Origin of the sequence: Pseudomonas sp. Mn2068, assembly GCF_049319725.1 — a bacterium.
GTDB classification, from domain to species: Bacteria; Pseudomonadota; Gammaproteobacteria; order Pseudomonadales; family Pseudomonadaceae; genus Aquipseudomonas; species Aquipseudomonas gingeri.
On the sequence record NZ_JBMOUG010000021.1, the window covers coordinates 1 to 54,910 of the forward strand.

The following is a 54,910-nucleotide window of genomic DNA, read 5'->3' on the forward strand; positions in this document are numbered from 1 at the left end:
TTAAAGAGCGGTTGGTTGAGCTGTTCGCTGAACCGAGGCGCGCATTCTACAGCAGCCTCATTTGCTGTCAAGTGATTATTTTCAGAAGTTTTCACGATTTCCCGTTCAACTTCAACCACTTGCGCTTTCGATCTCTCGTCAGCGGGAGGCGAATTCTACAGCGTTACACGCTGCTGTCAACACCTCTTTTACAGCGCTTCCGGGCTTCGATGAACTGAAGCCAGCACCTGTCGAAACTTACTTAACTCGTTGAATCTCAAGGAGTTTTCCGTTTCGACTGCGCCGGAAGTGGGGCGAATTATAGGCCCATGGAATCTGCCGTCAAGGGTTAATTTCATCTTTCTGTCACAAGGGTCAGAAACAGCGCAGAACACGCTCCCTGTAGGAGCTGGCTTGCCAGCGATGAGGCCCGCAAGCCTTGTAGCGCCCAAGATGACGCCATCGCCAGCAAGCCGGCTCCTACAGTTTGGGTGTTGCACCCAAAATGGGTGGGCAACGACATACCTGTGGGAGCTGGCTTGCCAGCGATAGGGCCAGCAAGCCTTGCAGCGTCCAAAAGGACGCCATCGCCAGCAAGCCGGCTCCTACGGTTTCGTGCCGTACACAAAATGGGTGGGTGACGACATACCTGTGGGAGCTGGCTTGCCAGCGATGAGGCCGGCAAGCCTTGCAGGCCTCATCGCTGGCAAACGCCTACATCACAAGCTCGGGAACGCGAACTGCGAGGCTTCGTGGCTGGCGCGTTGCGGCCAGCGCTGGGTAATGGCCTTGCGACGGGTATAGAAACGCACGCCATCCGGACCGTAGGCATGCAGGTCGCCAAACAGCGAACGCTTCCAGCCGCCAAAGCTGTGATAGGCCACCGGCACCGGCAACGGGACGTTGACCCCGACCATGCCGACTTCGATCTCGTCGCAGAACAGGCGCGCCGCTTCACCATCGCGGGTAAAGATGCAGGTGCCGTTACCGTACTCATGATCGTTGATCAGTTGCATGGCCGCTTCCAGGCTGTCGACCCGGACGATGCACAGCACCGGCCCGAAGATCTCTTCCTTATAGATGCGCATCTGCGTAGTCACACGGTCGAACAAGGTGCCACCGACGAAGTAGCCGCTTTCATGACCGGCAACGCTGTAGCCACGGCCATCCACGACCAGCTCGGCACCGGCGGCCAGGCCCTCGTCGATATAGCCGACCACCTTGTCGCGCGCAGCCGCGGTGACGAGAGGGCCCATGTCCAGGCCGCACGAAGTACCGGCACCGATCTTCAACGCCTTGATCTGCGGTACCAGCTTGGCCACCAGGGCATCCGCCACCTGGTCGCCCACGCAGACGGCCACGGAGATCGCCATGCAACGCTCGCCACAGGAACCGTAGGCAGCGCCCATCAGTGCGCTGACGGCATTGTCCAGATCCGCATCCGGCATCAGCACCGCATGGTTCTTCGCGCCACCCAGGGCCTGCACGCGCTTGCCGCGTTTGGTCCCTTCGGCATAGATGTATTCGGCGATCGGCGTCGAACCGACAAAACTCAGCGCCTTGACTTCCGGCGCTTCGATCAGCGCATCCACCGCCGTCTTGTCACCGTGCACCACGTTCAGCACGCCCTTGGGCAGGCCGGCCTCCTGCAGCAGCTGGGCGATCAGCAGGGTCGAGCTCGGATCACGCTCGGACGGCTTGAGGATAAAGCAGTTGCCGCAGACGATCGCCAGCGGATACATCCACAGCGGCACCATGGCCGGGAAGTTGAACGGGGTGATACCCGCCACCACGCCCAGCGGCTGGAAGTCCGACCAGGCATCGATATTCGGACCGACGTTACGGCTGTACTCGCCCTTCAGCACTTCCGGAGCGGCGCAGGCGTATTCGACGTTTTCAATTCCGCGCTTCAGTTCGCCGGCGGCGTCTTCCAGGGTCTTGCCGTGTTCTTCGCTGATCAGCTGGGCGATACGCGCCTCGTTCTGCTCCAGCAGTTGCTTGAAGCGGAACATCACCTGGGCGCGTTTGGCCGGTGGTGTGTTGCGCCAGGCCGGGAATGCCGCCTTGGCCGAGTCGATGGCTTGCTGGATGGTCTCGCGATCCGCCAGCGGCACCTGATGGATGACCTCGCCGGTCGATGGGTTGTATACCGCGGCGGTGCGACCGGAATCGCTGACCAGCTGGCCGTCGATCAAATGTTGGATTGCGCTCATTACGGGCTCCTGGACAGGGTCGACGGGAGCGACGGTTCGCTCCCGCAAAAGCAGCTTTTCTATAGAGAAGGATCAGTCGAGCTTGTTCAGCACTTCGCCGACCGCGTCGAACAGACGATCGAGGTCTTGCGGCTTGCTGTTGAAGGTCGGGCCGAACTGCAGGGTGTCGCCGCCGAAGCGCACGTAGAACCCGGCTTTCCACAGGGCCATGCCGGCCTCGAACGGACGCACGATGGCATCGCCGTCGCGACCGGCGATCTGGATCGCCCCGGCCAGGCCGTAGTTGCGGATATCGATCACGTTCTTGCTGCCCTTGAGGCCATGCAGGGCGTTCTCGAAATGCGGTGCGATTTCCGCCACGCTCTGCACCAGGTTCTCCTTCTGCAACAGATCGAGTGCCGCCAGGCCGGCCGCGCAGGCCACCGGGTGGGCCGAGTAGGTGTAGCCGTGGGGGAATTCCACCGCGTACTCGGGCGTCGGCTGGTTCATGAAGGTCTGGTAGATCTCGCTGCTGGCGATCACCGCGCCCATCGGGATGGCGCCGTTGGTGACCTGCTTGGCGATACACATCAGGTCCGGGGTCACACCGAAGCTGTCGGCACCGAACATCGAGCCGGTACGCCCGAAACCGGTGATCACTTCGTCGAACACCAGCAGGATATTGTGCTGGTCGCAGATTTCCCGCAGGCGCTTGAGGTAACCCTGTGGCGGTACCAGCACACCGGCGGAACCGGCCATCGGCTCGACGAACACCGCGGCGATATTCGACGCGTCATGCAGTTCGATCAGCTTGAGCAGTTCATCGGCCAGGGCGATACCGCCCTGCTCCGGCATGCCACGGGAGAAGGCATTGCTCGCCAGCAGGGTGTGCGGCAGGTGGTCGACATCCATCATCGCCTGACCGAACAGCTTGCGGTTGCCGTTCACGCCGCCGAGGCTGGTGCCGGCGATGTTCACCCCGTGGTAACCACGGGCACGACCGATCATCTTGGTCTTGGTCGCCTGGCCTTTCAGGCGCCAGTAGGCGCGGACCATCTTCACCGCGGTGTCGGCACACTCGGAACCGGAGTCGGTGAAGAACACGTGGTTCAGGTTGCCCGGCGTCAGCGCGGTGATTTTTTCCGCGAGCTGGAACGACAGCGGGTGGCCGTACTGGAAGCCTGGCGAGTAGTCGAGGGTGCCCAGTTGCTTGGCCACCGCTTCCTGGATTTCCTTGCGGGTGTGCCCGGCGCCGCAGGTCCACAGGCCCGACAGCGAGTCATAGACCTTGCGTCCCTTGTCATCGATCAGCCAGCTGCCTTCGGCCGCGACAATCAGGCGTGGGTCACGCTGGAAGTTGCGGTTGGCGGTGTACGGCATCCAGTGGGCATCGAGCTTGAGCTGGCTGGCCAGGGACGACGGAGCGTTTTCAGGCATGTTCATGAGCGAAACCTCGCAAGGCGTTAAGCGGCGTGGGCGTTAAAAGCGTTCTTGCGACTAAATTGCCACGGCGATAAAGTCGGTGAAATGCAACTTTTCTAACCTTCAGTTAATGGCAGACTAAACCATGAGCAGCCGTCGCCCCGATCCCCTGGCGCAAGTCAGCGACTTCGATATCCGTCTGTTGCGGATCTTTCGCAGCGTGGTGGAATGCGGGGGATTTTCCGCGGCGGAAACCGTGCTCGGCATCGGTCGCTCGGCCATCAGCCAGCAGATGAGCGACCTGGAACAACGCCTCGGCCTGCGCCTGTGCCAGCGCGGGCGCGCCGGTTTCTCGCTGACCGAGGAAGGACGCGAGGTCTACCAATCGGCCTTGCAACTGTTGAGTGCGCTGGAGAGCTTCCGTACCGAGGTCAACGGCCTGCACCGGCACCTGCGTGGCGAACTGATCATCGGCCTGACCGACAACCTGGTCACCCTGCCCCACATGCGCATCACCCATGCCCTGGCCCAGCTAAAGGAGCGCGGGCCGGACGTGCAGATCCAGATCCGCATGATCGCCCCCAACGAGGTGGAACAGGGCGTACTCGACGGTCGCCTGCATGTCGGCGTGGTGCCCCAGGCCAGCGCCCTCTCCGGACTGGAATACCAGCCCTTGTACAGCGAGCGCTCGCTGCTCTACTGCGCGGTGGGGCATCCGCTGTTTTATGTCGATGACCGACAGCTGGAGGATGAACGCCTCAACCACCAGGACGCGATTGCCCCGACCTTCCGCCTGCCGGCCGATATCCAGGCCCACTACCAGGCGCTCAACTGCACCGCCAGCGCGTCGGACCGCGAGGGTATGGCCTTCCTGATCCTCACCGGCCGCTACATCGGCTACCTGCCGGATCACTACGCCAGTCTCTGGGTACAACAGGGCCGGCTACGTGCGCTGAAGGCCAGCAGCCGTTTCTATGACCTCAGCCTGGCCTCGGTCACGCGCAAAGGCCGGCGTCCCCACCTAGTGCTGGAAAGCTTCCTGGAGAACCTGGCGGCGACGCGCTGAACAGGCGTTTGCCAGATCTGTGGGAGCGGGCTTGTTCCGGGCGGCACGGCGACGAAGAGTCCCTTGAGGCCACAAAAGGCTCCGCCTCCACGGGGTTTGGCGTCTGACGCAAATCACGCCCTCGAAAGCGACAGGATGGAACCCCATCGAAGCTTTATATGGCAGTAAGGCTTGTCTGATTCCTGTGGGTAAGTTATCTGTGCACAGGTTGCACCCACAGATCAGTCCGGAACTGCCTATGACCGTTGAAGTCCCTGCCCACGTCGGAAAACCCGCCAGCCGCATTCGCCAGAAAAACGAAGAGGCGATCATCAAGGCCGCCGAAGACGAATTCGCCCGTCATGGTTTCAAGGGCACCAGCATGAACACCATCGCGCAGAATGCCGGGCTGCCCAAGGCCAACCTGCATTATTACTTCACCAACAAGTTGGGGTTGTATGTCGCGGTGCTGAGCAACATCCTCGAATTGTGGGACAGCACCTTCAACCACCTGACGGCCGAGGACGATCCGGCGCAGGCCCTGACGCGCTACATCCGCGCCAAGATGGAATTCTCCCGCCGCCAGCCACAGGCTTCGCGAATCTTCGCCATGGAGATCATCAGCGGCGGCGAATGCCTGAGCGAATATTTCAGCCAGGACTATCGCGCCTGGTTCCAGGGCCGGGCCGATGTGTTCCAGGCCTGGATCGACGCCGGCAAGATGGACCCGGTGGACCCGGTGCACCTGATCTTCCTGCTCTGGGGAAGCACCCAGCATTATGCCGACTTCGCCACCCAGATCTGCCGCGTCACCGGCCGCACGCGCCTGACCAAGCAGGATATGGAAGAAGCCGGCAACAACCTGATCCGTATCATTCTCAAGGGCTGTGGCCTAACGCCGCCGCTCTGACCCTCACTCAAAGCCGATCCCGTATGCCCTTTACCCTTGCCGGCCCTTGCGAATATCGCGAAGAAATTCGCAAAAGCCGCTTTATCACCCTCGCCGCCCCGATCACCAGCGTCGCCGAGGCCCAGGCCTTTATCGAGCAGCACAGCGACCTGGATGCCACCCACAATTGCTGGGCCTGGAAACTCGCCGATCAATACCGCAGCAGCGATGACGGCGAGCCAGGCGGCACGGCGGGACGGCCGATCCTCGCCGCCATCGAGGCCCAGGACTACGACCAGGTGGCGGTGCTGGTGATCCGCTGGTACGGCGGCATCCAGCTGGGCACCGGCGGACTGGCCCGTGCTTATGGCGGCGGCGCCAACAAGTGCCTGCAGAATGCCGAACGCATCGAGCTGATCAGCCGGGTGCCGCTCAGTTGTGCCTGTGGCTTCAGTGAACTGGCGCTGGTCAAGCTGCGGGTCGCCGAAGCCGGCGGCCTGGTGGTCGAGGAGCAATTCACCGCCAACGGCGTGGAGCTGCAACTGGCCCTTGGCGAACGTCATATCGACACCCTGCAACGCCAGCTGGCCGACCTCAGTCGCGGACGCATCCTCCTGCAACGATAAACCGCCGCCGAGTTGTCCACAGCCGCGGGATGGCGGCGACCGGCAACGTGGGCTTTTGCCCACAATGACTGTGCACCCGACTGTGGATAACCTGAGCACATCCGCCTGTAACCCTTCTGCAACGTGGCTTTGCGGGCACTGATCAATTTTCGTCCAATTATTCCCCGCAACCACCGAAACTTTCTGAAAACAACGGCTTAGCCGGGTTTATCGCGTTTGGGAAATAGCTGCCCGGCGCTTATGCCCAAGTTTTGTGCTTGCACACAAATACTGTGGAGCAACCTGTGGATAACCAGTGCAAGGGTGTCCCGGTTGCCGGTCTGGTCGAGCTTGTGAACGATTGGTTGTTTTTTGATCAAGGAAACGCTGCGCATCGCAGCCCCTGGGTGAGCGTCGCAGCGATTCAATGCCTTGCGTCGAGCCGTACGGATGACACCCCTTCCTTTAGCGGCAACAGTTGCGCGATCCCCCAGGCGATTTCGAAGAACAGGAACACCGCGATGATCGCGCTCGCCCCCTGGCTCAGCGCATAGGCCTGCCAGGTCGCGAACAGCAGCCGGCCCACGGCGTCGTAACGACCGAAGAGCGGTTGCGGATCACGGATGCGCAGTACCGCCCAGACACAGACGATCGAGCCCAGCAGATTGGCCATCAACATATGCACAGGCTCGAAGGGCGGCAGCTCCCCCGGCAGGCCCAATGCCTGGCTAACCCCCCGCAGCACGGCGTGCAACGCGAGAAAACTCCAGGGGGTGACAAACGCGGCGGTGACGATCAGGTCGTACCAGGCGCTGGCCCGGACCAATCGACGATAGTGTGTTGTGCTCCACATGCTGCAACTCCGGATTCGGACAAGGAGCACAAAGTCTGAAGCCTGGAGTATGCTCCAGGGTCAAGCCCTCGGAGAGCCCGTCCCATGCGCATCGGTGAATTGGCCCAGGCCAGTGCTGTCAGCCGCGATACCCTGCGCTTCTACGAACAGCGCGGACTGATCGTCGCCCGGCGCAGCGCCAACGGATATCGCGACTACGCTCCCGAGATGCTGCAACTGGTGCTGTATATCAAGACCGCCCAGCGCCTGGGCTTCAGCCTCGGCGAGATCGGCAACAGCGTCGCCGCCCTATGGAGCGCGCCCGACCCGGACAACGCGGTCACGCAACTGCTGCAGGACAAACTGAACCTGATCGAGACGCGCATCGCCGAACTCGGCGAGTTGCGCAAGGAGTTGCAGCATCGCCTGCAACAGAGTTGTCCTCTGAGAACCCAGTCTTCACTTCACAAGGAATCCGCTCATGAGCGATAAGAACGCATTGATCATCGGTGCCTCCCGGGGCCTCGGCCTGGGCCTGGTGCAACAACTGCTGGCCGACGGCTGGAATGTCACCGCCACCGTGCGCGATGTGCACAAGGCCGATGCACTGAAAGCTGTCGGCAACGTGCAGATCGAAACCCTGGATATGGACGACCAGTCGGCGGTTGCCGCCCTCGCCCAGCGCCTGGATGGCCAGGTCTTCGACCTGCTGTTCGTCAATGCCGGCGTCAAGGGCCCGGCTGACCAGAAACCGGGCAATGCCTCGCTGGCGGAAATCGGCCAGCTGTTCATGACCAACGCCATCGCCCCCGTGGCCCTGGCCCAGCGTTTTGTCGGTCAGATCCGTCCGGGTTACGGGGTGATCGCCTTCATGAGTTCGGGCCTGGGCAGCGTGACCGTGCCGGATGCGCCGGAGCTGGCGTTCTACAAGGCGAGCAAGGCAGCGCTGAACTCCATGACCAACAGTTTCCTGAGCGAAATCGAGGCCCCGGCCTTTACCGTGCTGTCGATGCATCCGGGCTGGGTGAAAACCGACATGGGCGGTGAAGGCGCGGACATCGATGTCGCCACCAGCACCCGCGGCCTGGTCGATCAGGTGAACGCCTTTGCCGGCAAGGGTGGGCATCACTTCATCAACTACAAGGGCGAGACCATTCCCTGGTAAGCGGCGCGGGGCCTAGAGCCCCAGCAGCGAGAGCATGATAAAGGTGGCGAACAGCACGAAGTGGGTCATGCCCTCGATGGCGTTGGTTTCACCGTCGTTGAGGTTGATCGCACTGACAATCAGGGTGATCAGCACCATCACGGTCTGCACCGGTGTCATCGCCATCTGGAACGGCTGGCCGGTGTAGAGCGCCATGGCCTCCATCACCGGCACGGTCAGGATCACCGTCGACAACGACGCCCCCAGCGCCACGTTGACCACCGACTGCATGCGATTGGCCAGGGCCGCGCGCAGGGCTGTGAGGATTTCCGGTGCGGCGGAAATCGCCGCCACCAGGATCGCCGTGACCACCGGGGGTGCGCCGGTGTGCTCCAGGCCCAGGTCGAGGGTCTTGGACATCACCTCGGCCAGTGCGCCGATCACCACGATACCAAACACCAGGGTGGCGATGGATTGCCCCAGGTTGACCGGCGGCGTCTCCACCTGGCTGGGATTCTTGCGCTTCTTTTCCGGATAGCTGTAGCTGAAGAAATAGCTGTGGGGACCGACCTGCATGCGCAGGAACAAGGTGTACAGCAACACCATCGCGCCGATGGTGAAGGCCGAGTAGAGCTTCCAGTCCGCCTCGGGAATGAATTCCGGCACCACCATGGACACGCCCATCGCGGTGAGGATCATCACACTGTAGCTGCGGGCCGAATCATCGTTGTAGGACTGCTCGCCATGCTTGATCCCGCCCATCAGCGCCGCCAGGCCGAGGATGCCGTTGATATCGAGCATCACCGCCGAATAGATGGTGTCGCGCACCAGGGTCGGCGAAGCCTCGTTACTCATCATGATCGCCAGGATCACCACTTCCACCAGCACCGCCGACAAGGTCAGGATCATCGTGCCGTAGGGATCGCCGACCTTCTCTGCCAGCAGCTCGGCATGGTGGGCGACGCGCATCGAGGCGCAGACGATCGCCCCGATCAACACCAGCCCGGCGACCAGCGCGACACCCTGCCCGCTGTGCAACAGCCAGTGTTCCAGCGGGAAGGCGACCGCCGCCATGACCACGGCCAGCAACAGGAATCTTTCTTCTCGCAACAGAGTGAGCATCGCACGACCTCAAGGGGGATGGCTTACAGACTGCGGCGAGCCGCCAACGTTTCGTTACACCTTAGCGCAGCGTTGGTCGGGGTCGGGAGGCATCGTCCCGGCAGGAAGTGTGGGGGCTTTGAACCGTCCGGTCAGGTTTTAGCCAATACTTCGGCCGTCATCTGTAGAATGCCGGTCATCTGCACCTGATGAGAAAAACCTATGTACGACTGGCTCAACGCCCTGCCCAAGGCCGAATTGCACCTGCACCTGGAAGGCTCGCTGGAGCCGGAGTTGCTGTTCGCCCTCGCCGAGCGCAACAAGATCGCCCTGCCCTGGAACGACGTCGATACCCTGCGCCAGGCCTACGCTTTCAACAACCTGCAGGAATTCCTCGACCTGTACTACCAGGGCGCCGATGTGCTGCGCACGTCCCAGGACTTCTATGACCTGACCTGGGCCTACCTGCTGCGCTGCAAGGCGCAGAACGTGATCCACACCGAACCCTTCTTCGATCCGCAGACCCATACCGACCGCGGCATCCCTTTCGAAGTGGTGCTCAACGGCATCGCCGCGGCCCTGAAGGACGGCGAGCAGCAACTGGGTGTCAGCAGCGGCCTGATCCTCAGCTTCCTGCGTCACCTGAGCGAAGACGAAGCACAGAAAACCCTCGACCAGGCGCTGCCGTTTCGCGATGCGTTTGTCGCGGTCGGGCTGGACAGCTCGGAGATGGGCCACCCGCCGAGCAAGTTCCAGCGGGTCTTCGACCGGGCGCGCCACGAAGGTTTCCTGACCGTCGCCCACGCCGGCGAGGAAGGTCCACCGGAATACATCTGGGAAGCCCTCGACCTGCTGAAGATCCAGCGGATCGACCACGGCGTGCGGGCCATCGAAGATGAACGGCTGATGCAGCGGATCATCGACGAGCAGATTCCGCTGACCGTCTGCCCGCTGTCGAACACCAAGCTCTGCGTGTTCGACCACATGTCCCAACACAACATCCTCGAGATGCTCGAACGTGGAGTGAAGGTGACGGTGAACTCGGATGACCCGGCGTACTTCGGCGGTTATGTCACCGAGAACTTCCATGCGCTGCACACCCACCTGGGCATGACCCAGGACCAGGCCCGACGCCTGGCGCAGAACAGTCTGGATGCGCGCCTGGTCAAGCCCTAGCCCTGCGGCCGGTGGAGAGCCCTGCGGCCTGTGGGAGCGGTGCTTGCCCGCGAAGCTTTTGGCGGCCCCAAGGGCCTCTTCGCCGGCAAGCTCCGTTCCTGCCAATAAGGCCTGGCCCTGAGATCAGCCCGGCACCCCTTCGCTCAACTCCTCCAGCGTCTTGCCCCGGGTCTCCATGCCGAAGCGCCAGACCACCGCTGCCGCGATCGCAAAGCACAGGGCGCCGAGGGCAAACACCCCGCCCTGCCCGGTCACCGGGAACACCAGCCCCGTCACCAGCGGCCCGAGCAACGAGCCGACCCGGCCGATGGCCGAGGCGAACCCCGAGCCCGTGGCCCGCGCCGAGGTCGGATAGAGCTCCGGGGTATAGGTGTAGAGCACGGCCCACATGCCAAACAGAAAGAACTGCATCAGCAAGCCCGAAACGATCAGCAGGCTCACGTTCCCGCCGAAGACCGCACTCTGGCCGTAGAGGAACGCCATCACCCCGCCGCCGAGCAGAGTGACGATGCACACCGGCTTGCGTCCCCATAGCTCGACCAGCCAGGCCGCCACCAGGAACCCCGGGATACCGCCGAGGGAAATCAGCACCGTGTAGTACACCGACTGGGTCACTGCGAATCCCGACTGCTGCAGCAAGGCGCTCAGCCAGGACGTGAGGCCGTAGAAACCCAGCAAGGCAAAGAACCAGACGCTCCAGATCATCATCGTGCGCTGGCGGTACAGCGGCGACCACAACTGGCGGAAGGCCGAGAAAAAGCTCGGCGGACGGTCCACGCTGCGTGGCAGGCGTACCGGCATCGGCAGGGCGGCGCGCTTGAGCGAGGCGCGGACCCGATCCTCGATGCCGCACAGCACCTTGTCCGCCGCGCCATGATGGCCGGCCTGCTCCAGCCAGCGCGGCGACTCGGGAATGAAAAAGCGGATCGCCAGGACAAACACCGCCGGGATCGCCAGGACCAGGAAGATATCGCGCCAACCCACCAGCGGCAGCAGGAAGTACGACAGCACCCCGGCGGCGACAAAACCCAGCGGCCAGAAACCATCCATCAGGGCGATATAGCGTCCGCGGCGCTTGGCCGGGATCAGTTCCGAGAGCATCGACTGGGCAATCGGAAACTCCATGCCCATGCCGATCCCCAGGAGAATGCGGAACAGCGTGAGCATCTCCACCGTCTGCGCCGTGGAGCACAGGTAACTGGCCAGCCCCCACAGTACGATGCTCCACTGGAACACCGGCTTGCGGCCGAAACGGTCGGCGAGCATGCCCGACAGCGAGGCGCCCAGCACCATGCCGAAAAAGCTCGAACTGGCCAGCAGGCCGGCCTGGGCACTGCTGAGGGCGAACTCGGCTTTGATCGAGCCGAGCAGGAAGGTCATCATGGCCAGGTCCATGGAGTCGAAGAAAAAGGCCAGGGCAATGATGATGAAGATCAACCGGTGATAGCCGCTGATGGGCAGCCGTTCCAGACGTTCTGCCGCGCTGTAGCCTTGAGTTTCCATGGGATATCCCTCGATTCGAATGCTCGATCGAGTGTGCGGTATCACCGAATGGGGCTATTGCTCGGTGCGACCTGTTCGCATCCCTGAGCGACGCCTGCGGCGTCCCTGTCGCAGGCAACCGCGGCGGGTGGGGTCAACCGGCCAGTTCGAGCTCGACCATGGCGGCGAACTTGTCGATCTGCCGCTCTCCGAGGGGGGAGAGACGCAAGGCCCTGGACTCATCCATCGGCGCCAGCCAGCCCGACTGCAGGAACAGCTGCAACAGCCCCGCCCCGAGGACACCGCCCAGGTGCGGACGGCGCTCGCGCACATCGTGGCAGACACAGACCATCTCGCGGCTGCCGTGGGCCAGCGCCTGGATATACAGCCCGCGCTCGGCAAAACGCTGGGCGCCGGCACTGGTCACGCGGACCCGCTGCTCGTGCTGTTCGATCCAGCCGGCCAGCAACAGACGTTGATACAACTCGCAGGCCAGCTCCCCGCCCAGGTGATCGTGGCACAGCCGGGCACGCTTGAGCGCCGCGGCATCCGGGGCCGGCAGCTTGATCGAGTGTTGTACCGCCAGCGGTGCGCTGGCCAGGGAGGCACTTGCCAGGGCCTCCACGGCCGTGGCGATCTCCGGCGCCGCCAGACGGAAGAAGCGTTTGCGGCCACGGGCCTCGAGCCGCAACAGCCCGCCACCGCTCAAGCGGGCCAGGTGGGCACTGGCCGATGAAAGGGACAAGCCGGCCAGCAAGGCCAGTTCATCGGCAGACCGTGCGCTGCCATCGAGCAACGCCCACATCATCGCGCTGCGCTTGGGGTCTGCAAGCAACGCGGCTATCTGACTGATGCAAGGTGCATATTCCATGTCTTCACTCCCTGTTGAAACATTGATCGACCGCACGAAGCCATACTGAGAAATCCCGGCACTCCAGCCAAGACGCAAAAGTGCCAAAATCCGGGAAATTTTCTCATTTCGGCAAGTAACTCCGGCGAACGTAACAAAATGCGTTTCAGCCGGAAAAACATTGGATCCAATGATTCAAGCCTAAACCACAATGGAACCGGTGCCGACTTTTATTCCTGCACCGGTTGTAACAAGTCACGCACCGGGCAGCCGCGCCATCATCCGCCGCCAGCATGACGCGCCGGGGCCCGCCGCGACAGCTCGGCGCAACGCCGACTGAGCATTTCGCGCAACAGGTTCACCGGCTTACTCAACTGAGCGCGATGAGCGCACAGCAGATTCAGCGGTGCCCGTTCGCAGGACAGCTCCGGGAGCAACACCTTCAGCCGCCCGGCCAGCACATCGGTGCCGACATCGAGCCAGGACTTGTAGGCAATCCCCGCTCCGGCCAATGCCCACAGGCGCACCACATCGGCGTCATCGCTGAAGCGATCACCGCTGACCGTGAGGCTGATATCGCGCTTGCCATCGTGAAAGCTCCACTGGTCATGGACCCGGCTGCCGAGCATGAACAGCAGGCAGTTGTGCTGGGCCAGTTGCTCCAGGGTGGCGGGTTCGCCATGGCGCGCCAGGTAATCGGGCGCGGCGCACAACACGCGGCGGTTATCCGGGGCGATCGGCAGCGCCACCAGGCTCGAGTCCTCCGGTTCGCCATAACGCAGGGCGATGTCCACCGGCTGGCGGAACAGGTCGGCGATCCGATCGCCCAGCAGCAGGCGCACCGTCAGCTTCGGATGTTCGCGCTGGAACTCGTCGAGCCAGGGCAGCAACAGATTGCGCCCGAAGTCCGAAGGCGCCGACAGTTGCAGGACCCCGCTGACCTGGTCCTGAGCGCTGGTCAGCAACCGGCGCCCCTCGTCCAGGTTGCTCAGGGCGGCCCGGGCATATTCGAGGAAACCCTCGCCTTCGGCAGTCAGGCGCAGGCTGCGTGTCGAGCGGGCGAGCAGGCGCGCGCCCAGTTGCTGCTCGATGCGCTTGAGCGAGGCACTGGCCACCGCCGGCGACAAGTCCATGATCCGCGCCGCCGCCGACAGGCTACCCAGGTCGGCGGCACGCACAAACAACTGCAAATCGTCGAAACGCAGCACCAAAGCCTCCTGATTATCAAAAAAATATTGAAAGAGACTGCTGTTTTAGCCGGTTTTATCCTCAAGGGAAATGACTAATCATGCCGCCACACATCGCTGCAACATGAGGCGTCACCCATGTCCCAGACCCTGACCACCCTTGCCATCCTGGTTGCCAAACCTGACCGGCGCCCCGCGCTTGAACAACTCTTGCGAGCACTGCAAGTGCCAACCCGTGCCGAACCCGGTTGCCGCCAATACGATCTGCATGACGACCTCGAGCATGCCGACACCCTCTACATGCTGGAGCAGTGGACCGATGAAGCCGCGCTGGCGAGCCATTTCGCCGCGCCCCACTTCGAGCATTTCCGCCAACAGTCAGAAGGCCTGATCGAGCAGTTCGAGCTCAAACGCCTGCGGTTTCTCTCCTGACAGTCCCCTTGTTTGCCCATCTCCCTGGAGTCTTCCCCATGAAAGCCATTGCCTTCTATTCTTCCTTGCCCAGCAGTGATCCACTGTCGTTGCAAGATATCGAACTGCCAGTGCCGGTCCCCGGCCCCCGCGACCTGCTGGTCGAGGTCAAGGCCATCTCGGTCAACCCGGTGGACACCAAGGTCCGCCAGTACATGCCACCGGAAAACGGCGAGGCCAAGGTCCTCGGCTGGGACGTGGCCGGCGTGGTCAAGGCGGTCGGCAGCGACGCCAGTCTGTTCAAGGTCGGTGACAAGGTGTTCTACGCCGGCTCCCTGACCCGTCCCGGCGCCAACAGTGAACTGCATGTGGTAGATGAGCGCATCGTCGGTCATATGCCCGAGAGCCTCGGTTTCGCCGAAGCGGCCGCGTTGCCGCTGACCGCGATCACCGCCTGGGAATTGCTGTTCGAGCGCCTGCAAGTGCGCGAAGACAAGGCCGATCAGGGCCAGAGCCTGCTGATCGTCGGCGCGGCCGGTGGCGTGGGTTCGATCCTGACGCAACTGGCCAGCCAGTTGACCGGGTTGAAAGTCATCGGCACCGCCTCGCGTGCCGAAACCCGGGACTGGGTGCTGGCCCTGGGCGCCGACCTGGTGATCGACCACAGCAAGCCCCTCAGCGATGAACTCAAGGCGCAGGGTCAGCCGCATGTCACTCACGTCGCCAGCCTGACCCAGACCGACACGCATCTGGATCAACTGGTCGAGGCACTCAAGCCGCAGGGCAAGCTGGGCCTGATCGACGATCCGAAAGGCCTGGACATCAGCAAGCTCAAGCGCAAGAGCCTGTCGTTGCACTGGGAGTTCATGTACACCCGCTCGATGTTCGAGACCGAAGACATGATCGAGCAACACAACCTGCTCAACCGGGTGGCTGAACTGATCGATGCCGGCGTGCTGAAGACCACGGTCGGCGAGCACTTCGGCCAGATCAACGCCGCCAACCTGCGCCGTGCCCATGCCCTGCTGGAAAGCGGCAAGGCCAAGGGCAAGATCGTGCTGGAAGGCTTCTGAGTCACAGGAGAGGGCTTGCTGGAAGTGGGCATTGTGGGAGTGGGCTTGCCTGGAAGGGGTCCCCAAAACCACCAAAAGCTTCGGGGGCAAGCCCCCTCCCACAGTCTGCTCCAGTCACCCGCAATATCCGGGACAACTCGGACAGGGTGGGAGCGGGATTTGTGGGAGCGGGCTTGCCCGCGAAGAGGCCCTCAAAACCACCAAAAGCTTCGGGGGCAAGCCCCCTCCCACAGTTTGTTCCAGTCACCCGCAATATCCGGGACAACTCGGACAGGGTGGGAGCGGGATTTGTGGGAGTGGGCTTGCCTGGAAGGGGTCCCCAAAACCACCAAAAGCTTCGGGGGCAAGCCCCCTCCCACCCTTGGTCAGGGCGCATAGCCCTGCCGTTCCCGCAGGTCATTCAAGACCTACAAGACAAGCGGAAATACCGTCAGTCAGATCCTTGATCCCTGTCATCCCAGCGAACGTATTCAGGTTTACACTGGCCGCCTTTGCCAACCAAAGGAAGTCAGCCATGAAGATCCTTGTAAAAGAGTTAGCAAAACCCCACGGCAGCCAATGGCAGGTCCGGCTCGATCAGCATGCGGTCACCTTCCGCAGCGAAACCGAAGCCCGCGCCTTTGTCAGCACGCTGCAAGCACGCCTGCACGCCCCTCATTCCTTTCCAGAACAGCAACGGCAAGCCGTCGGCTGATCCGCGTCATCTAGCTCTGGGCGACTCGGGCGTTCTCGAGACGACGAGTCCCCATGGCAACCATCACCGCCAGCACCCCGCACAGGCCGATCACCAGCGCCATCGGCGTGGCGCTGCCGTCATGCAACAGCCCGACCAGCGACGCCGCGCCCGCCGCGACGCTGAACTGCAGGCAACCGAACATCGCCGAAGCGCTGCCGGCCCGTGCCCCCTGGCCACGCATGGCGCAGGCCGCCGCATTGGGAATGATGCAACCCAGGCTGGAAATGCAGATGAACAGCGGGATCAGCAGCGGCCAGAGCTGCGCGGTATGCAGGGTGCTGATGCCCAGCAGCGTGAGTCCCGCCGCCAGATAGACCCACACCGCACGCGCCAGCAGAAAGGCCGGCCCGCGCTTGCCGAGCAGGCGCGCGTTGATTTGCGCCACCAGGATGAATCCCGCCGCGTTGCTGCCGAACAGCCAGCCATAGTGCTCGGCGGGAACCCCGTACAATTTGATGAAGACGAAGGGCGAACCGGCAATGTAGGCGAACATCCCGGCGATGGCGATCCCGCCGGTCAGGGCATGGCCGAAGAACACCCGGTCCGACAGCAGGCTGGCGTATTGGCGCAACGCCCCCGACAGCGGCTGCCGCGGTTGAGTGGCCGGCAGGCTTTCCGGCAGGCCCAGGGCCACGGCGACGGCGGACAACGCGCTGAACAGGGTCAGCACGATAAAGATCGACTGCCAGCCATAGAGATTGACCAGCACGCCGCCGAGCATCGGTGCCAGGATCGGCGCCAGGCCGGTCACCAGCATCAGCTGCGAAAAGACCTTGGCCGAACCGATGGCGTCACACTTGTCGCTGACCACCGCCCGGGAAATCACCGCCCCCGCGCAACCGCCGAGCGCCTGCAGGAAACGCGCGGCGATCAGCCATTCCAGGTTCGGGGCGAAAGCGCAGGCCAGGGACGCCAGGGTGAACAGGAACACCCCGACCAGCAACGGCCCCCGCCGACCAAAGCGATCCGCCAATGGCCCGTAGACCAGTTGCCCGATGGACAGTCCGAGGAAATACACCGCCAGCGTCAGCTGGATATGCTTTTCATCGGTGCCGAAGGCGATGGCCATCGACGGGAAACCCGGCAGGTAGAAGTCGATGGCCAGGGGCGCGAAAGCGCTCAGGGCCCCGAGGATGAGGATCAATCGTAGGTTCATCGGGCATCCGGTAGCAGTGCGTGCAGCCGCCTAGTCTAACTGCGCGGGGATGCCTTGAACATTCCGATAGGTCGCTAACTAAATAAATGACCGGGAAATTCCCGGGATTGCCAGGCCGCTCCGGGCACGGCCTGGTACTGTCCCACGCAGAGCGGCGGAACGATCGGAGCGGTCAGCTCGCCAGCTGCACCGCGTAACCTTCATCGCTGATCACACTGATGACCTCGTCGGCCGACAACCGGCTCTGCACGCCGACTTCCTTCGCGCCGAGGTCCACCTGCACGCTGGCCGCCGGATCGCGGGCCTGCACGGCCTGGGTGATGGCCTTGACGCAGTGACCGCACGACATGCCCTGGACATTGAAGATTTGCATGACACTTCTCCTGTATTGAGGTTGGGAGCAGTCTCAAGCTTGCCATCGTGGCAAGGTCAAGTTCCGCGTGAAGCTGCCGGGCTGGCATTTCGCTCGCCCCTGCGCCAAGCTTCGTCATCGACGATCCAACCGTAGGAGATTCAGCCATGCGCTGGTCAGTTTTCAGCCTGTTCGGCCTTCTCAGCCTTTTCGGTGCGGCACCCTTTGCCAGCGCTGCCGGAGAAAACTACGGGGTGCTGATCATCTCCCGTGAGCGGCTGGAGGTTTCGACGCCTTGTGAAATCGGCGTCTACCTGCAGGATCAATTGTCGGCGCGACTGTTCCAGGAACAGGCCACCTCCTTCAACCTGCCGCCCGGCCAGATTTCCGTACGCCTGAAGTCGCTGCCGGGCCAGGCTCCGGGCTGCGCCGCCAGCATGCTCGCGGCTCCCGAGCAACTGATCAAGCTGCAGGGCGGCGACGTGCGCAAGTTCGCCATTGTCGCCGGGCCGAACGGACTGCGCCTCAAGCAGGTACCGCTGGGTTATCAGTAAGTCGGCCCCTGCGCAAAAGAGAGGCTTGACCTTGCCAAGGTGGCAAGGTTGATCCTGTGGGCAACTTCTCCAGGAGTATCGCCCATGCTCGAATCCACCCTTTTCGACCTGCCGATCGCCGGCATGACCTGCGCCAGTTGCGCCGGCAGGGTCGAACGCGCCTTGCGCAAAGTAACGGGAACCAGCGCGGTCAGCGTCAATCTCGCCACCGAACAGGCCCGCGTCCGGGCCCCCGCCGACAGCTTGCCGGCACTGCTGCAGGCCGTCGAACAGGCCGGTTACCAGGTGCCCAGCCAGAGCCTGGAACTGAGCATCGGCGGCATGACCTGCGCCTCCTGCGCCGGCCGCGTCGAGCGTGCCCTGAACAAGGTCGCCGGGGTGCGTAGCGTCAGCGTCAACCTGGCCAATGAACGGGCCCACCTCGAATTGCTTGGCCAAGTCGATCCGGCGCTGCTGATAGCCGCCGTCGGCGCCGCCGGTTATTCCGCCACCCTGCGTCAGAGCGAAGCCGCCACGGCCCAGGCGCAACAGCAGCGCCTGAGCCACGAACGCTGGTCGCTGCTGCTGGCCATCGCCCTGGCGCTGCCGCTGGTGTTGCCGATGCTCGCCCAGCCCTTCGGCTACGACTGGATGCTGCCGGCCTGGCTGCAATTCGCCCTGGCGACGCCGGTGCAGTTCATCTTCGGCGCACGCTTTTATGTCGCCGCGTGGAAGGCGGTCAAGGCCGGAGCCGGCAATATGGACCTGCTGGTCGCCCTCGGCACCAGCGCCGGTTACGGCCTGAGTCTCTACCAATGGGCCAACGCCGGCCACGGCCATATGCCCCATCTGTATTTCGAAGCCTCGGCGGTGGTGATCGCCCTGGTGCTGCTGGGCAAATACCTCGAAAGCCGCGCCAAGCGCCAGACCGCCAGCGCCATCCGTGCCCTCGAAGCCTTGCGCCCGGAACGGGCGATCCAGGTGATCGACGGCCGCGAACAGGACGTCGCCATCAGTGCCTTGCGCCTCGACGACCTGGTACTGGTCAAGCCCGGCGAACGTTTTCCGGTGGATGGTGAAGTGGTCGAAGGCCAGAGCCATGCCGACGAGGCCCTGATCAGCGGTGAAAGCCTGCCGGTGCCGAAGCAGCCGGGAGACAAGGTCACCGGCGGCGCCATCAACGGTGAAGGCCGGTTGCTGGTCAAGACCCAGGCGCTGGGGGCGGAAACCGTGCTTGCACGGATCATCCGCCTGGTGGAGGACGCCCAGGCGGCCAAGGCACCGATCCAGAAGCTGGTGGACAAGGTCAGCCAGGTATTCGTCCCGAGCGTGCTGCTGTTGGCCCTGGCGACACTGGTCGGCTGGTGGCTGCACGGCGCGCCCCTGGAAACCGCCCTGATCAATGCCGTGGCGGTGCTGGTGATCGCCTGCCCGTGTGCCCTGGGCCTGGCCACCCCGACCGCGATCATGGCCGGTACCGGCGTCGCCGCGCGCCATGGCATCCTGATCAAGGATGCCGAAGCCCTTGAGCGCGCCCATGAAGTCAGTGCCGTGGTCTTCGACAAGACCGGCACCCTGACTTCCGGCACCCCGCGGATTGCCCACTTCAGTGCCGTGGACGGTGACGAAGCCCTCGCTCTGCAGCTGGCCGGCGCTCTTCAGCGTGGCAGCGAACACCCGCTGGCCAAGGCGGTACTCGATGCCTGCGCGGAACGTGGCCTGGCAGTGGCGGATATCCATAACAGCCGCTCATTGACCGGACGCGGTATCGCCGGCGAACTCGACGGTCGTGCCCTGGCCCTGGGCAACCGCCGCCTGCTGGACGAAAGCGGCCTGGCGGCCGGAGCCCTGGAGGCAACGGCGAGCGCCTGGGAGGCCGAGGGCCGCACCTTGTCCTGGCTGATCGAGCAGAGTCCACAGCCACGGGTACTGGCCCTGTTCGCCTTCGGCGACACCCTCAAACCAGGTGCCAGGCAGGCCATCGAGCAGTTGCAGGCGCGCCATATCAGCAGCCACCTGCTGACCGGCGACAACCGCGGCAGCGCCCGGGTGGTCGCCGAAGCCCTGGGTATCCGCGATGTGCATGCCGAAGTGCTGCCGGCGGACAAGGCCGCCACGGTCAGCGAACTGAAGAAGAGCGGCGTCGTCGCCATGGTCGGCGACGGCATCAATGACGCCCCGGCCCTGGCCGCCGCGGATATCGGCATCGCCATGGGCGGCGGCACCGATGTCGCCATGCACGCCGCCGGCATTACCCTGATGCGCGGCGATCCACGGCTGGTGCCGGCGGCGCTGGAAATCAGCCGCAAGACCTATGCGAAGATCCGGCAGAATCTGTTCTGGGCATTCGTCTATAACCTGATCGGTATCCCGCTGGCCGCCTTCGGCCTGCTCAACCCGGTGCTGGCGGGGGCGGCCATGGCCCTTTCCAGCGTCAGCGTGGTCAGCAATGCCTTGCTGCTCAAGACCTGGAAACCCGAAGACCTCGACTGAAGGAGATGGCATGAACATCGGCCAAGCAGCCCGCCAGAGCGGGCTGAGCGCAAAGATGATTCGTTATTACGAATCCATCGGTCTGCTCAAGGCAGCCACGCGCACGGACAGCGGCTATCGCCTGTACGGAGCGGACGAGTTGCATACCCTGGCGTTTATCAAGCGCTCGCGGGACCTGGGGTTTTCCCTGGAGGAAGTCGGCAAGCTGCTGACGCTGTGGCAGGATCGCCAGCGCGCCAGCGCCGACGTGAAGGCCCTGGCCCGGCAACATATCGACGAGTTGAACCGCAAGATCAGCGAACTCGCCGGGCTGCGCGATACCCTGCAGGACCTGGTGGAGCACTGCCAGGGAGATCACCGCCCGGACTGCCCGATCCTCAAGGACCTGGCATCGGGGAACTGTTGCGAGCCAACCTGAGCCCGCCCCAGGATCGTTGATCGTTCCCACGGTCCCCGTGGGAATGCAGCCCGTGACGCTCTGCGTCACAAGAGCGGACGCGGAGCATCCTGAGAGGCATTCCCACGCAGAGCGTGGGAACGATCAGCAACACGATCAGTGCTGCATCCAGGGCGGTGGCGGCTCTTCGGCCAGCTTGCCCGGCGGGGCGTCGTCTGCCGAACGGATGGCCTGGCGACGTTCTTCGTCGAAACGTGCCGCTTCGATCTCGCGCAGCACGCCACCGACATCCGCCAGTTCTTCCGGATCGTCGAACTCGCCGGTCAGGACGCTGGCCGGATGCAAGGTGCCGGCCTCGTACAGGGCCCACATTTCCTTGGCATAACGGGTGCGCCGCAGTTCCGGGGCAAACCGGCCGAAATAGGAGGCCATGTTGCCGACGTCACGCTCGAGCATGCTGAACGCGTGGTTGTTGCCGGCCGCATCCACCGCCTGGGGCAGGTCGATGATCACCGGGCCATCCGGCGTCAGCAACACATTGAACTCCGACAGGTCACCGTGCACCAGACCGGTACACAGCATCAGCACGATCTGCGAAATCAGGAACGCGTGGTACTCGCGCGCCTGGTCCGGCTCCAGGACCACGTCATTGAGACGCGGCGCGGCATCGCCGTACTCGTCCGCCACCAGCTCCATCAACAGCACGCCTTCGAGGAAATCGAACGGCTTGGGCACCCGCACGCCAGCACTGGCCAGACGGAACAGGGCCGCCACCTCGGCGTTCTGCCAGGCGTCCTCGGTTTCCTTGCGGCCGAACTTCGAGCCCTTGGCCATCGCGCGGGCCTGACGACTGTTACGCACCTTGCGGCCTTCCTGATACTCGGCCGCCTGACGAAAACTTCGTTTATTCGCCTCCTTGTAAACCTTGGCGCAACGCAGCTCGTTGCCACAGCGCACCACGTAAACAGCTGCTTCTTTGCCACTCATGAGTGGGCGCAGCACCTCGTCGACCAGACCGTCCTCGATCAGGGGTTCAATGCGTTTTGGAGTCTTCATCAGCTTTTATTGTGGGTCCTTTATTACCAAACACGCGAATGTCACTCGTTGTACGGCCATCCTCTCACAGCAGGAAGGAAGATGCCGACCTCGAATGTTCTCCAATGCACTCAATGTGCCAGATTACCGCGGCAAATCCACGAGCCCCAAGGATAATAGCTGACACTCATCAGACCACTACCAGGTGGGCACTCTGTCAGTTCCGACCATTGCCAGCCGTCGAATACTCGGCAAAAACGGGAATTTTCGCCAGACGGCCTCAATTTTTTCCTGGCCGGGCCGAAGCGCTCAGAGACAGAGGAGCGTTTGTCGGACAATCAGCACACCGCCCGCGAAACGGATTTTCAACACCGCAAGACTTTCACAGCAGCCCAGCTTCGCGCGCCATCGGTACGTCGTGGGCCCACAAGAAAAAAATCTGGAAGAATCTGGAGCGCGGATGAACATCAAGCAAAAACTGACCTGGGCGTTTGCAATCGTCGCCTGTTTGCCGGTGGTGCTGGTCGCCACCCTGGTGGTAATGAACCTGCGCAGCGAAGCGCGCAACAGCTTTGCCGACGGCAGCGGCCGGGAGATCCGCCAGGTCAGCAACGCCATGCAGCTGTTCTTCGAAGGCATCAGCCAGAACGTCGAATACCTGGCCAACCAGCCGCTGATCAAGAACAGCGATGGCAGCCTCAAGACCTACATGAGCGCCGATGCCGCCAAGGTCCCCCAGGGCGACATGGACAAGCAGGTCTACACCTTCCTCGAAGCCCTGGGCACCAGCCATCCGGCCTATGCCTACGCGATCATCGGCACCGAAGCCGGCGGCTACGTGTCCTGGCCCGACGATCCGAAGCTGAGCAACTACGACCCGCGCCAGCGCCCCTGGTACAAGACCGCCATGGCCAACCCGGGCAAGCCGCTGCGCACCGCCGCCTATTACTGGGCCCAGGACGACGCGACCTACGTCAGTACCGTGCGCACCGTCGCCAACAAGCTCGGCAACCCGGGCGGCGTGGTCAGCATCGACGTGACCCTCAAGCAGCTCACCGAGATCGTCAAGCAGATCAAGCTCGGTGAAAGCGGCTACCTGATGCTGCTGGAAAACAGCGGCAACCTGCTGGTCGACCCCAAGCAGCCGGAACACAACTTCAAGGCCCTGGGCAGCTTGGGCAGCGGTTACGCCGACCTGGCCAAGGCCGGCAAGGGCCTGGTGGAAGTCGAACTCAACGGCGAGCACTACATGGCCAATATCTGGCCTTCGGAACAACTGGGCTGGACCTTTATCGGCCTGGTCAAGCAAAGCGAAGTCATGGGCACGGCCAACCAGCTGACCTGGCTGATCGCGATCATCGCCGCCGTGCTCGCGGTGATCTTCGCCATCGTCGGCGCCAGTTTCGCCAGCCTGATCGTACGGCCGATCCGCAGCGTCTCCAGCGGCCTGGAAGGCATCGCCCAGGGCAACGGCGACCTGACCCAGAACCTGCAGATCCGCGGCAGCGACGAAACCGCGCAACTGGCGAGCTGGTTCAACCAATTCCTGGCGGCAATCCGCAGCCTGATCCAGCATATCGGCCTGTCGGCGAACAAGATCCTCGACTCGTCGCGTAATTCCACCCGGGTATCGGGCGACATGGCCGACGCCGCCGGACGCCAGCGTGAAGCGGTGGACATGGTGTCCACGGCGTTCCACGAGATGGTCGCCACCGCCAACGAAGTCGCGCGCTCCTGCAGCCAGGCGGCCGAGTCCGCCGACAGCGGCCAGCGCCAGGCCCGCGAAGGCCAGCAGCAGATCGATGCGGCCGTGCACAGCGTCGATCAGTTGAGCCAGGAGATCGAACAGTCGGCCCAGTCCATGCAGCAACTGGAAAGCGACAGCAACAACATCCAGTCGATCCTCGGCACGATCCGCTCCATCGCCGAGCAGACCAACCTGCTGGCGCTGAACGCCGCCATCGAGGCCGCTCGCGCCGGCGAACAGGGTCGCGGGTTTGCCGTGGTGGCCGACGAAGTGCGCGCCCTGGCCAAGCGCACCGCGGATTCCACGGCGGAAATCGATGGCCTGCTGGGCAACCTGGCCAAGCGCACCAGCCAGGTCGCGCAACAGATGCATGCCAGCCTGGAGGTCTCGCAACAATCGGTGACCCGCATCGGCCTGGCGCGCACCAGCTTCGGGCAGATCCGCGAGTCGGTGGACGTGATCCGCGACATGAACACCCAGATCGCCACGGCGGCGGAAGAACAGCATCAGGTGGCCGAAGACATCAACCGGCATATCAGCCAGATCCATGGCGATGCGCAGTTGGTGGCGGAACTGGCGAACTCGGCACGGCTCGATTCCCAGAGCCTGGCGGGTCTGTCCAGCGAGCTGGATGGCCTGGTGAAACGCTTCCGGACCTGAGTCGGGGGGCGACTAGCGGAACAACTCTCCCGGCGTGTAACCGAACAGGCCCTTGAAGGCCGCGATATACGCCGAGGTGGAGTCATAGCCGCAGGACAGCGCGGCACGGGTCACGCTGTCGCCCTCTTCCAGGGCACTGAGCGACGACAGCAGTCGCATGCGCTGGCGCCAGCCGCGAAAGCTCAGGCCGGTCTCGCGCTGGAACAGGCGCATCAGGGTCTTCTCGGACATGCCCAGGCGCACCGCCCATTCGCTCAAGGTCACGCCCTGCTCCGGGCTTTCGATCAACTCGTTGCACAATCCCAACAACCGCGGATGACGGGGCAACGGCAGGGAAAAGCCGACCTCCGGCAGACTCGCCAACTGGTCCAGCAACACCTGCACCAACCGCGCCTGGGCGCTGCCCTCCTGGGGATAATCCGCCGGCAGCAGGCAGAAGCTCTTGATCAGTTCCCGCGCCAGCGGCGTCACCTCCAGCACCCGGCAGCGCTCCGCCGCCCACGGGCAATCCTCGCGGCGCACATACAGGCTGCGCATTTCCGCCTGCATCGAAGTCACCACCTCATGCTCCAGCCCGGCCGGAATCCACACGCCCCACTGTGGCGGGGCAAAGAAACTGCCTTCGGAGGTATGCACCCCGAGCACGCCGCTGATGGCATAGGAAAACTGTACCCAGTCATGGCGGTGGCGCGGCGTCCAGGAGCCGGCATTCAGGCTTTCGGCACGGGCATAGAGCGGGCGCGGCAGGGCCGACAGCACGGGAATCTGTCTTTCGGGACCACGTTGTCCGTTGGTCGGCATGGATCACCCTTATGTCGCGCGATGGCTGGCGGGTGCGACCTTAGGCCAAGAACCTCCCGCCTGACAATGCCTTTGAAAACCTCTTCAGTGAGCGGCTCTGTGTGAGAGTGGACTTGTGTGGGAGCGGGCTTGCCCGCGAAGAGGCCAGTGGATGCACCAAAAGCTTCGGGGGCAAGCCCCCTCCCACTTACAAAAGTCGCTCTCCTGCAGAAGCTCGACAGACCCACCGCTATCGCCAGCAAGCCGGCTCCCACACAGACCGCAGCTTATGTGGGAGTGGGCTTGTGTGGGAGCGGGCTTGCCCGCGAAGAGGCCAGTGGATGCACCAAAGGCTTCAGAGGCAAGCCCCCTCCCACAGAGACCGCGAAGCTTTTCGCGGCCTCACCGCTCGATAATCGCCGTCACCCCCTGGCCACCGGCGGCACAGATAGAAATCAGGCCGCGCCCCTGGCCCGCCGTGTCGAGCAGCTTCGCCAGGCTCGCGACGATCCGCCCGCCGGTGGCGGCGAACGGATGCCCGGCCGCCAGGGAACTGCCCTTGACGTTGAGCTTGCCGCGGTCGATCGAGCCCAGCGGCGCGTCGAGGCCCAGGCGGGTCTTGCAGTACTCGGGATCTTCCCAGGCCTTCAGGGTGCACAGGACCTGGGCGGCGAAAGCCTCGTGGATCTCGTAGTAGTCGAAATCCTGCAGCGTCAGGTTGTTGCGCGCCAGCAGCCGCGGCACCGCATAGGCCGGCGCCATCAACAGCCCTTCGGCGCCCTTGACGAAGTCCACCGCCGCCGCTTCGCCGTCACGCAGGTAGGCCAGGACCGGCAGCCCGCGCTCCCTCGCCCATTCCTCGCTGCCCAGCAGCACCAGCGAGGCACCGTCGGTCAGCGGCGTGGAGTTGCCCGCCGTCAGCGTGCCCTTGGCGCTGCGCTCGAACACCGGCTTGAGCGCCGCGAGCTTTTCCAGGGTCAGGTCCGCACGCAGGTTGTTGTCGCGGGTCAGGCCGAGAAAGGGCGTGAGCAGGTCGTCATGCCAGCCCTCGGCATAGGCCGCGGCCATCTTCTGGTGACTTTCCAGGGCCAGTTGATCCTGCTCGCCACGGGGAATGTTCCAGGTCTGCGCCATCAACTCGCAGTGCTGCCCCATGGACAGCCCGGTACGCGGCTCGCCGTTGCGTGGCAGTTCCGGCTTCAGGTGATGCGGGCGCAATTGCAGCAGCGCCTTGAGCTTGTCGCCGGTGCTTTTGCTTCGATTGATTTGCAACAGGATCTGTCGAAGCCCTTCGTTGACCCCGATCGGCGCATCGGACGTGGTGTCGACGCCGCCGGCGATACCGCATTCGATCTGCCCCAGGGCAATCTTGTTCGCCACCAGCAGGGCCGCTTCCAGCCCGGTGCCGCAGGCCTGCTGGATATCGTAGGCCGGGGTCTGCGGCGACAGCCGCGAGCCCAGCACGCACTCGCGGGTCAGGTTGAAATCCCGCGAATGCTTGAGCACCGCCCCCGCCGCCACTTCGCCGAGGCGCAGGCCATGCAGGTTGAAGCGTTCGATCAGGCCCTCCAGCGCCGCCGTCAGCATCGCTTGGTTGCTCGCGGTGGCATAAGGGCCATTGGAGCGGGCGAACGGGATGCGGTTGCCCCCGATAATGGCAACACGGCGCAACGAATTCATAAAAAACTCCCTATTATTTGAGTGACATTGCCGCTAAAAGAGTAGGCCCTTTCCTGCAAAACGAACCAGTGACGGTCCTTTGCGGTCAACCTTTGAACCCCTGCCGCCGGAGAGCGTTCCATGTCTGACCGTTATATCGACTTCGCCAACTCGACAATCGGTCAACGCCTGGTAGGCGCCCTCGGCCTGCCGGCACCGACACGCCTGGAGCGCTGGCAAGCCGGACGCCTGCGACCGGTGGAAGGCGCCCTGCTCCTGGGCGGCGGACCACTGGCGGCAAAAGTCGGCGCATTCGCCCTGCGGCTGACCGATGCCGTCTACAGCTACGGCAGCGACGTGCCGGGATGCACCGCCTGGATTCCCGGCCACGGACCGAAGCTCAAGGCCCTGGTATTCGACGCCAGCGCGATTGTGCAGACCGACCAGCTCAAGCAGTTGCGCGAATTCTTCCAGCCGTTGCTGAGGAACCTGGAGTCCTGCGCCCATGTGGTGATCCTCGGCCGCGCCCCGCAAAGCCTGCGCGATCCTTTCGCGGCCAGTGCGCAACGGGCCCTGGAAGGCTTCAGCCGGTCGCTGGCCAAGGAATTGCGCAACGGCGGCACCCTGCAGTTGTTGCGGGTCGACGAGGATGCCGAAGATCAGCTCGAAGGCGCACTGCGCTTCTTTCTGTCGCCGAAGAGCGCCTACGTCAGCGGCCAGGTGCTGCACCTGGCGGCCTGCGCCAGCCAGGTGCAGGACTGGAGCCGCCCGCTGGCCGGGCGCAAGGCGCTGGTCACCGGCGCGGCGCGCGGTATCGGTGCGGCGATTGCCGAGACCCTGGCCCGCGACGGCGCCGAGATCATCCTGCTGGACGTACCACAGGCCAAGGCCGACCTCGATGCCCTCGCCGCCCGTCTCGGCGCGCGCAGCATTGCCCTGGACATCTGTGCCGAAGACGCCGCCACGCAACTGGTCGAGCAACTGCCCGATGGCCTCGATATTCTCGTCCACAACGCCGGCATCACCCGCGACAAGACCCTGGCGAACATGACGCCCGAGTTCTGGGACGCGGTACTGGCCGTCAACCTCAATGCCCCGCAGGTGCTGACCCGCGCCCTACTCGACAGCGGCACCCTGCACGATGCCGGCCGGGTGATCCTGCTGGCGTCCATCAGCGGCATTGCCGGCAATCGCGGCCAGACCAACTATGCCGCGAGCAAGGCCGGGCTGATCGGCCTGGCCCAGGCCTGGGCCCCGCTGCTGGGCGAACGCGGCATCAGCATCAACGCCGTGGCCCCCGGTTTTATCGAGACACAGATGACCGCGCATATTCCCTTCGCCCTGCGCGAAGCCGGACGACGCATGAGCTCCCTGGGCCAGGGCGGCCTGCCCCAGGACGTCGCCGAGGCGGTGGCCTGGCTCGCCCAGCCGGGCTCGGGAGCGCTCAGCGGTCAAGCCTTGAGGGTCTGCGGACAAAGTGTATTGGGGGCCTGAACATGCAAGTGAATTGGCAGTACCTGACCATTGCCCCCGGGCTGCCGGGGTTGTACGTACGTGCCGCCCGGCGGCGCAAGATCACCGGCACCCAGTTGCCGGCCGAGGGCCTGTGCTGCTGGGTCACCGTCGACACCAAGCGTCTGGCGGCCTACCGCAAGGTCTGTGGATTTGCCGATACCGGCCTGATGCCGGCGACCTATCCCCATGTGCTGGCATTTCCCCTGCAAATGCAGTTGCTCACCGCCAAGGACTTTCCCTTCCCCCTGATGGGCCTGGTCCATTTGAGCAACCGCATCCGCATCCTGCGTCCGCTGGGCGGGGTCACCAGCCTGCGGGTCGGCGTCCAGGTGCAGAACCTGCAGCCCCATGCCAAGGGCGCGACCTTCGACCTGCTGACCCAGGTCGACGATGCCCTGGGGCCACTGTGGGAAGCCGAGAGCCGCATGCTCTGCCGCGGAGTCGAGCTGGCGGGGGATGCGCCCGAGGAAGTCGACCGGCAACCGGGAGAACTGGCCGAACTGACCCGCTGGCAATGCCCGGCCGATATCGGCCGCCAATACGCCAGGGTTTCCGGCGACTACAACCCGATCCACCTGAGCGCTCTCAGTGCCAGGCTATTCGGCTTTCCCCAGGCCATCGCCCATGGCCTGTGGAACAAGGCGCGGACGCTGGCCGCCCTGGGCAATCACCTGCCGGCGGCGAATATCGAAATCGACGTGACCTTCCGCAAGCCGGTGCGCCTGCCCAACGAAGTGCTGCTGTATGCCAGTGCGCCGGGATCGAGCGGGGAACTGCGCCTGACCGGCGCCGGAGAGCTGGAGCACATGACCGGCAACTGGCATCCCATCGGCTGAGCCACGACCGCCAAGCTGACAGCTTGCTGACCGTGATGAATATTTCATCCGCCCGCGGTGTTCTCCCAGTAGCAAGGCCCTTGCTTCCCGTTCTCATCCGCCGGAAGCTAGTCGCCTTGAAGGAGAACACTGCGCATGAACCTCGACGAACTGACCCAACGCCTGCACGGCATCCGTGATCGCAACGACTGGAAACAATTCCACAGCCCGAAAAACCTGGCGATGGCCGCCAGCGTGGAAATGGCCGAGCTGGTGGAGATCTTCCAGTGGCTGACGGAAGCCCAGTCGCGCCAGTTGCCGGCGGAAAAGCTGGCCCATGCCGGGCAGGAAGTCGGTGACATCATCCTTTATCTCCTGCTGCTGTGCAGCGAACTGGGGCTGGACATGAACGAAGTGGTGCGAGCCAAGCTGGCCGACAGCGAACGGCGGTTTGCCCAATGAGCGACCGTCATTTCGATCAACTGGCCACGCGCTTCGCCGAGAAAATCTACGGCGGTGCCAAGGGGGCGATCCGCCTGGCGGTGCTCCAGGCCGACCTTGCCGAAACCCTGCCGGACCGGCCATTGCGGGTACTGGACATCGGTGCCGGGCTGGGCCATATGTCGTTGTGGCTGGCCGAGCGCGGTCACCAGGTCACCCTCGCCGAACCCGCCGAGCCGATGCTCGAAGGGGCACGCCAGCGCTTCGCCGAGGCGGGCCAGCCGGCGACCTTTATCCAGGCGCCCTGGCAGGACCTGCTCGGGCAACTCACCGAGCCCTATGACCTGGTGCTGTGCCATGCGGTGCTGGAATGGCTGGCCGAACCCCATGCGATCCTGCCGGTGCTGCACCAGTTGACGCGACCACAGGGCTGGCTGTCCCTGGCCTTCTACAATCGTGATGCGCTGATCTACCGGAATCTGCTCAAGGGCCATTTCCGCAAGATGCGCAAGAACGACATGGCCGGCGAAAAGCAGAGCCTGACCCCGCAGCAGCCCCTCGATCCACGGGAGCTGGCGGCGCGACTCGAAGGCCTGTGGGCAGTCGAGACCCAGAGTGGCGTGCGGGTCTTCCACGACTACATGCCGGTCGAGTTCCAGGCCCGTGCCGAACTGATCGACCTGCTGGAAATGGAGCTGGCCCATCGTCGTCACCCAAGCTTTGCCGGGCTTGGGCGTTACCTGCACTGGATCTGCCGTCCGGTGTGATGCGGAGGATGCAATGAATCGCCGTTTTGTCCTGTTGACACTGTGCCTGGGGCTCGCCGCCTGTTCGAGCCCGAACCCTTATACCGCCGACTCGCGGCCGATCCCGCCGGCCCCACCGCAGGCGGCCGGGACCCTGGACCTGAGCGCGTACCCGGCACCGGCCCGTGACTATGGCCGCTATCGCACCTGGGCCTGGCTCAATGACCGGCTGCCCGCCGGCACGACCTGGGCCGATTCGGCGCAACTGGCCGAGATGGTCGGCAACGCCCTCGACGAGCAGGGTTTGCGCCCTCGCCGCGCCGATGCCCCGGCAGACCTGCGGGTCAGTGCCGACGTGCATCTGGAAAAACGCCTGCGCCAGGTCCAGGAAGACTATGGCTATGCCGGCGCCTACGGTGGTGGTCCGTACGGAAACCGCTACGGTATGTATAACAGCGTGCCGATCGTGCGCACCTATGAAGTCCAGGTGCTCGTAGCGCGCATCAGCCTGTTCGACGCCGCGACCGGTCAGCCGGTCTGGAGCGCCAGTGCCGAAACCAGTAGCCAGGGCAACCAGCTCGAACGCGCGGATGCCTTGCGCGAAGCGGTGCACAAAGCCCTGGCCGCGTATCCACCCAGCTAGACAACCTCGCCAGGCAACCGGAGAAAAATCATGTTCCGCCGTCTCGCTTTAGTAGCTTTCGCTGTGCTGCTCAGTGCCTGCCAAACCGCCCAGGTCAGCCACGACTTCGACGCCAGTCGCGATTTCGCGGCGTATCGCAGCTGGAGCTGGAAAGAACCCGCCCTGCAATATCGGCCGGACGATCCACGGATCAAGAGTGACCTGACTGAGCAACGCATCCGCCAGGCAGTCAGTGAACAGCTCGACCAGCGTGGCTTGCGTCCTGCACCGGCCGGTGGCAAGGCCGATGTGCGGGTGCAGGCCTACCTGATCGTCGACAACCGCCAGCAGCAGATCAGCACCAACTACGGCGGTGGCTGGGGTGGCCCATGGCGTGGCGGCGGCTTCTGGGGCGGCCCGGGATACAGCGAAACCCGCAATGTCGACTATCAGGTCGCGACGATCCAGGTCGACCTGCTCGATGGCAAGGACGGCAAGCTGGTCTGGCGCGGCAGTGCCGAACAGGTGGTCAACGAAACGCCAACCCCGGCCGAGCGCAGCGCCGCCATCAACAAGACCGTGGCCCAGGTGATGGCGAACTATCCGCCCCGCTAGCAGCTCCCGGGGTGCCTGGGCGGACGCCTTCGCGGGCAAGCCCGCTCCCACGGTTTCGCGGGCGAGTCCGGATATCGACTACGACCAGGAACCTCCAGGAGCGGTCTTGCCCGCGAAGACGGCAGCCCAGGCCCCAAGACACTTCTGCCCCTCCCGCTTTCCATCAGTCGCCAAACCGGCGACTCGCCAGCCCCCCCTTCCAGCCTTGACTACACTGCCATGCAGTACAGGAAAGTAAGCGCTCGGCCATGCGCCGGCAAAGGAGTGCTCGATGTCTTTCCCTCGCCGTCCAATGGCGTTCCGCGGCCCGTCGAGGCAACGCGGCGCAATCGGCCTGATGGCCGCCCTGACCCTGGGGCTGGCACTGTTGTGCATGGTGGTGGTGGTTGATAGCGGGCGGTTGTACCTGGCGAAACGGACGTTGCAGCGGGTCGCAGATAGCGCCGCACTGGAAGCGGTGAGTCGTGGTGGAAACTGTCTTCCAGGGTTGAGCGCCGCCGTTTATGCAACCCAAAGCGCCAACAGGAATTCCTTTGCGGTCAGTCCTGGCAGCACACTGACAACCGCTTGCGGCACGCTGGTGACAGGCGCCAACAATCTACGCACCTTTTCAGTGAGTGCCAGCCGCTCCGACGCCGTGCGCGTCATTGTCACTCGCTCCGTCCCCACCAGCATTGCCGCCGGAATCGGATCGCTGTTTTCTGCCGGGCCCACCAGTCTGAACACTCAGTTGACGGCTACGGCGGTAGCGGCACAGCCGTTGCCTTTTCTGGCACAGCTGAATATCCGGAGCACCTTGCTCAGTGTCGATACCGCAAGATCCAATATCCTGAACCCTCTTTTTTCCGGGCTGCTTGGGGGGAATGTAAATATAAGCGCCGTCGGTTGGGACGGCCTGGTCAAGACCGATATAAACCTGTTGAGCTACATGGACCAACTGGCAATTGAACTGGGCGTGACAGCGGGTGACTACACCGCGCTGCTGAACACGCAAGCCAGCGTGACAACATTCATCAAAGCGGCCGCAAACGTGCTGAATGCCAATGGCGCGACGGCCAATGTAATGACTGCGCTTGGCAACTTGCAGATCGCCGCGACCGGCGCCAATCCCATAAAACTCGGTGATTTGCTGAAGCTCCAGACAGGCACTCAGTCAGCGGGACTGGATGCCAATATCCAGCTGTTTCAACTGCTCCAGGGCTTCATCCAGCTAGCAAGCAAAAATAGTGCAGCGGCGGCCTCTCTGCCGGTGAGCGTGCTGGGAGTGCTGGGGGTAAGCACATCATTGAGCGTCGTCCAACCTCCGCAGTTCTCTGCAATAGGTGACCCGCGGCTGGCAAAACAGAACCCTACGGGCCCGAATCAGATTGCCGTCCAGACAGCCCAAGTCAGGGCGCTGATTTCCGTGGACACCTCACTGATCAACGCAGTGCTGCAGTTGGTCAACTCGATACTGAGCGGTGTCGTAGGCGCAATAAACACACTCCTGGCTCCCGGTTGCCTGCTTGGTGGAACCTGTACACAGACCGATCTCCAGCTACTGGGCAACCTGGATCATATAGACATAGGTCTCGAAGTCGGCGTAGGAGCCAGTCATGTCACCGACTACAGCTGTCCGGTGGCCAGCTCCGGCAGTAAAAGCCTGTCCGCCAGTTCTACCACGGCTGCCGGGGCACTGAAGATAGGCCACATAGACCGTAATCTCTGGCTGTCTGGTTCTCCGACCGAAAGCGTCACACCACTGACACTTGTGGATATTGGCAGCAAAACGTGTCACGGAAACACATGCGGCCCCCGTACGCCATTCGCGGGCGGAGGTAGTGAGCTGATTGTGAATATCCCGCTTGATCAGACCACCGCGCCCAATATGGTTTTCAACAACCCGCCCGATGTGAACAGTGGCCAGACGCTGATCCAGCCAGTCCCCAGGCCAACTGCCCAGAGTATCCTCACAAACGCACTGAACAACCCCATAATCATCACGCACTCTCCGACCATCAACGCAGGTTTGATAGGTGCGTTGATGAACGGCCTGCTGTCGGCACTGGCTCAAGTTCTCAACCTTTTGACTTCGGCGCTCACCGGATTGCTCAGTGGCTTGATTACGCCCCTGCTGAACAATCTGCTTTTCAACCTGGGGATTGATATCAACAACGTCAACGTCGGCGCCAACCTGACCTGCGGCCAAACCGGAAAAGCCTATCTAGTGATCTAGAACCAGCGGCAACTCCACACAGAACCGCGCCCCATCGTCGCCATTGCGCACGGTCATGCGGCCGCCCATGTTCTCGACGATGCCGTAGCTCACCGACAGGCCCAGGCCGGTGCCGATGCCCACCGGCTTGGTGGTGAAGAACGGTTCGAAGATCCGTTCCAGCAACCGGGGATCGATGCCGCCGCCGTTGTCCTCGACGATCAGCCGCACAACCCGCTCATCGCGCTCGGCCGTGACCGAGATCCATGGCTCGAAATCGCGATTTTTCTCGCGCTTGCTCAACAGCGCATCCCGGGCATTGACCATCAGGTTGATCAGCACCTGCTCCAGTTGATCGACAAAGCCGCGCACCTGGACCTCGAACTCGATCGGCGGCACGCGCAACTCCACGCCCTTGCCTTTCATGCCCTCGCTCAGCAGCGACAGCGTGCCTTCGACCGCCTGCACGGGGTTGAACGGCGCGGCCTCGATTTCCGAACGACGGCCGAACACCCGCATATGGTCGACCACCCGCGCCGCGCGCTGGACCTGGGCGTCGATGCGGTTGAGCTTGTCCTGCAGGTAGTCGATCTGCACATCGCCGTTGCCCAGGCGCTTGAGCACGTTGACGATGGCCATGCGCATCACGTTCAGCGGCTGGTTGATCTCGTGGGCCAGGCCGGTCGCCATCTCGCCGAGGGTGGCCATTTTCGCGCTCTGGGTCAGTTGCTGCTGGGAGCGACGGACCTCGGTGTTGTCGCGGCCCACGGCCTGGACTTCGAGCAACTGCCCCTGTTCATCGAACACACCACGGTCCGACCAGATCCACCAGGCATGCTCGCGCCCGGGCAACTGCAGGCTGATTTCCGCGGTGCTCACCGGCTGTTCGGGGGTCAGTTGGGCCAGGCGCTGGACAAACGCCGCCTGTTGCTCCGGCGACATCCAGCTCCCCAGGTTCACCCCCGGCAGTTGCTCGGGCGCGCATTCCAGGTAGCTTGCCAGGGGCTTGTTGCCGAAAATCAGGGTCAGGTCCGGGCGGTAGCGACAGATCATCGCCGGCGAATCCTCCACCAGGATCCGGTAGCGTTCCTCGCTTTTCTCGATCCGCTCGGCGGCCAGGGTCGCCTCGGTGACATCCATCCACAAGCCCACCGCTTCCACCGGCAAGCCCAGGTCATCGCGCAACAGTCGCGCCTCATCCAGCAGCCAGTGGTACTCGCCGCCCTTGTCGCGGATCCGGTAGCGGCAACTGACATGGCCCTCGCGCAACAGCTGGCGGGTACGCTCGAAATAACGATCGCGGTCCTCGGGGTGAATCCATTGCACCAGGCCGCCCCCGGCACAGTCGGCCAATGCCAGGCCGAGCAGCGGCAGCAGGCTGTCGCTGAAGAACACCGGGACCAGGGCACCTTCGACATAGCGCTGCACATAGATCACCGCCGGCGAACTGGCGATCAGGTTGTCCAGCCGGGCATGGGCGGCAGCGGCGGCCTGTTCCTGGTTCTTGACGTCGCTGATATCGAGCATGAAGCCGACGATGCGCTGCGCCTCGCCTGCCCCCAGCGCCTGCCCCTGCAGTCGATACCAGCGGGCAGCGCCGGCCGGATCTTCCTGGTACAGGCGCACGCAGAGCAGCATGTCCTTGCCCTGCTGCAAGTCGCGCATGCGGCTGGCCAGTTCCTGGCGATCGGCGGGATGGATCAGGGCCAGCCATTCGTCCATGGACACTATCGAGGCCGTCTCGCCAAGCCCCAGGCCCATCGCCAATGACGCCGCCAGTTGCAATTCGTCCCTGGTCGGCGACCACTCCCACCAGCCCGTCCCCAGCAACCCTTGCAACACGTCCAGGCGTTCCAGTTGCAGATGATGACGCTGCTGGCGCCAGCGGCTGAGCAGCGGCGCGGCCAGGGCCGCCGCCAGTAGCAGCCAATCCTGGTCCGTCAGCTCCGGTGCCCGTTGTTGTACCGGGTAGAAACCGAACAGCAGCCAGGCGGCCACGCCATGGTCATCGCGAAAGGGCACGAGGAAACCATCGGCATTGCCCATGAATCCCTGCAAGCGCAGGTGCTCGCTCAAGCCATCGCGCACGCCCAAGCGCAACGGCGCCATGCCGTTGAGGCTGTCCAGGCCGGCGCCCAGGGCCTGGCCGGTGTGCCAGAGCGTCGGCGCATCGTGACCCCGGTAGTGACTGTGGATCTGCCACTGTTGCTGCGACTCGTCCAGCAGGGCCAGGGCCACGCAGGGGATGTGCCAGCGCTGGGCGAGGCTCTGCAGTTGATCCGCCAGCACCTGCGGCAGGCGCGCCAGGCTGCACAGGCGCAATTGCTCGCTCAGCTGTGCGGCGAAATGCTGAAGGTGTTCGCGGCTCTCCGAAACCTGGTTGTGCCTGAGCAGGTCGCCGATATCCAGCGCCTGCAACAGCCAGCCCCCCTGATGTGACTGGAGCCAACCGCGGGTCTGCACGACTTGCCCGGCCAGGCCATTGAAGTCCAGGTCGAGGCTGTGCCCGAGCCAATCGGCCGGCACGCCTTCCACCGACAGCCGGCTGGACAGCGCCAGCAGGTCGCGCAGCCGATACGGCCTGCCATGGGGCAATGCTGCGAGCCCGTGGCGCAACGGGCCGCCCACGCTGAGGACGTGCCCTTCTTCGTCGAGCCGGATCTGCAACCCCGCCGAGGAGGTGGTCGGCTCGGGCAGCAGGACAGGAGCCGGTTCGCCCGCCCGGCCGAGCAGGCGCCCGAACAGCTTCTCCCCTGAGTTCAAAACTGCATGCTCGTGGTCGAGGTGAGAGTGTCGGGCAGGCTGGGCACCGTGCCGATGCCGGGCAGGACCAGGAAAGGCAGAACGTTACGCAATCTCGAGGTTGGATAGCTGATGGTGACGGTGAGCACTTTCGCCGCGGTAAACTGCGTGGTGATATCACCGTTCTGAAAGTTCAGCGCCGTCGGGATCCAGCCCAGCCTCTGCTGCGCGGCGGCCTTGGCCGTGGTCTGAACCAGGGCCGGGTAGCCTGCGGCGTTCGGATCAACCGCCACCGCTTGTCGTGCCGCCTCGGCCGTCGCCGCGTTGAATGACTGCATCATCAGCAGCGGCAGGCTGTAGCTGACCAGCCCATAGAGCACCGCGAAAAAAATCACGAACACCAGCGCGAACTCGATGGCGGCGGCGCCTTTTTGCTTTTCGGGGAGGCTTGGGGTCATGACTGCGTCTACCCTGACAACTGCACGTAGCTATCAGCATAGAATCATTCGCCGGAAAGGGACGTTTTTTACCCGATGCACAGCCTTGTCCTGCTTCTCTGGTTCGCTCTCTGCGCCGCGCAGGATCTGCGCCAACGGGAAATCGCCAACAGCCTGACCCTGGGTGCCGCGGCACTGGCCCTGGCCTATCTGCTCTGGACCGGCACGACCTGGCTGGGGGCCACGGCGCAACAAGGCGGCTGGGCGTTTCTGCTGGCGTTGCTGTTCACCCTACCCGGTTACGCCACCGGGCGACTCGGTGCCGGCGACGTCAAGCTGCTCGCCGCACTGGCGCTGGCGAGCGACAGCCGCTACCTGCTCGGCACCTTTATCGGCGCCGGCGTGGCCAGTGTCCTCTGGCTCTGGCTGGGCCCCAGGCTGTGGTCACGGCTGGGTCAACGTCTCAGGCATGTCCTGCGCCATCTCGAACCTGGCCTGTCAAGGAAACAGCCATTCGCGCCCTTCCTGTGGATCGGCCTTTTTTGTATGACACTCGGCATCCATTAGTCGCGGTCCAGGCTACTTCTATGTACATAGTAGGAAAGTGCGTCTACTTTAATTCAAAAGCCCCCGAAGCTGCGCGTGTGGGCAGGGAACTCGTAGTCATTGGCTCGTAAGGCATGGAGTGGCGCGTGAACAAGCTTGTATCGCAAGTGAAGGTGCTGGTAGTCGACGACCAGCCGCTGATCGTGGAAGAACTCTGCGAGTTTCTGGAAAGCAGCGGTTACCGCTGCATCCCCTGCCTCTCCAGCCGCCAGGCCATCGAGCGGTTCAGGGAAGATGCCAGCATCGGGCTGGTCCTGTGTGACCTGCACATGCCCGAGCTCGACGGCATCGAGCTGGTCCAGGAGCTGCAACGCCTGGCCGGCAAGCGGCGGATCTTCGAGTCGATCATGCTGACCGGCCGTGCCGACAAGCAGGACGTGATCAAGGCGTTGCGCGCCGGGATTGCCGATTACTACCAGAAGCCCGTGGACCTCGACGAATTGCTCGAAGGGATCCAGCGCCAGGAGGCGGTGATCGCCGAACGCAGCCAGAGTGACAACCTCGGTCACCTGAATCAGAAACTGCAGTTCCTCGCCGAGTCCATCGACGATCTCTATCACGACCTGGACATGGTTCGCCGTGCCCCCCAGGGCGCGCGTGATGTCGCTAGCGGGGACGATCCGAACGACGCCGACAACCTGGAAATACCGGCCATCTTCAATCAGCTGTCGCCCCGGCAGGTGGATGTGGCGCGGCTGGTGGGCAAGGGCCAGACCAACTACCAGATCGCCTGTGAACTGGGCATCACCGAAAACACCGTGAAGCTCTACGTGTCCCAGGTATTGCGCCTGACCCACATGCACAACCGTACGCAACTGGCCCTGGCCCTATCGCCCGGCGGTGCGCGCCAGCGGGACGTCACCGCGCACTGAGCGTCCCCGAGACCGGCGGTGCCCATCAGCACGCTTCGCGGGCAAGCCTGGCTCCCACAGTGTTGTGTCGCACAAAAAAATCGACGGCCGACAAAAACCGTGGGAGCCGGTATGCCGGCGATGGCGCCTGCTCAGGCGCCGAATGACTCGGGGGCAGGCTCAGTTGCCCTTCACCTTGCCCCCTTCATCCTGCTTGTAGAAATCCGGAATCGGATGCTTGTAGCTGTCCAGCCAGCGCTGCATACTCTGTTCGCGCTCGCTGGGCGTCGCCACCTGGGGCGTGGGCGAACGTTGCTGGCCCTGGAGCTGCAACTGCAGCCAGTTTTCCGTCTCCTGCTGATAGCGCGACGACGGTCCCGGCTCGATGGCCTGGACCGTCGATGACAACAACAGACACCCTGCGGCCAACCCTGCTCGATAGTTCATCTCGTTCTCCCTGGCCTCAACCTGGCCTCGACTTACTTGACCGCCGGCTTGTCCGCCCCGGCCACCACCGCCACCTGATCCGATCCGGAGCCTGTCGGGTTCTTGAGTTGCTGCGCGCGGGCCTGGGCGTCGCCGACCTGTTCGGGACTCAGGCCCAGGCGGGTCACCAGTTGGGCCGCCTGGCTCCAGTTGTCCTGGTAGATCAGCAGCGTGACCAGGTTCACCGCGGCCAGTGGGTCGGACTGCTTGAGTTCGATGGCGGTGAGGAACTCGAAACGCGCATCCTCCAAGCGCAATTGATTGAGGTAGACCACCCCCAGGTCATTGCGCACCTTTTCATCGGTCGGCGCCAGGCGCGCCGCTCGCTGCAAATGCGCCATCGCCTGGCCGTTGTCCTTGCGCGCGGCGGCCAGTTGCCCGAGCCCATGCTCGCCCTCGGCCGCCAGGCAGGTGCCGAGCAGGCTGCGGTACAGCGGCTCCGCCTCGCCGCGGCCCAGTTGCCGATAGACCCGGGCCTTGCGCAAGCGCACCTCGTCCAGGCTCTCCGGCAGCTTCTGCAGATTGGCGAGACTGGCGTGCAGCTTGCCCTCGTTGGCCATATCGTCCGCCAGGTTCAGCGACAGCTCCTGATCGGCACTCGGTTTGCCGCAACTGCCCCCCGTCCCCGTGAGTGCCGCCCACGGCGCGCGCCCATCCGTGGCACAACCGCCCAGGGCCAACAGGGCCAAGCCCGCAATCACCGCTTTCATCGCATCACTCCCTAGGTCGTGGCAAAGGCCCTGGCCAAGGCGGTAAAGCCCGGCCCGGCGAGGACAATCAATAACGCCGGAAACAGAAACACCATCATCACCACCGACATCTTCGCCGACATCTTGGAGATGTATTCCTGCAGGCGGGTCAGGCGCCGGTCGTCCAGCAACTGCTTGAGCGCCAGCAGCGATTTCATCGCCCCGCCGCCCTGCTGGATCAATTGCTGGAGAATCACGCAGGTGTCGTCGAATTCGTCCACCGCCAGCAGCCGCGCCGCCTTGCCCAGCTCTTCACCGAGCTCAAGGCCGGAATCGACCCGCGCCAGCACCAGGCGCAGTTCGCTGGTCAGCACCGGCAGCAACTGCCGGGACTCGTTGGCGAGCACCCGCAACGCCTGCTCCACGGCCATGCCCGATTCAAAGAGGATCCGCAGCAGCGGGATAAAGGTCGAGACCTCGATGGCCACCTGTTTCTGGCGGTTCCTGGCGACTGCCGCCAGCACACGCTTGGGCAACAGGTAACCCGCCGCCAGGGCCAGAAAGGGGGCGATCCAGGGGGATTCGACCGTGGGGAAAAACACGCCCTGGCCCAACAGCACAACCCCCAGTGCCAGCAACGGCACGCCGATCTGGCTGGCGGCATACAGCGAGCGCTGGCTCGCCTTGCGCCACCCGATACGGTTGAGCAACACCTGGGTTTCGTTATCCAGGCTCACCGAGCGCTGGCCGAAGCGGCTATCGCCCAAGGCCCGCAACCAGCCGCCCAGCTTGCCGGTTTCGCGCACCATATGCCCCTGCAGGCGTTGCGTCACCGCCCGTTCGCGCTGGCGGTCCCGCAACAGACCGCCGACCATCAGCACCAGGGCGGCGAGAAACAACAGTGCGCTGATCAACAGGGCCATCTCATACGCTCCGCAACATGCGCCACAGCGCCAGGCAACCGAACACCTGCAGGCCGAAGGAAACCAGCAACATGCGCTGGCCGCTGGGGTCCTGCCACATGTTCAACAGGTAGCCGGGATTGGTCAGCATGAAGTAGCCCGCCACGCTGACCGGCAACAAGGCCAGGACAACCGCCGTCATGCGTGTCTCGCCGGTCATGGCGCGCAGTTGCCGCGCGCCTTGCTCACGCTCGCGGATCAGCTTGATCAGGTTCTCCAGCAGCTCGCTGGCATTGCCGCCATAGCGGTGATTGACCTTCAGGCCGAGCGCCAGGAAACGAAACTCCTCGCGCTCGTAGAACTCGGCAAAATCATTGGCCGCCTCGGGCAGGCTGACCCCCAGATCGACATTGCGGCGCACCCGGCCCATGGCCTCGCGTAGCGGATCCGCCGACGCGTCGATGCCACCGAGGATCGCGTCGGCCAGGGTCTTGCCGGATTTCAGGCTGCGCATCGCATGGTCGAGCACGGGCGGCAGTTGTTCGACCATGCGTCGTACCCGGCGCCGGTAGCGCCAATCGACAAACAGGCGCAGGCCCAGCGGCGGCACCACCAGCATGACCAGCACGCCGATCAGGCCCGCTCCCGCCCAGCCCACCAACACGAGCACTGCCCACATCACCAGCCACAGGCCCAGCCGCTCCCCCGGGCGGTCGAAGCCGGCACGCAGAAACAGCCGATCCAGGCGATTGCGGGTCGGGCTCACGGCACTGACCAGCTCCGGCTGCCCCTCGGCCAGCCGGCTCAATACCCGCTCATTGCCGGTCTTGCGCATGCCCAGGTAGAACAGGCGCACCGAGGCGCCGAGCAGCAACAGGCCGATCAGACCGAGCAACAGCGCACCGAGCATGGTCGAGCCTCCTCAATCATCAAAGGTCAGCGACGACTCGCGTCGCAGCTTGTCGCCCGCCGGATTGACGGCATCGCGCAGGAACCCGAAACCGCTCCGCCGGTCCAGGCGGAACAGGGTGTTGGTGACATAGACGTCGTCGCGCACCCCGACCACTTCCACCACCTCGCTGACACAGCGTCGACCGTCGGGCATGCGGGTCAACTGGATCACCACGTCCAGTGCCGCGCAGATCATCTGACGCAGGGTCTTCTCCGCCACCTGGCGTCCGGTCAGCCCCACCAGGGTCTCCAGGCGCAGCAGGGCATCCTGGGCATTGTTGGCGTGCACGGTGCTCATGGAACCGTCGTGACCGGTGTTCATCGCGGTCAGCACATCGAGCACTTCGACGCCGCGGATCTCGCCGAGGATGATCCGGTCCGGACGCATCCGCAGGGCGTTGCGGATCAGGTCGCTGGACTTCACCTCGCCATGGCCCTCGGCGTTCGGCGGACGGGTTTCCAGGCGCACCACGTGGGGATGATTGAGCTGCAGCTCGGCGACGTCTTCGATGGTGACCAGGCGTTCATGGCGATTGATCAACTGGCTGAGGATATTCAGCAAGGTGGTCTTGCCAGTGCCGGTGCCGCCACTGATCAGCACGTTGCAGCGCTTGCCCACGGCCTCCTGGAAAAACTCGAAAATAGCCTGGTCGATGGTCTGCATCGCCACCAGGTCGCTGCTCTTGAGCATGTCCTTGCGGAACTTGCGGATCGACAGGCACGGCCCGTCCAGGGCTATCGGCGGGATGATCGCGTTGACCCGGCTGCCATCGGGCATCCGCGCATCGACCATCGGCGACGATTCGTCCAGCCGGCGGCCGAGGGGCGCGAGAATACGCTGGATGACCCGCTCCACATGATGGTCGTCGATAAACCGCAGGTCGCTCTGGTGCAGGATGCCGTCGCGCTCGACAAACACCCGGTGCGGGCCGTTGACCAGGATCTCGGTCACCGCCGTATCGCGCAGCAGCACTTCCAGCGGACCGAAGCCGGTGAGTTCGTCGACGATCTCTTCGGCCAGCCGCTCCATCTCGTAGCGGGAAATCGCCAGGTGCAGGCGCGACACGTACTCGCCGACCTTGTCGATGACAAACTGCGCCAGGGCCTGGCGCGAACCTTCCAGCAGGTTCTTTCCCGACTCCTCGATGGCATCGATGATGTAGCGGTGCAGGACCAGCTTGAGGCCTTCGTGGTCGGTGTTGCCGGCCGACGAGCGCGACTGGCCGCCAAACAGTTTCTCGGCCATCACTTGTGTCCCCAGAGCCGGTTGAGCCAGCCCTCGGCCGTTTTGGTGCGTCCCTCGGAACGCTTGGCCAGGCGTTCACCCAGGGTCTTGAGGCCCTGGGTCAGCGCTTCTCGGGGGGCCAGTTCGAACAGGGTCTGGCCCTGGTTCTTGGCATTGAGCCGGACCTCGGCGCCATAGGGCAGCACCGAGATGACCTCGAAGCCGAAGGTCTTGCCGAGGGTTTCCGAATCCGGCGAGACACCCTTGAGGTAGCGGTCGACCAGCAGCCGGGCGTGGTCGAGCTTCATGCCTTTCTCGCGCCACAGGTTGAGCACCGCCAGGTTGCGTCGGCAGTCGAGGACACTCTGGTCGGTGTACCAGAGCAGCTTGTCGCAATGGCTGACAAAGGTACGCAGGGCTTCGCTATCGGACTGCCCGGTGAGGTTCACCACGATGTGCTGGAAGTGCTGGCGCAGGGCGCTGAGCAGCATGTACAGCTCGGCGGCGCTGGTGCGCTTGAGCGGCTCGTCGCCGCTGGCGTAGGCCAGGATGCGCAGGCCCGCCTCGGCGCTGGTGAAGGCGCTGTCGATCATCGTCGCATCCAGCCGGCGCAGATGACGCAGGGCATCGCCGAAATGAAACGAACTTTCCAGGCCCAGCAGCGCCAGGCTGTCGCCACGGGGCAACCCCAGGTCGAGCAGCAGGGTCTGTTGCCCGCTCTTCTGCACCACCAGCGCCAGGTGCGTCGCCAGCAACGCCCCGTCGGCATTGCCCTGGACCCCATAGAGCACGGTAAAACCACCCAGCTGGGTGCTCGGCGTCACCGCCGGCAGGCGCTTGCTCAGGCGCCGGACCAGGCCGGCCACTTCACTGGAACGCGAGCCGTAGGCGACGAAATCCCGGGCACCGGCACGCATCGCATTGAGCACCAGTTGGTTATCCATGCCATCGCCGAGGGCGACGATCGCCAGCATCGGCTTGGCCTCCAGCACGCCCTCGATCAGGGCGCTCTGGGCCACCAGGTTCTCGCGGTCGAGGCCGACGAAGATCAGCCCGGCGAAAGTGACGTCCACCAGCGACAGCAATTCATCGAGGCTGCCGCCGGCACTGACCACCTGCCCCAGCGGCGCCAGCGCGCCTTGCAGCCACTCCAGGTCGGTGGTGTTGCGGGTGATTGCCAGGAAGGTCTGGCTCAGGCTCTGGCTCATTGCGATAACCCACTGCGGCGGTCGTAGTTGCCGTTGTCGAGGAAGAACAGCCGGAACCAGTTCGGGTCGTACTCGCGCAGTTTCTCCCCGGGCAGGCCGGGCAACTGGGCATCCGCCGCCAGCGGCTGGACCAGGTGCGGGGTGACGATCATCAGCAGTTCCTGCTCTTCACGCTTGAGGCTCGAGTTGCGAAAGAACGCGCCCAGCACCGGTATCTCGCCGAGTCCGGGGAGCTTGTTGACCTGGGAGCTGTTGCGCGTGCTGATCAGGCCACTGATGACGAAGCTCTCGCCATCGGCCAGGGAAATGCTGGTATCGGTGCGCCGGATGGTCAGCGCCGGCACCGGTGTGCCGGAAATGGTCACCGCGTTGCTGTAGTCCAGCTCGCTGACCTCGGGTGCGACTTTCAGGGTGATGCGGTTTTTGCCGATCACCGTCGGCGTCAGTGTCAGGCGGATACCGAACTCCTTGTACTCGATGGAGATGGTGTCGCTGCCGCTGCTGGGTACCGGGATCGGGATCTCGCCACCGGCCAGGAAACTCGCGCTCTGCCCGCTCAGCGCCACCAGGCTGGGACGCGCCAGGGTGTAGGCGAAGCCGCTGCTTTCCAGGGCATTGATCAGGGCTTTGACCCGTCCGCCGCCAAAACCGATATTGAAGTTGCTGTTATCGAAAGGCAGTCCACCGGCAACCGTGACCAGGCCGCTGGCAGCACTGGCGCCCAAGCTGCCCCCGGGTGTACTGAAGAGGAAATTGTGGCCCTGGCCGAAAATCGAGGTTCCGGCTTCCTTGAGCTTGGTCCGGCTGACTTCGACAAAACGAATGTCGGTCTGTACCTGGCTGGGCAACGAGGGATCCGCCGAAGGGGCTGCCGAAGCCGTGGTCAGCCCCGCCGTAGCCTTGCCCTGGACGAACACCATGCTCTGGCGCGGCGTGCTGGAGCAGGCCGTCCAGACCATCAGGCTGGTGGCCCCCGGCGCCATGCCGGTGAGCAGGAACGCCTGGTTGCCGTTGAGGTGCACGTCGGCGATCTTCGGATCGCCCACCGCCAGCCGGGTGATTGCCACCGGCGACTGCAACGCCTGCTGCTGGCCTTCGCCCACTTCCAGCACGGCCGGCAACTGCCCGAGGCCGGAGCAGGATGCCGTCGAAGCCGCCAGCACCGACTCCAGCGGCAAACTCCCCAGGACCAGGGCCCAGACCACGCGTTTGACGCTCGACAGCGATCCACTCATGCGGAACTTCCTTGCAGGTCAGGGCGTTTGTTGACTGATTTGATTGCCACGAATCACCTCGACACCGCGGCCATGTCCCGTTCCCGGCGTCGCCAGGGACTGGCCCCTGGGCGCGCCGGCCAAGGCCAGCTGGGTGAACTGGAACAACTCGTGGTTGGCGGTCTCGAGGTGGCCCGTGCCGACGTTTTCCCCGGCCCAGTAGCGCGGCAACAGATGCTCGTCGGCACTGCGCACGGCCAGGCGCAAGGTGCCGACCTGGGTCGCCAGCATCAGCCGGCTCAGCAGTTGTTCGGGCACCGCCAGGACCACGGTGCGGGCACCGGCGCGCCGCTGCTCCTGGCGGACACGGTCGTCCGCCGTCAGCGCCGGCGTGGCGGGCTTGCCGTCATTGGTCAGGCCCAGTTGCTCGCCGACACTGAGCAGGCGCATCGCCGGGATCACCACCTGGGCCGACTGCTGCAGGTTGCTCGCATCCTGGCGCAGGAACAGCAGCACATCGACATAGTCGCCCGGGGTCAACTGACCTCCAGCGCCGATCACTTCATCCACCGCCACCGCCAGCGCGCGCTCATCGGCACGGATCATCCGCGCCAACGGGCCACCGGCCTGGAAGCTTTCGTCACTGAGCCAGGTCCCGGCTTTCAGGGGACGCCAGGGTGTGCGGTCGACCGCCTGTTGCAACGAACCCAGACTGCCGGCGGGTGCATTGCGCAGCCGTTCGACCACCAGGTCGGCGGCGGTCAGCGGTACAAAGGGCGGGACATCGTGGGCCAATACCACCACGGGTTGACGGGCCTGGTCTTCGGCGCTGGCCACAGCTTTTTCGACAGGCGCGGAGGGCGCCTCTGGCGGAGCGACCGGTGCCGGCTGACGACTCAGCGTCAATCCCCAATAACCGGCAATGATGGCACCGATCAACAAGATGACCGCAAGCACCATGGTCACGCGACTGTTCATGACGGCTCTCCCTTTCCTGCTGCACGACAGACTGAAAAACCTGCGCATTCAGGCAGCTATGAACATCAACTATTTCGCTATTTGAAGGTAGCGCAGCTAGGACAAAACGCCATTAACGCGTGGAAAATATACAAATGAATAGAAAGAAAACCGGACTTTATTGACGCCAACTTCCGGATTAATACTTTGGAATTAATCCGTTCTTACAGTTGTTGCTCGTCGTTTTCTTGACAATGCTGTGATGGCATAGGGAAACCATGTCGCAAGACCGCTGCAACGGCGCTTTCAAGCGCAAGGAGATGTCAGATGTTCCTTGAGTTGGTTATCAGACTATATGTGCAGGTCCAGGTTTTCTTTCACAGGAAAGAGGGCGCATCAGGTATCGAATATGCGATTGTCGCGGCAATGGTCGCCGTCGTGATTGCGGGTCTGGCGGGAGGCATAGGTGACAAAATCAAGACGATATTCACCAACATCCAAAACGGCATAGGTTCCTGACCCCACTCCTCACGTCCCCCAAAGAGGCGCTACACTCCCATGCAAACCCAGTGACAGGAATCGTCCATGACCTCCTCTGTTCCCCCACGCCAACAGCTCCTTTTAGTGGATGACGAAGAGGACGCCCTTCTGGAACTGGCCGAGCTGCTGGAGGGAGAAGGGTTTTCCTGCTTTACCGCCACCTCGGTCAAGCAGGCGCTGTTCCACCTGACCAAACACCCGGACATCGCGCTGGTCATCACCGACCTGCGCATGCCCGAGGAAAGTGGCATGTCGCTGATCAAGCGCCTGCGCGAACACACCTCCCGCCAGCACCTGCCGGTGATCGTGACCTCCGGTCATGCCGATATGGACGATGTCAGCGATATGCTGCGCCTGCAGGTCCTCGATCTGTTCCGCAAACCCATCTATCACGTGCGCCTGCTGGAAACCCTCAACAATCTGTTTCCGCAGCCACGGATCCACGTCGTCGGCTCCTGAAGCACGCGCCTCCCCCGACTGGCACCTGCCCCACCCTACAACTGATAGCTGAAGCTGAGGGTATAGCGTGGCCGCCGGTTGAAGGTGTCCAGCGCCATATCTGACATCGGCTTGGCCGCCTCCAGGGCGATGTTGTAATAACGTCCGTCGCCGAAACGAAAGCCCAGCGCCGCCGAGGACATGTCCGAGGCCTTGATCGGCGCGTCGTTGAACCAGGCCCGCGCGCGGTCCAGTACCACGTACGGCTGCAGTACCTTGACCCAGGCCCCGTCGCGACTGAAGCTGTAGTTCAGTTCATAGGCCACGCCCCAGCCCTTGTCGCCATTACCCTGGTCATCGGGGTAACCGCGGCCGAAGTTCTGCCCGCCGAATACCGCCCGCTCGCTGTCCGGCAGATTATCCCCGCTCCAGTACAGCGCCGCCGAGATCACCCCCTGCCAGTGCTCGAAAAACTTGTCGCTCTGCACCCCGGACAGCCGTAGCCGGAAGAAGTCCAAGTCGTACAGGGCGTTGTTGGTGTTGGCGCCCATGCCATTGATGCCCTGGTAGACGCCGGCACTGAGAATACGCAGGCGCTCGGCATCCGACTTGCGCCAGTCCCCCTCGAACGCCAGTGCTCGCAGGTCGGTTTTTTCCTCCACCTTCAGCGGTTGCCCGACCACCTGGTAACGGGTCTTGTCGTTCACCCCGTACAACCGCCCGCCGAGACTCAGCCATTCGTTGCTGGCGGCGATCAGCGGATGGCTGACGCCGATGGAAAACCGATCGTTCTGCCGATGGGGTTCCAGCTCCAGGTTATTGTCCAGGATCAGGTTGCTGCCGGGATCGCTGCGATAGTGCGACCCGTACAGGCTCAGTTGAGTGCCTTCGGCATTGAGGAACTGGCTGTAGTCGACGCGGTAGTAGTGCTCCTTGTCCTTGCCCGGCGGAAACAGCCCGCTCACGCTCAGTTGTTCGCCCATCGACGTCCAGGCGTTGCTGCTGGCGCCGAGCAGCGCCTGCAGGCTGTCACGACTGCTGTCCACGGTATTCAGGGAGGTGGTGAACGGTTTTCGGCTGGCGATGGCGATCAGGCTGGTCGCACCGTCGGTGGTCCCCGGCGGCGGGACCTGGGCTTGCAAGGCCACGCCGGGAATCCGGCTCATCAGAGTGGTGTAGCGTTCGAAGGTCTTGCGGGTCAGCGGACGCTCGGCCTTGAGCTTGGCCACCAGCTTGTCGAGGAGCCCGGACACCGCGCCGATATCCCCCTGCAACTGGTAGTCGCGGATATAGCCTTCGACCAGCACCACGCGGACCAGGCCCTGGCTGAAATCCTGCGGAGGCAGGAACGCGTACGACAGCAGGTAGCCATCTTCCTGATAGCGGCGGGTGATGCCGCGGGTCGCCTCGATCAGGTCGGCCAGGGTCGTCTCATGCCCCATCAACGGCTGATAGAGCGCACCGAGCTCCTGCAGCGGGTAAATCGTCCCGCCTTCGATCTGCAATTTGCGGATGGTCACCCGGGTCCCCATCAGCAACGCCTGCCCCTGGCTCGCGCCGGGTTGGGGCAACTGCGGGCTGATGGCCTGCGGACGGTAGGCATCGGCGGGCAGGTTCGGGGTCGGCAGGGTGCGGACGGTGTCGTTGCTGTTGAGAAAACTGGGAAGGGTATCGGCGTAGACGGATGAACAGAGGGCGCACAACGAAAACAGGGCAAAAACGCGCATGGGACACTCCATTGCCAGACCGCAGCGGCGTTGCGATAAAGAGAAACAAGGCTCGCGGTGCATCATCTGCCGTGACGCGACCGATCCAGGCGCCTTGCTACTGCACTCGAAAAAAGACGAGAGAATCAATTGAATCCCTCGTCTCAACCAAGCGTAGGCGCTGTAGGAATGGCCGTCGAACCGGCCAGGTGCAATTCGCTATTTTCGACTGGTCAGGCCCAGGCCATTGAGCAGCCCGCCGAGACCGCCCGTGCTGCCACCGGTAGCGGTGCCCGTGCCGCCGGCACCCACACCGCCGTTGACCAGACCGCCGACCGAACCGACGGTGGCGCCCACGGCGTTGACGGTTTGCCCCAGGGAGCTGACCACGGGATTGCCGCTGCTGCTGTCGAGCTTGGTGCCGATGCCGCTCACACCGCTGCCGATCTGCCCCAGCAGGCCGCCCACGGGACTACCCAGGCCGGTGGTGTTGCCGATGTTCTGGGTCAGGCTGGCGACTCCGGAGGTCACCGGATTGAGCGCATTGCCCAGGTTGCCGCCGAGGCTGGCCAGCGGTGCGCCGGCGCCCGTGTTGGCCATTCCGGTGCCGCCGAACGCGGTGCCCAGCGAGGCGATGTTGTTGCCCAGGGACAGACCGGTCAGCCCCAGCGAATCGAGCAGGCCATTGCTGCTGCCGGCTGCCACACCGCTACCGGCCCCGCCGACGATACCGCCCACGGTTTCCAGCAAGCCGGCACCGCCCAGGCCTGGCAGGCCGCCGGAACCCGAGCCGGAACCACTGCCCGAGCCGTTGGGATTCAAATAGCCACCTGCCGTGCCCACCAGGGTCCCGGCATTGCCGAGCAGCCCGCCGACGGTGTTGGTCAGGGGATTGTTGTTGCCGGCATCGGTCACCTGGTCGCCGGTATTGTCCAGCGCCGTGCCGACGCGGTTGAGCAGGCCACCGACCGGATTACCCAGGCCGGTCGCACTGCCCACCTTGGCCGTGGTGCTTTCCACCAGCGAGATCACCGGGACCAGCCTGTCACCGACACCCTGGGTCACACCGCCCAACGGGCCGGTGGTGGAGGCGGTACTGAGGGTGTCACCGAGCATGGTGACGCGCTGGCCGACGCCATCCACCAGGGTGCCGACCTGGCCCACGACCGGGCTGACAATCGGAATGTTCTGGACGGGCGCCGTGGCGGCAAAGGCCGCTACCCCTTTGCCCAGGCGGGACACGCCGGTACCCAGGTCGCCGGTGGCATCGCCGACGCCAGCGACGGTGGTACCCAGGGCATTGCCGTCGGTGCCCAACTGGCCCAGGCCGTTGGTCAGGCCGGCGCTCAGGCTGCTGACCGCATTACCGGTCGAGTCCACCAGGCCACCGACGCCACCGGTCAGGGCCGTACTGCCCAGCAGCGGTACTGCCGCCAGATTGGTGCCGAGGGTGCTGACCAGATCGCCGACGCCATCGGTGGTGGAGCCCACACTGCTGACCACCCGGCTGGTCACCAGGGGGGCAACCGTGCCGCCACCGGTTCCACCACCTGTACCGCCACCAGTGCCGCCACCGGAGCCGCCGCTGGCTCCCGAGCTGCCGTCCGAGGCGCTCGTCTCACTGTGACTGCCACCGCCACCACTGCTGCAACCCGCGAGGCTGACTGCCACAACCAACATCAATGCCGTACCTGTTTTCCACCATATTTGAGTGTTCATGAGCGTGAGTCCTTGCACCTGTGTACTGCCTGTTATTTTTTGAAAGCCCCCCGATCCTCGTGAAAGGGAGATACTTTCTTCCGTACAGACATGACAGTCCCGAAACCCACTTCCAACAACGCTAAATTTGGTATTAACAACTAATATAAACCTCATAGAATCGACAAAAAAGTTAATACCAAGTAAATAACCTTTCCTTGGCGTCAATATAAAAATCCATATCTATCAAATACAAATAGAATCGCACCGACACAACAAAACAAACCTATGACTTAAGTTGTATATATACAATTTCCAGTATCGACAGCCGGAAAACTCACTTGATCCGGGCCTCGCGCCCAAGTAAGCCGTCGCCACGCCGGCACGCCATCCTGAATTTCCCCTTGCAAACCTCTATGCTTCAGGGAACTCGACGGCTCGCGGCATGGCCAAAGGCTGGAATCCGTCACCACACGCTCATCGGGATGCACACATGCAGGTAGAAAGTTTTTTCGGGTGGCTGGGCCAGGTACTGGGATCGGCGATCCGTTTTATCGTCGACGGACTGAGCGGGCTGTTCAATCTGCTGACCCACGCCGGCAGCAACTTCGTCGATGGCATGGCCCGGGCCCTGGGCATGGACACCTCGCTGATCAGCATCCTGATACTGATCATCGGCCTGATGTTCCTCTATTCGGCGGTCCGCGCCTTCATGCGCGCCTCGATCATTTTCGGCATCATCTGGCTGGTGCTCGGCCTGTGGCTGTTGAGCTGGATCATTCACTGACAGCCACCGCGACCGCCAGGGCCGGCGCTACAATGCGCGCTCTTTCGAGGAGCCCGCATGTCCACCCTGATCGCTGACTGGCGCGACCGCCCGACCCACCGCAAGGTCTGGGCGCTCGCCGCGCCGATGATCCTGTCGAATATCTCCGTTCCGCTTGTGGCCCTGGTCGACAGCACCGTGATCGGCCACCTGCCCCACGCCCACCAGTTGGGTGCCGTGGCGGTAGGCGCGAGCCTGTACATTTTCCTGGCCTGGGCCATGGGTTTCCTGCGCATGGGCTCCACCGGATTCGCCGCGCAGGCCGCCGGTCGCGGCGACGGCACGGCACTGCGGCAGATCCTCTTGCAGGGGTTGCTGCTGAGCCTGGGGCTGGCGGCATTGCTCGGGGCGATCGCCCTGCCCTTCAGCGACCTGGCGCTGAAGATCATGCAACCGTCCACCGAACTGCACCAGTTGACCCTGGACTTCTTCCACACACGGCTGTTCGGGCTGCCGGCCGCCCTGGCCAGCTATGCCCTGGTCGGCTGGTTCCTCGGTACCCAGAACGCCCGTGCGCCATTGGCGATCCTGTTGACCACCAACCTGATGAATATCGCGCTGAACCTGTGGTTCGTGCTCGGCCTCGACTGGGGCGTGGTCGGCGCGGCCCGGGCCTCGGTCATCGCCGAATGGAGCGGAGCCCTGCTCGGCCTGGCGCTGACCGGCAACGCCCTGCGCACCTACCCCGGCAAGGTCGCCTGGGCCGCGCTGGCGCTGTGGCAGAACTGGCGGCCGCTGCTGACGGTGAATCGCGATATTTTCATCCGCAGCATGGCCCTGCAATCGGTGTTTTTCCTGATCACGGTGCAAGGTGCGCGCCTCGGCGACGCCACCGTCGCGGCCAACGCCCTGCTGCTCAACGGCCTGCTGCTGACGGCGCATGCCCTCGATGGCCTGGCCCACGCGGTGGAAGCCCTGTGCGGCCATGCCATCGGCGCCCGCGAACGGCAGACCCTGCGCCGCTCGCTGGTGGTTGCCGCCGGCTGGTCGCTGCTCGCCAGCCTGGCCTTCGCCCTGCTGTTCCTGCTCGGCGGCCACCTGTTCATCGCCCTGCAGACCGATATCCCCAGCGTGCGCGAAACCGCTTTCGGCTACCTGCCCTACCTGGCTGTGCTGCCCTTGATCGCGGTGTGGAGCTACCTGCTCGACGGCCTGTTCATCGGTGCCACCCGTGCCCGGGAAATGCGCGACGCCATGCTGCTCAGCGTGCTGTTCAGCCTGCCCGTTGCCTGGGTCCTGAGCGGCTACGGCAATCACGGCCTGTGGATAAGTTTCCTGCTGTTCATGCTGCTGCGCAGCCTGACCCTGGCCGCCAGTGCCCTGAAGCTGCGCCGGCAGGATCGCTGGTTCGACAGCCCGGCTCACTGACAGCGGATATCGCTCCCCCTCAGCCATGTGTCCGGCTCCAGGCCCGACGCAGGTTTTCCAGGCGCTCGCCCGGCGTGTCGCCCTCCAGGCCCGGCGGAAACGACGCCGCCGGATACTGCGCGCGCAACCCCAGCCAGTCATCGAGCGCCCCACTGTCGCGAAACCCCTGGGCAACCCCTTCCTGCAGATGGTGCCAGGTCTTGCCGTAGTCATGGCCGCTGGCACAGCTCCACTGATAGGCATGCCGCTCCAGCAGGCAGGTCTGCAATCGCTGCTGCTGCCGGGCACCGAGAAACTCCCGCGGGCCCAGGGTGGGGCCTGGCAGGCGCGGATTGATCAGTTGCTGCCAGCCAAGACTGCCAACGGCCTTGTCGGCCCAGGTGCCGCCATGCCAGTAGAGCAGGATGATCGGTCCGAGCCAGCGGCTCAGCTCGCGGGCATCGGCGCCGTCGAAGAAGTAGCTGGCGGTCTGCGGGTTGTAGTAACTGAGCACACCCTGGCGATCCGCGTCGAAACGCACCACCAGCATCTGCCGCAAATGCGCCAGCAGGATCGCCACGGGGGCCCGGCTGAGCAGAAAAAGCCCGGCCCATTGGCGAGGTCGGGTCTGGCTCAGTTTTGCCAGGGGGCAGTCCGCGGTCAGCTTCACCAGGCGCGGTCCCCAGTCACGTACGCCATGGAACGGCGTGCCGTCGAACAGCAAGTGGCTCTCGTAGCTGGCGTAGCGTTCCTGCAACGCCGCGACCAGCCCCGGAGCACCGGGAATGTCCAGGAGCAGCCACAGCGTACCGGGTGTCGCGCAATCGACGTCCTTCATGAGACACCGCCCTGGCCACCCGCCACGGTGCCGGGGCAATCGCAGGAAGCCGGCTGCTCACCCGCGAGCGCGGGCGGGCACAACAGCACCAGTGGATGCCCCTCCCGCAACAGCTCGAAGGCCGACCCGCCAGGGCGCCGCTGTCCGCTGCCTCGCGCCGGAGTCGCGCACCTGGCGTCACACCGACCGACGATGCGCGGTCGATCCGGATCGCCTTCGAGGAAACGTACCCAGACCGCGGTCCCCGGCTCGAGTCCCGCCGCAAAGGCCTGGGGTTCGCCTGCCGTCGGCTGGGCCAGCGGCAACCAGCACTCGCCATGGCTGGCCCCCTCGCCCTGGTAGAACGCCAGCAACTGCACCGCCAGCCGTCCCCGGGCGTCGCATCTGGCCCCGTGTTTGTCCGCCACCACCCAGGCGCGAAACAGGCCGGACAGCTTCGGTTTCGGGTAACGGGTCGGGGTCCGCACGGCCACCTCCCAGGACGTGGCGCGAAAGATATTGCTGTAAATCATCGACCGCGGGTCCATGGGGTTGCTGTCCCCACGATGCTCAAGGGCCGTGAGCAGCCACAGGCGGTTCCACGGCGCACACGGATGGCCGGACAACGGCATGAAGCTGGCGCAGTGCAGACCCGGCAGATCGCTTTCGCCCTGCGCCGACTCCTGGCTGCGGCCGGCACGTCGCCGCCCCTGCCCCGACAGGCTGACGCAGAAATCCCGCACGCCCGCCCCTTGGTCCGGACAGAAGCGCGCCTCACGCGCGCGACGCAAGGCCCCCAGGCTGTCGGCGAACACCAGCCGATGATTGTTCCTGGTGTGGCGGAAGTGGAAGTGGATACCCTCTTCGGCACACAGTCGCTGGATGAACTGCAGGTCGGATTCGTCGAACTGCACGCAATACGGACGCAGGGTGCTGCGCCCCTTGAGGACAAAGCGAAAGGCGTCCTCGCCCAGGCCATGCTCGCCGAGCACCTGGGCAATGATGCCGGGCACCGAGCGCTGCTGGAACAGTCGTCGCCGCCAGCGCTGCGCCAGGCATCCCAGGCGCGGCCCAAGATGCAGGCGGAAGTGGCCCCGCGCCAACCCCGCGCACCGCAGGTTGACGCCCTGGATCTGCGCGTGGATGCCCTGGCCGTGCTTCCCGAGGGCCAGGAAGCAACTGCGGTACATCAGTCCGCCCAGGTCCGGGCCGGCTTCCTCGTCCAGCACATCCAGCTCGAAAGCGAACAGTTCGCTGACCGCCTCATGACCACTGAACGAGGTGACGGTCAGCGAACGGGACAAGCCGGCAACATCCAGACGAAAGAACGACTCGGTGACTGGATCGGACATTGGCTTTCCTCTACATGGAGCTACTGGGTAGAAC

The 54,910-nt window shown here is 64.0% G+C and carries 52 protein-coding genes and 1 pseudogene; 27 read left to right on the forward strand and 26 right to left on the reverse strand.

Annotated elements, in window-relative coordinates; translation table 11 throughout:
* Window positions 1-698: 698 nt before the first annotated feature.
* Together ACL9RJ_RS30510 and ACL9RJ_RS30515 are read right to left on the reverse strand one after the other, a co-directional pair.
* On the reverse strand, window positions 699-2,192 hold the full coding sequence (locus ACL9RJ_RS30510) for a CoA-acylating methylmalonate-semialdehyde dehydrogenase (protein ID WP_422765947.1): 1,494 nt from the start codon (window positions 2,190-2,192) through the stop codon (window positions 699-701).
* A gap of 72 nt (window positions 2,193-2,264) precedes the next feature.
* Window positions 2,265-3,614 carry an aspartate aminotransferase family protein gene (locus ACL9RJ_RS30515; protein WP_017125153.1) on the reverse strand — a complete coding sequence of 450 codons (1,350 nt, stop codon included), beginning with the start codon at window positions 3,612-3,614 and terminating at the stop codon, window positions 2,265-2,267.
* 124 nt (window positions 3,615-3,738) lie between these two features.
* Here ACL9RJ_RS30515 and ACL9RJ_RS30520 point away from each other — a divergent pair, with 124 nt between their 5' ends.
* From ACL9RJ_RS30520 to ACL9RJ_RS30530, 3 genes are all read left to right on the forward strand, one after another.
* Entirely contained in the window at window positions 3,739-4,659 is a 921-nt protein-coding gene (locus ACL9RJ_RS30520; protein WP_017125152.1) for a LysR family transcriptional regulator, read from the forward strand.
* Window positions 4,660-4,897: 238 nt separating this feature from the next.
* Complete coding sequence (locus ACL9RJ_RS30525; protein ID WP_017125151.1) at window positions 4,898-5,548, forward strand: TetR/AcrR family transcriptional regulator; 651 nt, start codon at window positions 4,898-4,900, stop codon at window positions 5,546-5,548.
* A 23-nt stretch (window positions 5,549-5,571) separates the two neighbouring features.
* Window positions 5,572-6,153 carry an IMPACT family protein gene (locus tag ACL9RJ_RS30530; RefSeq protein ID WP_177118982.1) on the forward strand — a complete coding sequence of 194 codons (582 nt, stop codon included), beginning with the start codon at window positions 5,572-5,574 and terminating at the stop codon, window positions 6,151-6,153.
* Between the two features lie 403 nt (window positions 6,154-6,556).
* On the opposite strand, the gene ACL9RJ_RS30535 is transcribed toward ACL9RJ_RS30530, so the two are convergent.
* Window positions 6,557-6,985, reverse strand: coding sequence for a hypothetical protein (locus tag ACL9RJ_RS30535; RefSeq protein ID WP_042934937.1), 429 nt, complete (start codon window positions 6,983-6,985; stop codon window positions 6,557-6,559).
* A gap of 84 nt (window positions 6,986-7,069) precedes the next feature.
* Between ACL9RJ_RS30535 and ACL9RJ_RS30540 the strand changes: the two genes are divergently transcribed.
* Together ACL9RJ_RS30540 and ACL9RJ_RS30545 are read left to right on the forward strand one after the other, a co-directional pair.
* On the forward strand, window positions 7,070-7,456 hold the full coding sequence (locus ACL9RJ_RS30540; RefSeq protein WP_422765948.1) for a MerR family transcriptional regulator: 387 nt from the start codon (window positions 7,070-7,072) through the stop codon (window positions 7,454-7,456).
* Window positions 7,446-8,129 carry an SDR family oxidoreductase gene (locus tag ACL9RJ_RS30545; protein WP_177083227.1) on the forward strand — a complete coding sequence of 228 codons (684 nt, stop codon included), beginning with the start codon at window positions 7,446-7,448 and terminating at the stop codon, window positions 8,127-8,129. Before ACL9RJ_RS30540 ends, ACL9RJ_RS30545 begins: the two co-directional genes overlap by 11 nt.
* A gap of 12 nt (window positions 8,130-8,141) precedes the next feature.
* On the opposite strand, the gene ACL9RJ_RS30550 is transcribed toward ACL9RJ_RS30545, so the two are convergent.
* On the reverse strand, window positions 8,142-9,230 hold the full coding sequence (locus ACL9RJ_RS30550) for a calcium:proton antiporter (RefSeq protein ID WP_017125145.1): 1,089 nt from the start codon (window positions 9,228-9,230) through the stop codon (window positions 8,142-8,144).
* A 201-nt stretch (window positions 9,231-9,431) separates the two neighbouring features.
* Between ACL9RJ_RS30550 and ACL9RJ_RS30555 the strand changes: the two genes are divergently transcribed.
* Window positions 9,432-10,385 carry an adenosine deaminase gene (locus ACL9RJ_RS30555; protein WP_017125144.1) on the forward strand — a complete coding sequence of 318 codons (954 nt, stop codon included), beginning with the start codon at window positions 9,432-9,434 and terminating at the stop codon, window positions 10,383-10,385.
* 123 nt (window positions 10,386-10,508) lie between these two features.
* Here ACL9RJ_RS30555 and ACL9RJ_RS30560 read toward each other — a convergent pair whose 3' ends face one another.
* The 3 genes from ACL9RJ_RS30560 to ACL9RJ_RS30570 all read right to left on the reverse strand — a co-directional run bounded on the left by ACL9RJ_RS30560 (window position 10,509) and on the right by ACL9RJ_RS30570 (window position 13,925).
* On the reverse strand, window positions 10,509-11,888 hold the full coding sequence (locus ACL9RJ_RS30560; RefSeq protein ID WP_017125143.1) for an MFS transporter: 1,380 nt from the start codon (window positions 11,886-11,888) through the stop codon (window positions 10,509-10,511).
* Window positions 11,889-12,021: 133 nt separating this feature from the next.
* Window positions 12,022-12,738, reverse strand: a complete 717-nt coding sequence (locus ACL9RJ_RS30565; RefSeq protein WP_042934935.1) for an ArsR/SmtB family transcription factor — start codon at window positions 12,736-12,738, stop codon at window positions 12,022-12,024.
* A 257-nt stretch (window positions 12,739-12,995) separates the two neighbouring features.
* Complete coding sequence (locus tag ACL9RJ_RS30570) at window positions 12,996-13,925, reverse strand: LysR family transcriptional regulator (protein ID WP_017125141.1); 930 nt, start codon at window positions 13,923-13,925, stop codon at window positions 12,996-12,998.
* Window positions 13,926-14,042: 117 nt separating this feature from the next.
* Here ACL9RJ_RS30570 and ACL9RJ_RS30575 point away from each other — a divergent pair, with 117 nt between their 5' ends.
* The 3 genes from ACL9RJ_RS30575 (at window position 14,043) to ACL9RJ_RS30585 (ending at window position 16,082) form a co-directional block, all read left to right on the forward strand.
* Entirely contained in the window at window positions 14,043-14,336 is a 294-nt protein-coding gene (locus tag ACL9RJ_RS30575; RefSeq protein WP_017125140.1) for a putative quinol monooxygenase, read from the forward strand.
* A gap of 38 nt (window positions 14,337-14,374) precedes the next feature.
* Window positions 14,375-15,388: a zinc-binding alcohol dehydrogenase family protein gene (locus tag ACL9RJ_RS30580; RefSeq protein WP_017125139.1), complete on the forward strand. Its 1,014-nt coding sequence runs from the start codon at window positions 14,375-14,377 to the stop codon at window positions 15,386-15,388.
* A 514-nt stretch (window positions 15,389-15,902) separates the two neighbouring features.
* Window positions 15,903-16,082 (forward strand): hypothetical protein, encoded by a 180-nt coding sequence (locus ACL9RJ_RS30585; protein ID WP_017125137.1) that lies wholly within the window; start codon window positions 15,903-15,905, stop codon window positions 16,080-16,082.
* 10 nt (window positions 16,083-16,092) lie between these two features.
* Here ACL9RJ_RS30585 and ACL9RJ_RS30590 read toward each other — a convergent pair whose 3' ends face one another.
* Window positions 16,093-17,280: a multidrug effflux MFS transporter gene (locus ACL9RJ_RS30590; protein ID WP_042934933.1), complete on the reverse strand. Its 1,188-nt coding sequence runs from the start codon at window positions 17,278-17,280 to the stop codon at window positions 16,093-16,095.
* A gap of 172 nt (window positions 17,281-17,452) precedes the next feature.
* Window positions 17,453-17,653, reverse strand: a complete 201-nt coding sequence (locus ACL9RJ_RS30595; protein WP_017125135.1) for a heavy-metal-associated domain-containing protein — start codon at window positions 17,651-17,653, stop codon at window positions 17,453-17,455.
* A 146-nt stretch (window positions 17,654-17,799) separates the two neighbouring features.
* Between ACL9RJ_RS30595 and ACL9RJ_RS30600 the strand changes: the two genes are divergently transcribed.
* The 3 genes from ACL9RJ_RS30600 to cueR all read left to right on the forward strand — a co-directional run bounded on the left by ACL9RJ_RS30600 (window position 17,800) and on the right by cueR (window position 21,076).
* The gene (locus ACL9RJ_RS30600) at window positions 17,800-18,186 is read left to right on the forward strand and encodes a hypothetical protein (RefSeq protein ID WP_178992384.1); all 387 of its coding nucleotides are present in this window, start codon (window positions 17,800-17,802) and stop codon (window positions 18,184-18,186) included.
* A gap of 84 nt (window positions 18,187-18,270) precedes the next feature.
* Window positions 18,271-20,658: a heavy metal translocating P-type ATPase gene (locus ACL9RJ_RS30605; protein WP_422765949.1), complete on the forward strand. Its 2,388-nt coding sequence runs from the start codon at window positions 18,271-18,273 to the stop codon at window positions 20,656-20,658.
* Window positions 20,659-20,668: 10 nt separating this feature from the next.
* On the forward strand, window positions 20,669-21,076 hold the full coding sequence (gene cueR / locus ACL9RJ_RS30610; RefSeq protein ID WP_017125133.1) for a Cu(I)-responsive transcriptional regulator: 408 nt from the start codon (window positions 20,669-20,671) through the stop codon (window positions 21,074-21,076).
* 135 nt (window positions 21,077-21,211) lie between these two features.
* Here the strand turns inward: cueR and ACL9RJ_RS30615 are convergent, their stop codons facing one another.
* Window positions 21,212-22,111: a PA4780 family RIO1-like protein kinase gene (locus ACL9RJ_RS30615; RefSeq protein WP_017125132.1), complete on the reverse strand. Its 900-nt coding sequence runs from the start codon at window positions 22,109-22,111 to the stop codon at window positions 21,212-21,214.
* 595 nt (window positions 22,112-22,706) lie between these two features.
* Between ACL9RJ_RS30615 and ACL9RJ_RS30620 the strand changes: the two are divergent.
* Window positions 22,707-23,639: pseudogene (locus ACL9RJ_RS30620) on the forward strand (cache domain-containing protein); the annotation flags it as partial.
* A gap of 129 nt (window positions 23,640-23,768) precedes the next feature.
* Window positions 23,769-24,497 (forward strand): methyl-accepting chemotaxis protein, encoded by a 729-nt coding sequence (locus tag ACL9RJ_RS30625; RefSeq protein ID WP_377652934.1) that lies wholly within the window; start codon window positions 23,769-23,771, stop codon window positions 24,495-24,497.
* 12 nt (window positions 24,498-24,509) lie between these two features.
* Here ACL9RJ_RS30625 and ACL9RJ_RS30630 read toward each other — a convergent pair whose 3' ends face one another.
* On the reverse strand, window positions 24,510-25,298 hold the full coding sequence (locus ACL9RJ_RS30630) for an AraC family transcriptional regulator (RefSeq protein ID WP_042934928.1): 789 nt from the start codon (window positions 25,296-25,298) through the stop codon (window positions 24,510-24,512).
* Between the two features lie 381 nt (window positions 25,299-25,679).
* Complete coding sequence (locus ACL9RJ_RS30635) at window positions 25,680-26,957, reverse strand: acetyl-CoA C-acetyltransferase (protein WP_017125595.1); 1,278 nt, start codon at window positions 26,955-26,957, stop codon at window positions 25,680-25,682.
* A 120-nt stretch (window positions 26,958-27,077) separates the two neighbouring features.
* Between ACL9RJ_RS30635 and ACL9RJ_RS30640 the strand changes: the two genes are divergently transcribed.
* The 7 genes from ACL9RJ_RS30640 (at window position 27,078) to ACL9RJ_RS30670 (ending at window position 33,905) form a co-directional block, all read left to right on the forward strand.
* On the forward strand, window positions 27,078-28,430 hold the full coding sequence (locus ACL9RJ_RS30640) for a 3-oxoacyl-ACP reductase (protein WP_017125596.1): 1,353 nt from the start codon (window positions 27,078-27,080) through the stop codon (window positions 28,428-28,430).
* Between the two features lie 2 nt (window positions 28,431-28,432).
* Window positions 28,433-29,287: a MaoC family dehydratase gene (locus ACL9RJ_RS30645; protein ID WP_177083247.1), complete on the forward strand. Its 855-nt coding sequence runs from the start codon at window positions 28,433-28,435 to the stop codon at window positions 29,285-29,287.
* A 135-nt stretch (window positions 29,288-29,422) separates the two neighbouring features.
* Window positions 29,423-29,728, forward strand: a complete 306-nt coding sequence (locus ACL9RJ_RS30650) for a MazG-like family protein (RefSeq protein WP_017125598.1) — start codon at window positions 29,423-29,425, stop codon at window positions 29,726-29,728.
* A complete protein-coding gene (locus ACL9RJ_RS30655) occupies window positions 29,725-30,474 on the forward strand; it encodes a methyltransferase domain-containing protein (RefSeq protein WP_017125599.1) in 750 nt (249 codons plus the stop codon). Before ACL9RJ_RS30650 ends, ACL9RJ_RS30655 begins: the two co-directional genes overlap by 4 nt.
* Window positions 30,475-30,487: 13 nt before the next feature.
* Window positions 30,488-31,096, forward strand: coding sequence for a DUF4136 domain-containing protein (locus ACL9RJ_RS30660; protein WP_017125600.1), 609 nt, complete (start codon window positions 30,488-30,490; stop codon window positions 31,094-31,096).
* A 30-nt stretch (window positions 31,097-31,126) separates the two neighbouring features.
* Window positions 31,127-31,690, forward strand: coding sequence for a DUF4136 domain-containing protein (locus ACL9RJ_RS30665; RefSeq protein ID WP_017125601.1), 564 nt, complete (start codon window positions 31,127-31,129; stop codon window positions 31,688-31,690).
* Window positions 31,691-31,961: 271 nt separating this feature from the next.
* Window positions 31,962-33,905 carry a pilus assembly protein TadG-related protein gene (locus ACL9RJ_RS30670; RefSeq protein WP_177119492.1) on the forward strand — a complete coding sequence of 648 codons (1,944 nt, stop codon included), beginning with the start codon at window positions 31,962-31,964 and terminating at the stop codon, window positions 33,903-33,905.
* On the opposite strand, the gene ACL9RJ_RS30675 is transcribed toward ACL9RJ_RS30670, so the two are convergent.
* On the reverse strand, window positions 33,894-36,647 hold the full coding sequence (locus ACL9RJ_RS30675; protein WP_422765950.1) for a PAS domain-containing protein: 2,754 nt from the start codon (window positions 36,645-36,647) through the stop codon (window positions 33,894-33,896). The genes ACL9RJ_RS30670 and ACL9RJ_RS30675 overlap by 12 nt on opposite strands.
* Window positions 36,644-37,084 carry a TadE family protein gene (locus tag ACL9RJ_RS30680; RefSeq protein ID WP_017125604.1) on the reverse strand — a complete coding sequence of 147 codons (441 nt, stop codon included), beginning with the start codon at window positions 37,082-37,084 and terminating at the stop codon, window positions 36,644-36,646. Before ACL9RJ_RS30680 ends, ACL9RJ_RS30675 begins: the two co-directional genes overlap by 4 nt.
* 75 nt (window positions 37,085-37,159) lie before the next feature.
* On the opposite strand from ACL9RJ_RS30680, the gene ACL9RJ_RS30685 reads away from it, so the two are divergent.
* Window positions 37,160-37,630: a prepilin peptidase gene (locus ACL9RJ_RS30685; RefSeq protein WP_017125605.1), complete on the forward strand. Its 471-nt coding sequence runs from the start codon at window positions 37,160-37,162 to the stop codon at window positions 37,628-37,630.
* 125 nt (window positions 37,631-37,755) lie between these two features.
* On the forward strand, window positions 37,756-38,541 hold the full coding sequence (locus tag ACL9RJ_RS30690) for a response regulator transcription factor (protein WP_017125606.1): 786 nt from the start codon (window positions 37,756-37,758) through the stop codon (window positions 38,539-38,541).
* A 159-nt stretch (window positions 38,542-38,700) separates the two neighbouring features.
* On the opposite strand, the gene ACL9RJ_RS30695 is transcribed toward ACL9RJ_RS30690, so the two are convergent.
* The 8 genes from ACL9RJ_RS30695 to cpaB are packed head-to-tail and all read right to left on the reverse strand — an operon-like array spanning window position 38,701 to window position 46,173.
* A complete protein-coding gene (locus ACL9RJ_RS30695; protein ID WP_042935129.1) occupies window positions 38,701-38,967 on the reverse strand; it encodes a DUF3613 domain-containing protein in 267 nt (88 codons plus the stop codon).
* 32 nt (window positions 38,968-38,999) lie between these two features.
* Window positions 39,000-39,716: a tetratricopeptide repeat protein gene (locus ACL9RJ_RS30700; protein ID WP_017125608.1), complete on the reverse strand. Its 717-nt coding sequence runs from the start codon at window positions 39,714-39,716 to the stop codon at window positions 39,000-39,002.
* 11 nt (window positions 39,717-39,727) lie between these two features.
* On the reverse strand, window positions 39,728-40,618 hold the full coding sequence (locus tag ACL9RJ_RS30705) for a type II secretion system F family protein (RefSeq protein ID WP_177119489.1): 891 nt from the start codon (window positions 40,616-40,618) through the stop codon (window positions 39,728-39,730).
* Between the two features lies 1 nt (window position 40,619).
* Entirely contained in the window at window positions 40,620-41,507 is an 888-nt protein-coding gene (locus ACL9RJ_RS30710; protein ID WP_017125609.1) for a type II secretion system F family protein, read from the reverse strand.
* A gap of 12 nt (window positions 41,508-41,519) precedes the next feature.
* Window positions 41,520-42,794: a CpaF family protein gene (locus ACL9RJ_RS30715; RefSeq protein ID WP_017125610.1), complete on the reverse strand. Its 1,275-nt coding sequence runs from the start codon at window positions 42,792-42,794 to the stop codon at window positions 41,520-41,522.
* The gene (locus tag ACL9RJ_RS30720; RefSeq protein ID WP_017125611.1) at window positions 42,794-43,981 is read right to left on the reverse strand and encodes an AAA family ATPase; all 1,188 of its coding nucleotides are present in this window, start codon (window positions 43,979-43,981) and stop codon (window positions 42,794-42,796) included. The genes ACL9RJ_RS30715 and ACL9RJ_RS30720 overlap by 1 nt, the downstream gene beginning before the upstream one ends.
* Window positions 43,978-45,216 (reverse strand): type II and III secretion system protein family protein, encoded by a 1,239-nt coding sequence (locus ACL9RJ_RS30725; RefSeq protein WP_178992368.1) that lies wholly within the window; start codon window positions 45,214-45,216, stop codon window positions 43,978-43,980. Before ACL9RJ_RS30725 ends, ACL9RJ_RS30720 begins: the two co-directional genes overlap by 4 nt.
* Window positions 45,217-45,234: 18 nt before the next feature.
* Window positions 45,235-46,173 (reverse strand): Flp pilus assembly protein CpaB, encoded by a 939-nt coding sequence (cpaB, locus tag ACL9RJ_RS30730; protein ID WP_422765951.1) that lies wholly within the window; start codon window positions 46,171-46,173, stop codon window positions 45,235-45,237.
* A 306-nt stretch (window positions 46,174-46,479) separates the two neighbouring features.
* Between cpaB and ACL9RJ_RS30735 the strand changes: the two genes are divergently transcribed.
* A complete protein-coding gene (locus ACL9RJ_RS30735; protein WP_017125615.1) occupies window positions 46,480-46,671 on the forward strand; it encodes a Flp family type IVb pilin in 192 nt (63 codons plus the stop codon).
* A 66-nt stretch (window positions 46,672-46,737) separates the two neighbouring features.
* Window positions 46,738-47,151 (forward strand): response regulator, encoded by a 414-nt coding sequence (locus ACL9RJ_RS30740; RefSeq protein ID WP_026007664.1) that lies wholly within the window; start codon window positions 46,738-46,740, stop codon window positions 47,149-47,151.
* A gap of 35 nt (window positions 47,152-47,186) precedes the next feature.
* On the opposite strand, the gene ACL9RJ_RS30745 is transcribed toward ACL9RJ_RS30740, so the two are convergent.
* Both ACL9RJ_RS30745 and ACL9RJ_RS30750 read right to left on the reverse strand, forming a co-directional pair.
* Window positions 47,187-48,857, reverse strand: coding sequence for a ShlB/FhaC/HecB family hemolysin secretion/activation protein (locus ACL9RJ_RS30745; protein ID WP_017125616.1), 1,671 nt, complete (start codon window positions 48,855-48,857; stop codon window positions 47,187-47,189).
* Between the two features lie 198 nt (window positions 48,858-49,055).
* Complete coding sequence (locus tag ACL9RJ_RS30750; RefSeq protein ID WP_422765952.1) at window positions 49,056-50,516, reverse strand: collagen-like triple helix repeat-containing protein; 1,461 nt, start codon at window positions 50,514-50,516, stop codon at window positions 49,056-49,058.
* A 511-nt stretch (window positions 50,517-51,027) separates the two neighbouring features.
* On the opposite strand from ACL9RJ_RS30750, the gene ACL9RJ_RS30755 reads away from it, so the two are divergent.
* Window positions 51,028-51,321 carry a hypothetical protein gene (locus ACL9RJ_RS30755; RefSeq protein ID WP_017125618.1) on the forward strand — a complete coding sequence of 98 codons (294 nt, stop codon included), beginning with the start codon at window positions 51,028-51,030 and terminating at the stop codon, window positions 51,319-51,321.
* 57 nt (window positions 51,322-51,378) lie between these two features.
* Window positions 51,379-52,728 (forward strand): MATE family efflux transporter, encoded by a 1,350-nt coding sequence (locus ACL9RJ_RS30760; protein ID WP_178989687.1) that lies wholly within the window; start codon window positions 51,379-51,381, stop codon window positions 52,726-52,728.
* Window positions 52,729-52,747: 19 nt separating this feature from the next.
* Here the strand turns inward: ACL9RJ_RS30760 and ACL9RJ_RS30765 are convergent, their stop codons facing one another.
* Complete coding sequence (locus ACL9RJ_RS30765; protein ID WP_422765953.1) at window positions 52,748-53,545, reverse strand: DUF4123 domain-containing protein; 798 nt, start codon at window positions 53,543-53,545, stop codon at window positions 52,748-52,750.
* A complete protein-coding gene (locus tag ACL9RJ_RS30770) occupies window positions 53,542-54,876 on the reverse strand; it encodes a contractile injection system protein, VgrG/Pvc8 family (protein ID WP_422765954.1) in 1,335 nt (444 codons plus the stop codon). Before ACL9RJ_RS30770 ends, ACL9RJ_RS30765 begins: the two co-directional genes overlap by 4 nt.
* Between the last annotated feature and the right edge of the window lie 34 nt (window positions 54,877-54,910).

Excerpts from the sequence above, each read along its gene's own strand:
- ACL9RJ_RS30750 (WP_422765952.1), bottom strand. The coding sequence starts at position 50,516 with ATGTTGGTTGTGGCAGTCAGCCTCGCGGGTTGCAGCAGTGGTGGCGGT.
- ACL9RJ_RS30715 (WP_017125610.1), bottom strand. The coding sequence starts at position 42,794 with ATGGCCGAGAAACTGTTTGGCGGCCAGTCGCGCTCGTCGGCCGGCAAC.
- ACL9RJ_RS30625 (WP_377652934.1), top strand. The coding sequence starts at position 23,769 with ATGGTGTCCACGGCGTTCCACGAGATGGTCGCCACCGCCAACGAAGTC.
- ACL9RJ_RS30745 (WP_017125616.1), bottom strand. The coding sequence starts at position 48,857 with ATGCGCGTTTTTGCCCTGTTTTCGTTGTGCGCCCTCTGTTCATCCGTC.
- cpaB (WP_422765951.1), bottom strand. The coding sequence starts at position 46,173 with ATGAACAGTCGCGTGACCATGGTGCTTGCGGTCATCTTGTTGATCGGT.
- ACL9RJ_RS30635 (WP_017125595.1), bottom strand. The coding sequence starts at position 26,957 with ATGAATTCGTTGCGCCGTGTTGCCATTATCGGGGGCAACCGCATCCCG.
- ACL9RJ_RS30710 (WP_017125609.1), bottom strand. The coding sequence starts at position 41,507 with ATGCTCGGTGCGCTGTTGCTCGGTCTGATCGGCCTGTTGCTGCTCGGC.
- ACL9RJ_RS30695 (WP_042935129.1), bottom strand. The coding sequence starts at position 38,967 with ATGAACTATCGAGCAGGGTTGGCCGCAGGGTGTCTGTTGTTGTCATCG.
- ACL9RJ_RS30590 (WP_042934933.1), bottom strand. The coding sequence starts at position 17,280 with ATGAACCTACGATTGATCCTCATCCTCGGGGCCCTGAGCGCTTTCGCG.
- ACL9RJ_RS30650 (WP_017125598.1), top strand. The coding sequence starts at position 29,423 with ATGAACCTCGACGAACTGACCCAACGCCTGCACGGCATCCGTGATCGC.
- ACL9RJ_RS30525 (WP_017125151.1), top strand. The coding sequence starts at position 4,898 with ATGACCGTTGAAGTCCCTGCCCACGTCGGAAAACCCGCCAGCCGCATT.
- ACL9RJ_RS30735 (WP_017125615.1), top strand. The coding sequence starts at position 46,480 with ATGTTCCTTGAGTTGGTTATCAGACTATATGTGCAGGTCCAGGTTTTC.
- ACL9RJ_RS30645 (WP_177083247.1), top strand. The coding sequence starts at position 28,433 with ATGCAAGTGAATTGGCAGTACCTGACCATTGCCCCCGGGCTGCCGGGG.
- ACL9RJ_RS30705 (WP_177119489.1), bottom strand. The coding sequence starts at position 40,618 with ATGGCCCTGTTGATCAGCGCACTGTTGTTTCTCGCCGCCCTGGTGCTG.
- ACL9RJ_RS30555 (WP_017125144.1), top strand. The coding sequence starts at position 9,432 with ATGTACGACTGGCTCAACGCCCTGCCCAAGGCCGAATTGCACCTGCAC.
- ACL9RJ_RS30665 (WP_017125601.1), top strand. The coding sequence starts at position 31,127 with ATGTTCCGCCGTCTCGCTTTAGTAGCTTTCGCTGTGCTGCTCAGTGCC.
- ACL9RJ_RS30640 (WP_017125596.1), top strand. The coding sequence starts at position 27,078 with ATGTCTGACCGTTATATCGACTTCGCCAACTCGACAATCGGTCAACGC.
- ACL9RJ_RS30595 (WP_017125135.1), bottom strand. The coding sequence starts at position 17,653 with ATGCAAATCTTCAATGTCCAGGGCATGTCGTGCGGTCACTGCGTCAAG.
- ACL9RJ_RS30755 (WP_017125618.1), top strand. The coding sequence starts at position 51,028 with ATGCAGGTAGAAAGTTTTTTCGGGTGGCTGGGCCAGGTACTGGGATCG.
- ACL9RJ_RS30760 (WP_178989687.1), top strand. The coding sequence starts at position 51,379 with ATGTCCACCCTGATCGCTGACTGGCGCGACCGCCCGACCCACCGCAAG.
- ACL9RJ_RS30585 (WP_017125137.1), top strand. The coding sequence starts at position 15,903 with ATGAAGATCCTTGTAAAAGAGTTAGCAAAACCCCACGGCAGCCAATGG.
- cueR (WP_017125133.1), top strand. The coding sequence starts at position 20,669 with ATGAACATCGGCCAAGCAGCCCGCCAGAGCGGGCTGAGCGCAAAGATG.
- ACL9RJ_RS30670 (WP_177119492.1), top strand. The coding sequence starts at position 31,962 with ATGTCTTTCCCTCGCCGTCCAATGGCGTTCCGCGGCCCGTCGAGGCAA.
- ACL9RJ_RS30550 (WP_017125145.1), bottom strand. The coding sequence starts at position 9,230 with ATGCTCACTCTGTTGCGAGAAGAAAGATTCCTGTTGCTGGCCGTGGTC.
- ACL9RJ_RS30615 (WP_017125132.1), bottom strand. The coding sequence starts at position 22,111 with ATGAAGACTCCAAAACGCATTGAACCCCTGATCGAGGACGGTCTGGTC.
- ACL9RJ_RS30540 (WP_422765948.1), top strand. The coding sequence starts at position 7,070 with ATGCGCATCGGTGAATTGGCCCAGGCCAGTGCTGTCAGCCGCGATACC.
- ACL9RJ_RS30605 (WP_422765949.1), top strand. The coding sequence starts at position 18,271 with ATGCTCGAATCCACCCTTTTCGACCTGCCGATCGCCGGCATGACCTGC.
- ACL9RJ_RS30520 (WP_017125152.1), top strand. The coding sequence starts at position 3,739 with ATGAGCAGCCGTCGCCCCGATCCCCTGGCGCAAGTCAGCGACTTCGAT.
- ACL9RJ_RS30700 (WP_017125608.1), bottom strand. The coding sequence starts at position 39,716 with ATGAAAGCGGTGATTGCGGGCTTGGCCCTGTTGGCCCTGGGCGGTTGT.
- ACL9RJ_RS30510 (WP_422765947.1), bottom strand. The coding sequence starts at position 2,192 with ATGAGCGCAATCCAACATTTGATCGACGGCCAGCTGGTCAGCGATTCC.
- ACL9RJ_RS30685 (WP_017125605.1), top strand. The coding sequence starts at position 37,160 with ATGCACAGCCTTGTCCTGCTTCTCTGGTTCGCTCTCTGCGCCGCGCAG.
- ACL9RJ_RS30725 (WP_178992368.1), bottom strand. The coding sequence starts at position 45,216 with ATGAGTGGATCGCTGTCGAGCGTCAAACGCGTGGTCTGGGCCCTGGTC.
- ACL9RJ_RS30770 (WP_422765954.1), bottom strand. The coding sequence starts at position 54,876 with ATGTCCGATCCAGTCACCGAGTCGTTCTTTCGTCTGGATGTTGCCGGC.
- ACL9RJ_RS30515 (WP_017125153.1), bottom strand. The coding sequence starts at position 3,614 with ATGAACATGCCTGAAAACGCTCCGTCGTCCCTGGCCAGCCAGCTCAAG.
- ACL9RJ_RS30565 (WP_042934935.1), bottom strand. The coding sequence starts at position 12,738 with ATGGAATATGCACCTTGCATCAGTCAGATAGCCGCGTTGCTTGCAGAC.
- ACL9RJ_RS30655 (WP_017125599.1), top strand. The coding sequence starts at position 29,725 with ATGAGCGACCGTCATTTCGATCAACTGGCCACGCGCTTCGCCGAGAAA.
- ACL9RJ_RS30535 (WP_042934937.1), bottom strand. The coding sequence starts at position 6,985 with ATGTGGAGCACAACACACTATCGTCGATTGGTCCGGGCCAGCGCCTGG.
- ACL9RJ_RS30765 (WP_422765953.1), bottom strand. The coding sequence starts at position 53,545 with ATGAAGGACGTCGATTGCGCGACACCCGGTACGCTGTGGCTGCTCCTG.
- ACL9RJ_RS30660 (WP_017125600.1), top strand. The coding sequence starts at position 30,488 with ATGAATCGCCGTTTTGTCCTGTTGACACTGTGCCTGGGGCTCGCCGCC.
- ACL9RJ_RS30560 (WP_017125143.1), bottom strand. The coding sequence starts at position 11,888 with ATGGAAACTCAAGGCTACAGCGCGGCAGAACGTCTGGAACGGCTGCCC.
- ACL9RJ_RS30720 (WP_017125611.1), bottom strand. The coding sequence starts at position 43,981 with ATGAGCCAGAGCCTGAGCCAGACCTTCCTGGCAATCACCCGCAACACC.
- ACL9RJ_RS30580 (WP_017125139.1), top strand. The coding sequence starts at position 14,375 with ATGAAAGCCATTGCCTTCTATTCTTCCTTGCCCAGCAGTGATCCACTG.
- ACL9RJ_RS30575 (WP_017125140.1), top strand. The coding sequence starts at position 14,043 with ATGTCCCAGACCCTGACCACCCTTGCCATCCTGGTTGCCAAACCTGAC.
- ACL9RJ_RS30530 (WP_177118982.1), top strand. The coding sequence starts at position 5,572 with ATGCCCTTTACCCTTGCCGGCCCTTGCGAATATCGCGAAGAAATTCGC.
- ACL9RJ_RS30740 (WP_026007664.1), top strand. The coding sequence starts at position 46,738 with ATGACCTCCTCTGTTCCCCCACGCCAACAGCTCCTTTTAGTGGATGAC.
- ACL9RJ_RS30600 (WP_178992384.1), top strand. The coding sequence starts at position 17,800 with ATGCGCTGGTCAGTTTTCAGCCTGTTCGGCCTTCTCAGCCTTTTCGGT.
- ACL9RJ_RS30680 (WP_017125604.1), bottom strand. The coding sequence starts at position 37,084 with ATGACCCCAAGCCTCCCCGAAAAGCAAAAAGGCGCCGCCGCCATCGAG.
- ACL9RJ_RS30630 (WP_042934928.1), bottom strand. The coding sequence starts at position 25,298 with ATGCCGACCAACGGACAACGTGGTCCCGAAAGACAGATTCCCGTGCTG.
- ACL9RJ_RS30545 (WP_177083227.1), top strand. The coding sequence starts at position 7,446 with ATGAGCGATAAGAACGCATTGATCATCGGTGCCTCCCGGGGCCTCGGC.